This window comes from Winogradskyella psychrotolerans RS-3, assembly GCF_000427335.1.
Classification (GTDB): domain Bacteria; phylum Bacteroidota; class Bacteroidia; order Flavobacteriales; family Flavobacteriaceae; genus Winogradskyella; species Winogradskyella psychrotolerans.
Map to the genome: position 1 here is coordinate 1 of NZ_ATMR01000206.1, position 57,671 is coordinate 57,671.

The following is a 57,671-nucleotide window of genomic DNA, read 5'->3' on the forward strand; positions in this document are numbered from 1 at the left end:
AGATTCCTGCCTACGCAGGAATGACAGGGTGTTGGTGTTTGTTGTGGGTTAGCTTGGTGGCATTGGTGTAAAGCCTGATTCTATATAGTCGGCATCAAAAATGTTGCTTGCTGTTATGGATAATTCTACTTGTTTTAATTGTAGCATTATTGAAGCATCCCAAACGGTTTAGGTTTGTCCTATGCTGCGTGCGGGATATTATACCTTCAAGGTCAAAAAAGACCTTTAAGGATCGTTGAGATGAGCATTTAGTTTCAATTTACGAGATTCCTTTTTTCAAAGGAATTTGTAGCGCATACCAAATAATATGTTGCTTGGTGGCATTGGTGTAAAACCTGATTCAATATAATCGGCATCAAAAATGTTGCTTGCTGTGACTGATAGTTCTACTTGTTTTAATTGTAGCATTATTGACGCATCCCAAACGTTGTAGGTTTGTCCTGTGGTACGTTCAGCATACTTGTAGACGATACTTTGACTGACGTTTTTAAATAATTGTGTGCTTAATCTCGTGGTATAATGGTGTTTTAAGGTGTTTAAGGCATAACGGGATAATTCTTCGTTTTGCTCTAAAATATCATCTTCTAAATAGGCGTAACCAAAAGCTAAGGTTTGGTTGAAGTTATTCATTTCAAAATTATAAGCCACATCCACTTCTAGACCTTTGGTGTTGACTTCTGCAATGTTGGTTGCTGTAAAGATTTCTTCAACAGTGTTTGGTCTTACAAAATCAATCAGGTTTTTGGCATCGCGATTAAAAACAGATAGACTTGCTCTAATCCTTGATGAATGATATTTAATACCAATTTCTTGCGCGAAGGCTTCTTCTGGTTCTAAATTTTCATTACCGTTTGTTCTTGGATCCGTGTAATACAAATCGGTATAAGTGGGAATGCGATAGGTAAAGCCGATGTTTCCGTAGGCTTTAAGGTTGTTGGTAATATCGAACCCTACATCTAATCCGGGGAATCCATTAAATTTAAAATCCGAAAAATAGGTGACGGCAACACCAGGAGTAATATCTAAACGGTTGTCTATAAACTGGAATCGATGCTCTAAAAATAAGGTGGTCATAAAACGGTTACGATTCCCTAAGTTGTTACTTTTTAAATAGGTTTTAGAGAGGTCTATCCCAAAGCCCGTAACTCCTAATTTTGAGGTGTATGACGCATTGGCTTCTGCTCCGATTTTATTAGACAGATGGAAGTTTCTGAAGAATGCAGGTTCAAAACGTTTTAGAAGAAATAGATCTTGGTTACGTTTCCAGTAGATACGTGGTTGAATTTTGAATTTTTCAGATTGAAATTTCGTGGTGAATGCGATTAGACTGTTTTGCGTTTCTTCATATTCGCTGAACGTAGGATTGGTGGTGTAAAAATTTTCGGCACCAAACTTACGTTCAGAAAATGTGGCAATCATTTCAATAGCTTGGGCATTTTTATTGAATACGCTTTTTAGAAAGTAATTAGAATTATCATAATCGGAATTGTTTCGGTAGCCATCAGAGGTCATTTTCCCCACATGGAGAATGTGTGTTGAGTTTTCTAATTCATTCCCAACAGTTACTGAACCATTAAGTTGACCGAAGGAACCCGTCTCAAGATTTGCAGACACGGAATTGTCTAAACTCGATTTTGTGACAATATTAATAGCTCCTGTAAAGGCATTTTGTCCAAATACACGGGCTGCAGGTCCTTTTATCACTTCGATACGTTGAATGACTTCAAGGGGAAGCGCAGCATTTAAAGTATGATGTCCTGTTTGCGCATCGTCCATTTTGATACCATCTATTAATAAGAGGGTTTGATCGAAACCACCACCTCTGATGAATAAATCGGCTTGACTTCCTCCTGTGCCACGACGTCTAATATCGACACCTGCGATTTGTTGTAATACATCTGAAATGGTCACCGCCGCGCTACTTTTAATATCTGCTGCGGTGATTATGTTTATGGTTCTCGAATTTTCTCTGAAGGGTAAATCGATTCGCGTTGAAGTAATGATGACCTCTTTTAAAGAATCTGTTTTTATAATGGGTTGTGTGTCTTGCGCGTTAAGTTGGCAAGTGGCCATTAAAATGAATGTAAAAAGTGAGACTATGATTTTCATCTATTTATGTTTTGTAATACTTTGTTTTTGTGTGGTTTAATTTTAACGCTGCAAAAGTCGTAACTTTCCGGACGATTAAAGTAGTCCAGTTTTAAAACAATGAATAGTCCGGTTAGTCAAATTCTAAAACAGCTTATCACTTTTGATAAAACTATTGTGCAACCTGTGTATGTTCAAGTGGCTCAACAAATCGTAAATGCCATACAACGTGGCTATTTGGAAAAAGGGAGTAAATTGCCTGGAACTCGCGTTTTTAGTCAGTTGTTAAACATTCATCGGAATACGGCTGTTGCTATTTACGAAGAGTTGGCCTCGCAAGGTTGGGTAGATATTGTAGCCAATAGAGGGACTTTTGTTTTGGTACCTGAAGAATCTACGGCAAAAATTAAAGCCACAACGCAGCACTTACAACAAGCGTACGTGTATCCAAAAGTCGCGGGTTTTCCGTTTCAAAAATCGTTTCACTTGGCTTCCACAGCACAAGAAACGACAGCCAAATATTCTATTAACGATGGTAAGCCCGATTTGCGTTTGCATCCTGTGCACCAATTTTCGAGATGGTATAGTGCTGCTATGAAACGGAAACCGCTAATTAATAAATGGAATAGCACAACCGCTTTAAGACCTTCGGTTTTTAGTATACAACTCTGTAATTATTTGAATGCCACACGAGGATTTCATATTAATCCTCATCATATAATTAATACACGTAGCACGGAAATGAGCCTTTATATGGTGTCGCAACTGCTCATAAAACAAGATGATTTGGTGTTGGTTGGGCAGTTAAGTAATTATGCTGCTAATATGATTTTTCAAGAAGCTGGTGCCATTATGCGGACCATTCCAGTAGATGATGAAGGTTTGGATGTGGATTATATAAAAACTCATTTTGTAAAGAAAAGCATTCGCTGTGTGTATATCTGTGCGCATAGGGATTATCCGACTACGGTAACCTTGAGTGCTAAACGTCGTTTGCAATTATTGCAACTCGCAAAAACGTATGGGTTTGCTATTATCGAAGACGATTACGATTACGATTTTCAATTTGAAGGTTCTGCCATGTTACCTATGGCAAGTGCAGATGCAGATGGGATGGTGATTTATCTCGGTAAATTAGGGCAATCGTTATTTCCTAGCTTTCATACTGGGTTTGTGGTCGCACCCGAAAACTTTATTTCTGAAGCCAAAAACTATTTGCAATTATTAGATAAACAAGGAGATTTAATACAAGAGCAAATGTTATCTGAGCTTATTTCTGAAGGTGAAATCTATCGCCTTAAGAAGAAAAATATTATCACTTACAAACAGCGACGTGATTGTTTATGTCAATATTTAAACTATTATTTTGAAGGTGCTATTACTTGGGATATACCCTTAGGTGGTTTGGCGCTATGGTTGCAATTTGTGAATACCATTTCCTTGGTGAAACTGGCTGAAGAAGCTGAAAAACTAGATTTGTTCTTACCAAAAACGATTTTATATCAAGATAAAACGACTTGTGCCATTCGTTTTGGTTTTGGACATTTAAATGAAGATGAATTAGAAATCGTGATTAAAAAACTGAAACGTGCTTATGATAACGTCCTTAATTCTTAATGGGAAATTCCGTCTTACAATCCTCACATTTGTATTGGTAGCGCGCGCTAAAAGGTAGTGTTCCGGTAATAAAAGCAATAAGAAAAGAGACTAAGGATTTAAAATTGGTAATGGTAGAATACAGCTCAATACGATGTTTTCCGCAGTTAGGACAGACAATAGCTTCACCATCATCATTTAGAGAATAGGCTTTAATGGAATTTAAAATATCTTTTGCTTTGGCTTCGTCCGCAGCTAATACGTTTAATTTTATACCGCCAATAGCATTACTTACTAAGGGATCTGTATCAATAGTGATATTGTCTTTTAGGAATACTTTAATGCCATCAGACTCTAGTCTGCCTTTAATGATTTCGGCTTCTGTTGAATATTGAAATTTGGCTATGGTAACGAAGGTGTCTTGCATGAGGTAAAGGTACTATATTCTTGTGGAGACCTGTCAGGTTTTTAAAACCTGACAGGTCTGAATACTATAATTTTTTTCGTTCTTTAATATTTAATTATCGTTTATCAATAATTTTTATATATTTGTTATTGTAAAACGATAATTTATATGAAGAACTTGACTATCTTAAAAGGTTTAGCCGATTACATTTGGATACTTACTTGTATTCCTATATTGATTTTTCTACCAATAGGTTATATATATGGTTTCTTTGATTCAGATGCATATAATATTTTGTTTGAGGCAGGTGAGTCGAATGTAAATTATTCGAATCCATTCGTTCACTTTATATTACTTCTGTTTATGGTACTCACTTTTGTAAGTATTTATTGTTTTTACTTGTTTAGAAAAACTTTAGATTTTTTCCTAAAGGCTGAACCATTTCATGAAGAAGTGATAGTGAATTTTTATAAAATTGGTCGCTTTTTGGTGATCATAGGCATATTAGGTTCTGTGTTTCTGTTTTTAGTTAGAATGATAGTAAAAAATCAACTCAAATTAAATTTAGGTCTAAGTCCATATATAATAATACTATGTCTCGGCTTATTTTTTATGGTATTAAGCGAGGTATTTAAGGTGGCGAAAAAGGCTAAGGAAGAAAACAATTTAACGATATAATTATGACTAAAAACACACTTTTAAATACCGCTGTTTGGGTAACGAGGCTATTAAAAATCATATTAGTAATTGCTGCAATAGGTGTTACATGCTTATTTGTATATGCTCAAATTGATAAAGACACTTTTGCAGAAGAAGAGATTGTGTTAAAGGCTAATCCAGGTTATCTTGGTGTTTCGACGATAGTTTCAGATGTTTGGAAGGATGATACTGAGGATGCCAAATATGATTCAAAACCTTATACTTTTGGAAAACTAAAAACAGTATCCTTGTATATCAATTATTTCAAAATCATTAGTGTTGCCATGTTACTATTTCTAATACTTAGGGCTTTCGAAACCATTATGTTATCTGTGAAAACATTGCATACGTTTAGTAGTCGTAATGCAAAACTGTTTAGAAAGATTGGGGTCTATATTATTGTGGTTACAATTCTGATAAGTTATACTGTACTTCGATTTGAAAGTGGAAGTCAAACTATTTCACATCTATCATTAACTCCAGTAATTTATATGCTTTTGGCCTTTGTAATGGCAGAGATTTTTAAAGAAGGTGAAAATTTGAGAGCAGAAAACGATCTAACTATATAAGCATGTCCATAATAGTTAACCTAGACATCATACTAGCCAAACGTGGCATGAAGAGCAACGAACTTGCTGAAATTGTTGGGATCACAACTGCGAACCTGTCCATTTTAAAAACGGGAAAAGCAAAAGCCATTCGATTTTCAACTTTGGAAGCCATTTGTAAAGCTTTGGACTGTCAGCCTAGTGATATATTAGAATACGTAGAAGATTAAAAGGTTTTAAAAATTAGTACCTTGGGAGTCTAAAAATTGAATAGATGCGAAGCCTAATTTTATTACTGTCATTTTTATGTTTAGTGAATTGCAAGGAAGACAAAACTTCTGAAACGGAATTAACAACTACAGGAAGTTCAAACTACACCATTTCATTTGAAAATGCAGCGCATCATGAAGCTGAAATCACGGCCACTTTTAAAGGTTTAAAATCTGGTGAAGCCGCATTTAGAATGTCTAGAAGCTCACCAGGGCGTTATGCTATTCACGAATTTGCTAAGAATGTTTATAATGTAAAGGTTACAGATGGGAAGGGTAATGTTTTAGAAACAACACGTCCCGATCCGTATTCTTGGATCGTGAACAATCACGATGGCACTATAATAGTCAATTACACCTTATACGCCAATCATGGAGATGGGACCTACGCACAAGTCGATGAAACGCACGCGCATCTTAATATGCCAGCGACCTTTATGTATGCTCCGAGTTTGGAGAATGATACCTTCAACATCGAATTTAAACCTCGCAAAGACTTAAATTGGAAAATTGCAACGCAGTTAAAGCTCGTAGAAGGGAACACTTATTCCGCTGATGACTTACAGTATTTTATGGATAGTCCGACTGAAATTAGTGACCATATGTTACGTTCGTTTGAGGTAGATGGTCAAAAGATCAATTTTGCATTACACCATAATGGAACGGCAGCAGAATTTGATGCCTATTTTGAAAAGGTTAAAAAACAATCTTACAACAAAAGGCCGTTTTTGGGGAATTACCAACTTACGATTACGGTGAATACACATTTTTAGGCTGTTACATTCCTAATGCCACAGGTGATGGTATGGAACATCGAAACTCTACCATTGTCACCAGCACGCGAAGTTTAGCCGATGGAGCCGATCGTAATATTGGAACGGTGTCTCATGAGTTTTTTCATTGCTGGAATGTAGAACGTATACGACCACAAAGTTTAGAACCTTTTAATTTTGAAGACGCTAACATGAGTGGAGAGCTTTGGTTTGCTGAAGGCTTTACTAGTTATTATGACGATTTAACCTTAACCAGAGCCGGACTTATTACACAAGAAGATTATATAAAAGGGCTTACAGGAACTTTTAATTACGTGTGGAATTCGCCAGGACGTCAGTTTTTTAATCCTATTGAGATGAGCTATCAAGCGCCATTTGTAGATGCAGCACGATCGGTAGATGATATCAATCGAGACAATACTTTTATTTCCTATTATTCGTATGGCAGTATGTTGGGTTTGGCTTTAGATTTATCGCTTAGAATGCAAAACTTGAATCTAGACGATTACATGACATTGGTTTGGAATACCTACGGAAAAACGGAAACCTATTATACTATTGCTGATTTACAGGAAACGTTAAAGGCTTATGCTGGTGCTGAATTTAGTGATGCTTTTTTCAACAATTATATCTACAAAAGCGGTATGCCAGATTTTGAAACCTTGTTTAAAACGGTTGGTGTGCAATTAAAACAAAACACGGAGCAGTCTGCTTTTGGATTGCGTTTAAAAAACCAAGTGATTACAAGTAATACAATGGTCGGTTCTGGAGCTTATAAAGTAGGTCTCGAAAAAGGAGATAAATTACTTAAAATTGATGGTGTTGAACTCAATGAAACTTCAGACTTAAATAAAATTTTAGGTACAGTAAAACCGAATCAAACCGTTGATGTGGTTTATGAGCGCTTCGGAAAGCAACGCACTGTAAAATTAACTTTAGATGCCGATACGTCTTATGCTATTTCAAGTTTAGATGATTTATCTGAAGTCGCTAAAGCAAATCGTGATGCTTGGTTGGGAAGTAAGTAGGGTTTGACAACTTTAGGTGTTTTAACAGTTTCTAATAGCCTAAGGGTTCTTGTTTTGTATGACGAACACGAAGTATTCTAATTTCCGATTTGGTTATTTGATAGGCTATACGGTAACTATAAATTTCAAAAGCTCTAAAGGTTTCATCGTTATTTTTGCGATACTTGTCTAATGGATGAATTTCAGGATTGTATTTTAAGTTGTTCGTTGCAGAAAAGATTTCATTTCTTACGTTTTCAGCAGATTGCAAGGAGTCTTTTTTTATATAATCGAAAGCTTCTTTTAATTGCAATAATGCTAATTTCCGCCAAACAATTTTTACCATTGATCAGCTATTTTCTTAGCCTCGTTTTGGGTATAAAATTCACCTTTTTCGATATCTTCAATTGCCTCTTCAATCTCTTTGTTATAGTCCTCTAGAGTGATTCTTTCAGAATTTTGTAATCCGTTTTTTAGGACGTATTCTAATTTATCTAAAAGTGTTTCATTGACTTCAGATAGCTGTTGTATAAACTTGTATTTTCTTGCTTCTAAATCCATCGTTTTTAATTCTCGTATGTTATAAAGATACAATTTCTCGTTCATATGTTTTGTTTTTTGAATTTTTGTCACCTGAGAGGCTATAATTTTTAACGTCGTCGATTAGCCAATAAAGGGGGTGGTTCTCCATTAAAAGGATTAAAACGGCTAATGGTTTTAGCTTCTAATCCTGCAGCGCTCATAACAGCTCTATCTCCATAGCGTTCGCGCATTTTGTCCATAGCATTGGTTAGGTTGAGGTGCATTTCGTTATCTTCAAACAAGTTTACTTGGTGGCCACCTTCTACCAAATGACTAAATTTTACACCAATTAATCGCACTAAAAGTCTGCGATGGTATAGTTTTTTAAACAAATCTAATACCACAGGAATAAGCATATGATCCATGGCGCTATAGGGAATGCGTTGCTGTTGTGTATAGGTCTGAAAATCGGAATACCGAATCTTAAACGTGACGCAAGCCGTTAATTTATGACCACGACGTAATTGATACGCCAAATTCTCTGCCATGGCAACGACCATGCCTTTAAGTTTGGTAACATCTGTAGTATCTTGATTAAACGTACGCTCTGTAGAAATAGATTTACGCTCGTGGTACTGTACCACAGGAGAGTTGTCTATGCCATTGGCTTTTTTCCAAATAACAAGACCGTTTTTGCCCAATACTTTATGCATGAGTTCCATGGGCATTTCTTGTATGGTATGAATGCGTTTTACACCCAAATCGCACAAGGCTTTGTAAGTGACATTACCAACCATAGGTATCTTTTTAACCGAAAGTGGAGCTAAAAATGGTTTTTCGTTACCAGAAAGAATACGAATCTCGTTGTTGGGTTTGGCTTCACCAGTCGCAATTTTAGACACTGTTTTGTTAAGCGATAAGCCAAAGGAAATCGGTAAGCCAGTTTCTTTGATGATTTTCTGACGTAATTCTGAAGCCAGTTTGTGGCAACCGAAAAATTTATCCATTCCGGTGAGATCGATGTAAAATTCGTCTATAGATGTTTTTTCATAAAGCGGAACGCTCTCTTTGATCACATCAGTAACAGCGTTTGAAAACTTGGTGTAAATACCAGAGTTTCCTCTGAGTACAATAGCTTCAGGGCAGAGTTGTTTTGCCATACGCATTGGCATCGCAGAATGAATGCCGAATTTTCGAGCTTCGTAACTGCAAGACGCCACCACACCTCTGTCGCTTGTGCCACCAATAAGAATTGGTTTTCCGTTAAGGCTACTATCGGTGTGTCTTTCGCAAGACACAAAAAATGTATCTAAATCCATGTGTACGATGTTGCGGTTGTTGATCATTTTTTAATTTGGGTTTTCTTTCCTGCGAGGTTTTAAAAACCTTGTAGGTATTTAATAGGTAATTTTATATGTGCAAGTTCAAAAAAGACTTTACAGGATTATTTGTCTGTAAAATAAACACCCCTAATGAGCTTCGCTCGGTATCTTCAACAAAAGCATTCGCTTTTTATTTCGATAATCCTCAAGGGGACAATCTCACTGTTGCGAATAAAAAAATCTAAAAGAATTTTTTATTAATTGTCCCCTTGAGGATTATTGAGATGAAAGTATTCTTTCATTGAAAATACCGAGCGTAGATTATTAGGGGTGTAAAATCATAGTGTCAATAAGGTTTTAAAAGCCTTGTAGGATATAGAAAATTTTAAATTTACCCTAGCTCATAAATCACCCGAAGTGACGACTTCAATCAAAAAATATTTTGATTTTGATAGTTTCGCAAATTCACTCGAAGTGACGCCATGTTATTTTTTAAACTGTTAATTATACCTACAAGGTTTTTGAAACCTTGCAGGATATAGAAAATTTTAAATTTACTCTAGCTCATAAATCACTCGAAGTGACGAGTAGGTTTTGGTTTTATCCTTGTACCATTTTGAGATCTTGAAAGCTTTTCTTATTCTGAAATGTAGGATTTAAAGAATTTACCGAATAACGCGGATCTTCAATAATTGCCAAGCGTTCCATTTTTGAAACTTCAATAGTGACACAATCAAATTCTACCATAACTTTTCCTGTAATGCTATAAATTCCTTTACCTCTAAATGGATATTTTGCTGCAATAGGAGGGAAGTGAACCGTATCTAAAAAATCACCATCACGATCTAAAAACGTTCCGAAATGCATCATTTTACCATTCGATGTTTTGGTGTTTTTTGTGGTAATCAAGTAACCTTCAATGATAATAAGTTTGTTTTCTAGTTGTGTTAAGTGTTTAGCACGTAAATTACTAATCGAATGTTTTTCTAATAAATAAAATGGATTACAAAGGCTAAATCCTAATAATTCAATTGAATCGAAAGCATTTTCGAGCTCTGTACTCGGTAGTTCTGGTGTGTTATAATTCACACGTTCGGTTTTAAACAGTGTAACGATGTCTTCTTTGATGACGGTTTTACTGATTTTTAAATGGGCTTCCCAAAGCAATTCACGTTTGTTAATTCCTGTAAACCGAAAGGCATTTATTTTTATTAAAATAGAGATCTGTTCAATAGAAATTGGGACGCGTTCTATAAAATCGTCGAGTGATTCAAATTTGCCATGTTCTTGTCGTTCATTAAGAATGCGATTTATGGTTTTAGCTTCTAAGGATTGTAAAAACATAAAGCCTAAATAGATCGTTTTCTCTTTTATAACGGCTTGGGTAAACGACTGATTAATACATGGAGCTTCAATAATACCATTGTGCATTCTAGCTTCATGGACATATAATTCTGTGTTGTAAAATCCACCAAAATTATTAATGGTCGCTGTCATATATTCCAACGGATAATAGGCTTTTAAAAATAGACTTTGATAACTTTCTACCGCATAAGATGCAGAATGGCCTTTGGCAAATGCGTAACCAGCAAAGCTTTCAACTTGTCGCCAAACATCTGCTACTAAATCTTCGGGTTTGCCATCTTTTATACAGTTATCGAAGAATTTTTGTTTCACTTTGTCAAACTCGTCTCGCGATCTAAATTTTCCAGACATGCCACGGCGCAGCATATCCGATTCGCCCAAATCTAAACCTCCAAAAAGGTGAGCGACTTTAATCACATCTTCTTGATACACCATAATACCATAAGTTTCGGGCATAATTTTTTGTAAAACAGGGTGTGCTTCTTTTCGTCTTTCGGGATAACGATACCGTAAAATATATTCGCGCATCATGCCACTTTTGGCAACACCAGGTCTAATGATAGAACTGGCAGCGACTAAGCCTAGATAATTATCGACTTGTAGTTTTTTTAAAAGCATGCGCATGGCTGGAGATTCTACATAAAAACAACCGATAGCTTTTGCGTTGCGTAGTAAATCTTTTATACGTTCGTCTTTTTTAAACCCTTTTATATCGTGTATGTCAATTGGTGGTTGTTCTTTATAATTGGCATCAATAATCTCTACCGCTTCCTTTATTTTGCCTAAGCCACGCTGGCTGAGAATATCAAATTTGTACAGACCAATATCTTCAGCAACCACCATATCAAACTGTGTAGTTGCAAAACCTTTTGGTGGCATAAATGTGGCACAATACGAATGTATGGGTTGCTCTGAAATCAGAATACCACCAGCATGAATGCCTAAATAATTAGGAAATCCTTCAATATACTTACTGTATTTAATGACGAGTTGTGATATTTGATCGAGCTGATTAAGGTTATATTTTCCTCGGGTTAGTTTATCCATTTCGGACTTAGGTAGGCCAAATACTTTTCCTAATTCGCGAATAGACGCTCTAAATTTAAAGGTGTTGTAAACCGCAATAAGTGCTGTGTGTTTAAAGGTGTTGAAAATATAATTGGTAATATCATCTCTGTCTTTCCATGAAAAATCGAGGTCGAAATCTGGCGGATTCTGACGAAAGAGGTTAATGAAACGTTCAAAATACAAATCGAGTTCAATGGGGTCTACATCAGTAATTCGTAATAAATACGCAATAATACTATTGGCACCACTACCACGACCAACGTAGTAATAGTTTTTGCTACGAGCGTATTCTAAGATTTTCCAGTTGATGAGAAAATAGGAGACGAAGCCTTTTTTTTTAATGATATGAAGCTCTTTTTCAATACGCTCATAAACTTTCTGTTCAACCTCAGAGCCGTACCGATAGTGAATTCCATCGTATGTTAATTGTTTCAGTAACTGATAATCTGAAGTTTCATTTTCAGTTAGACATTTTTGGTTTTTAGGTTCTGTATTTTCAAAATCAAAAGTAGTGGTGCAGGTTTCTAAAAGTTGTTCTGTATTACTGATGAGTTTTGGAAATTCCGAATAGGTCTCACAGAGGTCGTTATACGGTAGCATCATATCGTTTTCATGACCTTCTTCCGATTGTGGAAGTTTACTTAATAAGGTATTATTATCAATAGCACGTAATAAACGATGGGTGTTGAATCCTTTTTTATTCTGAAAAGACACCGTTTTTAAAACCACGAGTTTATGTTTGAATTCATTCCATTTTGAGAATTTTAAGGTATTGAGATCTTTAGGGGTGATGCCTAAAAACTCATTAGGTTTTAACTCGAAATGCTTGTCATTTTGATAAGGATAAATTACAAAGCAATCGTCTAAATCTTGATCTGGTCGTTCTGGGATTTGTAAATCGTGATTGTGAAGAAATTTAGAGAGGTAGGCATTAATGTTTTGAAACCCTTGATTGTTTTTGGCGATAAGAATGAATTGCTGTTGTACGCCATTTCTAAAATCGACACCAAGCACGGGTTTTATCTTGTATTTTTTTGACAAACGCATTACATCTAAACACGCAGATGTACTGTTAATATCGGTTAGCGCAAGGGTTTGAACGCCGTTTTCTGATGCAATAGCAAGGAGTTGCTCTGGTTTTATGGTACCATAACGAAGGCTGTAATAGGTGTGACAATTTAAATACATAATTAAAAATCTAGATTGTAAATTTAGCTACTGTGTGTAGTTTTTATTGCTTATATTTGTAGTAATATTTGAAAAAGTGAAAAGTGAAAAGTGAAAAGTTAAAAGTTAAGAGTGAAGAGTGAAGAGTGAAGAGTGAAGAGTGAAGAGTGAAGAGTGAAGAGAATAATAGTTATAAGTTGTACGGACTTATAGTGCTAACATGATACTTTTTTTAATGAATGATTAATATAATAAAATTACAGATGAAACCGATTCAGGCTAATATAAAACATTTACGGACTCTAAAAAAGCTCTCTCAAGAGCGCTTTGCTGATGAATTGAACTGGAGTCGCTCAATGGTGGGTTCTTATGAAGAAGGGCGTTCAGAGCCGCCAATAGACCGCTTAATAGACTTGTCTAACTTCTTTGATATTCCTATTGATATTTTAGTTAAAAATGATTTGCGTAAAGCAAAAAATACCTCCTTTATTGAGGTAGGGAATAAGCGTGTGTTATTTCCTGTAACTGTTAATGAAGACAACGAAGATTTAATTGAAATTATCCCAGCAAAAGCATCTGCTGGTTATTTGTCTGGTTATGATGATCCGGAATATATAGAACAGCTTCAAAAGATTAAATTACCATTTTTACCAACAGGCACACACAGAGCATTTCCTATTAAAGGAGATTCTATGTTACCCGTAAAAGATGGTGCGTTTATAGTCGCAAAATTTGTTGACGATATTAGAGATGTTAAAAACGGACGTACGTATATTATACTAACTAAGGATGATGGTTTGGTGTACAAGCGGATTTATATTCCTGAAGGAGACATTTCAAATTTGTTGTTAAGCTCAGATAATAAAACGTATCAACCCTATTTAATTCCTCGCGAAAACATTTTAGAGATTTGGGAGTTTACTTGTTGTATTAACACTCAAGAATACGATGAAAAAGAATTAAAATTGAGTAGTATTATGATGTTATTTCAAGAACTAAAAGTTGAATTAGAGGCGGTAAAACGAATGTAATATTTCATTATTAAATATAAAAAAAGCGCGAAATGAAATATTTCGCGCTTTTTATTTTATAGTAAGAGATGTGTTAGTCTGCTAAAATAATTAGCTTATTATCTTTTAATTCTAATGTGCCAGAATTAATAGCTAACCAAAATCCTTTGTCAGATTTTGTAAATTTTGCTTCAACCTCTTTTTCTAATTGAATGTTAGTTCCATCAACTTTTACATGTCCTTCTTTAAGAATAGAGACAATAGGAGTGTGATTGTTTAACATTTGAAATTCACCATTTACTCCAGGAACAGTTACTGAAGTAACTTCTCCGCTAAATAATGTGGCTTCTGGTGATACAATTTCTAAGTACATATTTTATAGTTGTTTGTTATTAGTTGATGGTTGTTGGAAAACTAGCAACCAACAACTATAAACTATTAACCAATTATGCTTCAGCTAACATTTTCTCTCCTGCTTCAATAGCTTCTTCAATAGAACCTTTAAGGTTAAATGCTGCTTCTGGTAAGTGATCTAACTCACCATCCATAATCTGATTAAAACCTTTAATTGTTTCTTTAATATCTACTAAAACACCTTTAAGTCCTGTAAACTGTTCTGCTACGTGGAATGGTTGAGATAAGAAACGTTGTACACGTCTTGCTCTACCTACTGCCATTTTATCTTCTTCAGATAATTCCTCCATACCAAGAATAGCAATAATATCTTGTAATTCTTTATAGCGTTGTAATAACTCTTTTACACGTTGTGCACAGTTGTAATGCTCATCACCTAAAATATCAGCAGTAAGAATTCTTGATGTAGAATCTAATGGATCTACCGCTGGGTAAATACCTAATTCTGCAATTTTACGAGATAATACTGTAGTTGCATCTAAGTGAGCAAACGTTGTTGCTGGAGCTGGATCCGTTAAATCATCTGCAGGTACGTATACCGCTTGTACAGATGTAATAGATCCTCTTTTTGTTGATGTAATACGTTCTTGCATCGCACCCATTTCGGTTGCTAATGTCGGTTGGTAACCTACAGCAGAAGGCATACGACCTAATAATGCAGATACCTCAGAACCCGCTTGTGTAAAACGGAAGATATTATCTACGAAAAATAATACATCTTTTCCTTGTCCTTCACCAGCACCATCACGGAAATATTCTGCTATAGTTAATCCTGAAAGTGCTACACGAGCACGAGCTCCAGGAGGCTCATTCATTTGTCCGAATACGAAAGTAGCTTTCGAATCTTTCATTCCAGCTTTATCAACTTTAGATAAATCCCATCCGCCTTCTTCCATAGAATGCATAAAGTCATCACCATATTTAATAATTCCTGACTCTAACATTTCACGAAGTAAATCGTTTCCTTCACGTGTTCTTTCACCAACACCTGCAAATACAGAAAGTCCACCGTGTCCTTTTGCTATATTGTTAATCAACTCCTGAATTAATACTGTTTTACCAACACCAGCACCACCAAATAAACCAATCTTACCACCTTTTGCATAAGGCTCAATTAAATCGATTACTTTAATACCAGTAAATAAAACTTCAGTAGACGTTGATAAGTCTTCGAATTTTGGAGCTTGTCTGTGAATAGGTAAACCAGCATCACCAGCTTTAGGTAAATCTCCTAATCCATCAATAGCATCACCAATAACGTTGAAAAGACGTCCGTAAACATCATCACCAATTGGCATTTGAATTGGAGCACCAGTGGCATGAACTTCTGTTCCTCTACTTAAACCATCTGAAGAATCCATAGCAATAGTACGTACAGTGTCTTCACCAATGTGAGATTGTACTTCTAATACTAATTTTGAACCATCTTGGTTATTAATTTCTAATGAATCATAGATCTTTGGAAGCTCTGAACCAGCAGCGAATTCTACATCGATAACTGGGCCTACGATCTGTGCAACTTTACCTGTAACTTTTGACATTACTCTTATGTTTTTGTTTTGCAATAGTTTAAATCTGAAAAACAGCTAACGCAATCTAGTTGAGTGCGTACGTTTTTCGCGCTGCAAAGATAGGAGTTTTAATTTAAATATTATATGAAAATTTATGGCTTTTTTAAGCATAAAAAACGCTCTCAATTTGAGAGCGTTTTATGTAATAGTATTTGAGTTTTTTTATTGTAATGTAGGAGGAAAGTTTGTTGGATAATTTCCTGCATCTACAAAATTACCTGAAGCCTCAAAATTAGATCCGTACGTTGCATCTATAGCTCTCATCATTTCGTTTGCCATTAAAGCATATCCCCTAGATGTTAAATGAACGCCATCTAAACTAATTAATCCTCCAGACACTAAATCTGTAGTTAGAATAAAATCTCCAGATGCAAACCCTGTTGTAGATGCTTGTTGTAAAATCGTTTTAAAATCTACAAAAGCAAGACCTTTACTTGTTGCTATAGCATCAATAGTTTCATTATAAGCATCTGTTGCTCTTTTTATAGCGAATTGTTCACTAGGAAGTAACACCCATTTATCTTCTAGAGGTAATGTAATACCTTCAGCTGAAAATTGAGCAGCAAGTGCTGCTGGTAAACCTTGTAATTCTAATGCAGTAGCATAGTCTTCATTTACAGTACCGATTATTGAACTACTAGGTAGAACTAATAAATCAGCAGCAGTAGCTTGTCTTGTTTGTCCGTAAGTATTTCCTAATAAGTTAGCTACTAATGGCACTGCTTGTGCAGGTAATCCAAATTGTGCAATAAAAGCAGGGAATGTTGGACTTGCATTTAAGGCACCTGCAATTGTAGCAGAAATGTCATCAAGCGTTTCATCTTTAATTACCACAGCACTTGCAGCAGTTTCAGAAAAAACAATAGCTCTGCTAGGATCTACGGCATTAAAAATTGGGTTTAGTGCACCAAAAATTGAATTTAATAATGGAATTTGAGGTCCAAAAGCTTCATTTGTTGGGTCTAATGGATTGTGAGGTACTGTTGTGAAATGTGCTAATGTTGTAATGTAAGGAAGATTAGCAACCACACCTTTTGCTCCATTTGCCATTAAGGCATCTACAGTAGCTGAAAATGACGCTGCAAATACATTAGGATCTGTTATATCATTTGAACCGTAAGTTGATGGGTCTAAATTATTGATTTGGTCTATGCCTGTTCCTCCAGATGTTGCATACGATAGTACATCATTTCCACCGATTTCAGATAGCGTAAAGAATGTTGGATTTTGAGCCACAGCATCTCCTAAAACGGTTGCTGCAGGGTTTGAAGCCATTCTTCCAAAATAAGGATTTAAAGTACCATAACCAGCTATACCAAGATGAAAACTTTTAGCTCCAGGAATACCATAATTATTGAATGGTCCAGATAATACATCCGCAATTTGTGTTGTAGGTGTTGCAGGCAGAACCGCTGGGCCACTACCATTAAAGAATAATCTAGGAGCTACTACTACTGTAGTCCCTGATACAAATCCACCAATATTATCATTCATTAAAGGTTGTGTAAAGCTACCTCCACCAACTAAAGCAAATTTTTGAGATAATAAATTTGGAAATGAGTTTTGTTGACCAGCGATAAATAATGCATTATCCGTAAACCCTCCTGAAAAAGAAGCTCCAACAGCAATGTATTTAGAAAAATCAGCTTCACCGGCATTTAATTCTGGAAATACAACTTCTTCTGTTGGGTTATCTAAAAGTTCTTCAAAATCTTCTTCATCATTACATGCTGTGAATCCAATTAAGACAGCTGAAAGTAATATATATTTTATAGTTTTCATTTTGCTATTTTTTATAAGTTATTAATTGTCCAAGAAGCATAATACATTGACCCTATGTAACCTGATCCAAATACAGTGAAATATTCTTTCCCCCCAATATTTGTACCACCTAACTTAAGTGTAGATTTTAAGGTTGGAATAGTGTAACTAATTTGTGCATCAACCGTGTGGAATTCTGGTACAATACCATCACCGAAAGTTGCTTCCCAGAAATAATCATCAGTAAATTTGTAAGCCACGTTAAAACCAAAGTTTTTAAATAACTCTGTATTACCAAAATGCGCTTTAAACTTATGCTCTGGTGTATTAAAGTTCGTTTCAAAATTAGGATTAGCTGCTTGGTCAAAATCTTGTTTAGTGAATGTGTAACTTCCACCTAAATCAAAATCATTCATTACTTTAGTTGATAACCCTATTGAAGCACCATAAGAATTAACATCAACATCAGAATTTGTATATGCACTATAAGTAGTGAAGTCACTATTAGCTATAGCCGCAACTGCAGAGCCATCTGCTACTGAGCCATATAATGGTGCAATAACAACTTCTGAGGATATAAAATCTTTATATTTATTATAATACGTACTAAAGTCTATAGTAAGGTTGTCAAACTTTCCTCTGTATCCAATTTCTATTGAAGATACTTTTTCTGGAGATACAAGATTTGGATTTGCCACTGTTAAAACAGAAGGATCACCAGTTGCTGCTAATTGTTGTACAGAAGACGCTGTATACGAATTATTGTAAGCAGCAGCCCCCGTTTGTGTATAGACGGTTCCGTTGCTTGCTGTGAAATCTCTAGTGTAGCGATCTAAATTATCTGGAGCAGAACCCACTAATATTGCTCTACCGGCATCTAATCCGATAAATAAATCTTGAGTAGTAGGATTTCTAAAACCTGTTTGAGCAGACGCTCTAATGTTGTGATTTTTATTTAGTGTTAAACCTAAAGATAGTCTAGGTGAAATAAATCCGTCAAAAAACTCTGACTTATCATAACGTGCAGAAGCCGTTATTTTTAAATTCATATCTTCATTTAATTCTAATTCTTTTTGAATTTGTGTGTAAACACCAAACTCACTATAGTCAATTTCACCATCATAATCCGTGTAGATAGATCCGAAAGAATTTAATTTATATTGTCTAAAAGACCCTCCAACTTGAATGTCTGCAATATCAGTTAAATGACTAAAGTTGTAGTTACCATCCGCATGGTAGTATTTAGAAGCATCTTTGAATTGTGATCCTGTAGCTAAATCTGGGTCTTTAATGATTCTGTTGAATGCATTATTAAATTCTGTTGAGCCTGGTTCAAATCTTCCATTTTCAGCAGCAGCTCTTGCTGCAGCATGAGCTTGAGTATCCGTAGCACCACCTCCTAAAGTTGCGGCTACGTAGGTGTTTATATAATCACCGAACCAATCAGCATCGCTTTTCCAAGCTCTGTTAATGTTGATTCCTGTAAACACCATATCATAAGAATCACCAGCTTTATCAGCTACAACATAACCTCTTACAAAATAATTGTCGTTTTTTAATTCTAGTTTATGTTGCTCTTGGAAAAATCCATCGATATTATATCGGTTAGTCCCTTGGTATATGGTAGTACCAGTACCTACTTTACCTACATATTGAATTTCGAAATTACTATCTGTTATTGGACGGTAATATAGTCCCCAATCCGCTTTGATACTTTGGGCTTTATTTTCTGTTAGGTATCTTTCATTATATCCTGTTCTACTTACAAAAACATCTGGAACTATACCTGTACCTCCAGATAAATCATTAATGTTCGCAGATACTTCATCACCATAAACGTTAATACCGTTATAGTTTAAGTTGCTAGCTCTTGTACCTCCAAACATATCACTATCTACTTCGCTAGTTGCGGCCCAATCTGTACCATCCAAATAACCAAAGTTTACTTTCGCTGCAAATTTATCGCTAAATTTATAAGCCATACTAAGACTTACATCTGTATATTCATTATCTCCTGCCGCTTTTTGAGAGGTGATACCTTTTTTGATAGAAACACTAATTCCTTGGTGATCGAAAGGATTTTTACTTCTCATAAATAGAATACCATTAAATGCATTTGCACCATATAATGCAGAAGATGCTCCTGGTAAAAGTTCAACACTATGCACATCTGTTTCAACCATACCTACAAGATTTCCAATTGGGAAATTTAAAGCAGGTGTAGAGTTGTCCATACCATCAACTAATTGCATGAAACGCGTATTGGCAGTTGTAGCAAAACCTCTTGTGTTAACTGATTTAAAAGTTAAACTACTGGTATTTACGTCAACACCTTTTAAGTTTTCTAAACCACCGTAAAAATCTGCTGAAGCCGTGTTTTTAATTTCTTTTAATCCAAAGCGCTCAACGGTAACAGGTGATTCAAAAATACGTTCTGGAGTACGTGAAGCTGAGATAATAACCTCATCTAGTTCGTTACCTTCAGCCATAACAACATCAACTGTTTGGTTATTGGCAGTGATTTCAATTGTTTGAGGTTCGAAACCTGTGTAACTCACACGAATTGAGAACGGTAATTCTTGAGTTACTGTTAGGGTGTAGTTTCCGTCAAAATCAGATACTGTACCTGTACTAGTACCTACTACAACAATATTTGCTCCAGGTAATGGTAAGCCAGTATTGTCGATAATTTTACCATTTATTGTGGTTTGTGCAAAAGATACCACGCAAAAAAGCATAGTGAAAAGCTTTAAGATTGTCTTCATGTTAGAGATTAGTTAATTTATTAGATGAGCAATTTAATTAAATATATGAAAATTCAATAAGAAATTCTCATAAAATTATGCACGCATAGCATTTTATTGTAAAAAGAAGGCCTAAAAATTGAAAAATCCTCAATTTTTAGGCCATGAAATATGATTTTGATAACCAGTTTAGCTACTCTACTGTAACTGATTTAGCTAAGTTTCTTGGTTGATCTACGTTCCTTTCTAACATTACAGCGATGTGGTATGAAAGTAACTGTAATGGTATTGTAGTTAATAAAGGGGTAAGGCATTCTAAAGTTTCTGGTACTTCAATAACATGATCTGCTAATTCTTTTACACTTGTATCTCCTTTAGTAACAATACCTATAATTTTACCTTTTCTAGATTTTATTTCTTGTATGTTACTTACCACTTTCTCGTAATGTCCTTTTTTAGTTGCAATTACCACAACTGGCATTTGCTCATCAATTAAGGCAATTGGTCCATGTTTCATTTCTGCAGCAGGATAACCTTCTGCATGTATATAAGAAATCTCTTTTAATTTTAATGCTCCTTCTAGCGCAACAGGAAAATTAAAGCCACGACCTAAGTACAAGAAATTAGTAGAGTTTTTATATATCTCCGCCACAGTTTTTACGTAAGCGTCAGATTTTAATGCTTCTTCAACTTTGCTAGGGATAGTTTCTAACTCAATGAGGTGATGTCTAAATTCTGAACTAGACATGGTACCTTTAGCTCTTGCTAATCGTAAAGCCATTAGTGTTAATACAGTAATCTGTGTTGTAAATGCTTTAGTTGACGCTACTCCAATTTCTGGGCCAGCATGTGTATATGCACCTGCATCTGTTTCTCTTGCGATGGTTGAACCAACCACATTACATACACCAAAAACGAATGCCCCTTTAGATTTTGCTAATTTTATAGCGGCTAAAGTATCTGCTGTTTCACCAGATTGAGAAATGGCGATAACGATATCTTTTTCAGTTATTACGGGATTTCTATATCTAAATTCTGAAGCGTATTCTACTTCAACAGGTATCCTTGCTAAATCTTCAAAAATATACTCTGCAACTAAACCAGCATGCCAAGATGTTCCGCATGCTACGATTATAATACGATCTGCTGCCAAGAATTTTTTCATGTTATCCTCAACACCAGACATTTTAATTATGGCTTCTTTACTTAAAAGCCGACCTCTAAATGTATCTAAAATAGCACTTGGCTGTTCATAGATTTCTTTTAGCATAAAATGATCGTAACCCCCTTTTTCAATTTGTTCTAAATTAAGTTGAAGTTCTTGAATGTATGGATCAACTAAAATATCATTTTTAATTTTTCTAACTTTTATTTTTTACCTCTTCTAATAATTGCCATTTCTTCATCTTCAAGATAAATGGCATTCTTAGTATATTCAATAAAAGGGGAAGCATCACTTGCAATGAAGAATTCATCATCACCAATACCAATTGCTAACGGACTACCAAGTTTGGCAACAACAATTTCGTTCGGTTTGTTTTTATCGAACACAGCAATGGCGTAAGCTCCTACAACTTGGTTCAAGGCAATTTGAACAGCTTTACCTAGCTTTAGGTTATCGTTTTTCTTTATCTCTTCAATAAGATTAATTAATACTTCCGTATCTGTGTCTGATTGAAAAGTGTAGCCTCGCTTAATTAATTCTTTTTTTAAGGAATCATAGTTTTCAATGATACCATTATGAATAATTACTAAATCTCCAGAATTAGAATAGTGTGGATGGGAATTGACATCATTTGGTACACCATGTGTAGCCCAACGTGTATGACCAATACCTAAAGTTCCTTCAGTAGAAATCTCACTCTCTATTTTGTTTTTGAGATCAGAAACTTTGCCTTTGGTTTTTGATAGCTTAATTGTATTACCGTCGTATAAGGCGATACCAGCGCTATCATAACCTCTGTATTCTAATCTTTGAAGTCCTTTTATAATAATAGGATAAGCCTGTCTATGGCCAATATATCCAACAATTCCACACATAGGTTTATTTTTTTAGTAATTTGGTTCTGTGTAATAGATTTCTAAGTACACGCGTTTACTTTCGTCCTGATCTGTCACGTTATTACCGTACAATATAGTTCCTCTTGGGGATAATACAGAGCTTATTGGTACAGTTAAATTTAAATCATCACCAGTTTTTACTTTACTTTGAGAAAAGCTAATGCTAGGGTCTTCTATATTTACATTTAAAGACACAGCTAAACCAAGTTCAACATTTGTTGAATCACTTAATAGTAAATTATTAATATGCTCCGTAATCTTTAATTTATATTTAATACCTTTTTCATAGTCAGCGTCGGTTTCATCTTCAACACGTTGTAAAGGGCCGAGATGTCTAATTCTAGAAAACGAAGGTAAATTGGTGTTAGCGGCATCTAAATAATAATCGACTAAAGGTGTTTTATTTTGTGCATCATACAGATATAAGCGATTAGGTTCGTTGTCAGGGTCCTCATTTAAAAGATCTAGTTGTTCTCTATCTACATAAAAAACCAAATTGGCTTCGTTAACTAATCGTTTAGAGCTTTCAAATTTGTTATCTTCTAAGTTAACAAAATCATTTCTAAATTTATCGAAATTGCTAATACCTGCTTCGTTATCAAAACCATCAAATAATCTTATTCCTGCAATAGCTCCCTGTCCTCCTTTTAGGTAAATCCTACTGTCTCCATTAGTTGCATCTACATTATTAATAGGAAGTGTAAAATCGTTATCGAGAAAATTAATTTTATTTGAGCCAAAAGTAAGAACATAAGTAGAGCTGTCTCTTAGTTCATCGTCATCTGTGGTAGATTCTGTTAATTTTGAGTAGTATATTGTTATGTTAGCGTTATTAGAGCTTGTTGTATTTAACACAAGAAAACTACCATCATCATTTACGGTTTCCGCTTTAAAATAAAGGCCTCTAAAGTACTCTGTAAAATTATTTAGATTACTTAAAACGGCATCTCCTTCTTTAGCTAGTATTTTATCCTCCCAAAAAGAAGGTTCTAACATGATTCTTATTGCTGGAGGTTCGTTTGATAACAAGGTTTTATCTCCATTTTCATCGAGATTATTAACGTCTTTTAAGCTATAGCCTTTATCGTTTATATCAATTTCATTGTCAACCACGAACATATTACTACCCAATTCATCATAACTCACAAAAGTGAGTTCTGAGCCTTCTAAAGCTGTAGTTGATATTGTTTCAGATGTTGATGTTTTATCTGAAAAATAAGCTTGACCTTCATTAAAACTACCACTAGGATCAAAATTTCTAATGAAGTAGTTGTTTTCAAAAATTCTTAACTTTATGTTATTGTAGTTTTCCCCTTTAGATATTACAGAATCTAGACTGTATGTCGTATTGCCATCTTCATCAATACCTGTTGCAGTACTAAAATATGGAATGGTAACAACAACAGAATCTACCCTTGCCTCATCTCCAAATGTTGGGGAGTATGAAGAAGGTGTTAATTGAGTTACAAAACTCGAGGTTGTTCTTCCATAAGCATCGTCGTAGATACCTAAGGTTGTTAAGCCTAATAAGTTTGTTTGTACTGGTGTTAAAACTTTAGTATATGTTGTAACGCTGTATTCTTTTTCTGATAATATATCAAAATTTGTTGCAATATCACTATTAAGAACGTCAGAGTTTAGGCTTGCATAATCACTGTCACAAGCAATAAAACTTAAAACAATTAAACCAAAGGATATAAACTGTATGGCAATTTTATTTTTTTCATAGGTAATATTAACTTTTTAATACAGTATTGTTGTAAAACTCGGTGTAAGGATCTGCAAATTCTTCAATAGAGTAATAATCTAATACCGGTTTTGTTAAATCATTTAAATACGTATCTAATTCTTTTGGTAATTCTTCAGAACCCCTAATAATGGCATCAGAATTATCGATTGCAATTTTCATTAAATTAATGTAATCTGGCTGATTTAATAATTTTGTTGTTTCCGCATCCAATCCATCAAAATTTACTTTAGAGATCATGTCTTTATCTAACGTACCTTCAAAGCTTTGATTGTATACAGAGGTTACTATTTTACTTTCGGTAAATAAAGGTTCCGTTTTGTAAAACTCTTTTAGGTACAGAGGAAGTAATGACGCTAACCAACCGTTAACATGAATAATATCTGGAGCCCAATTCAATTTTTTAACAGTTTCTATAACTCCTTTAGCAAAGAAGATAGCACGTTCGTCGTTATCTGAAAATAGTTTGCCGTCTTCGTCTGTTAGTGTTGCTTTTCTCTTAAAATAATCTTCATTATCTATAAAGTAAACTTGGATACGTTCTTTCGGAATCGAAGCGACCTTAATAATCAAAGGCATATCTAAATCATTAATGACTAAATTGATACCAGAAAGTCTAATAACTTCGTGCAATTGATGTCTTCTTTCATTAATATTTCCAAAACGAGGCATAAATATTCTAATCTGACCTCCTTGTTTGTTTACCATTCTTGGTGCTTCAAATGACATTGAAGAAATTTCAGTTTCTGGTAAATATGGAACAACTTCCGAGGACACATACAATATTCGTTTATCTTTCATAAATCTGCTGCTTTTGAAATTAATAGTAAAAAACATGCAAAATTACAAAAATTTGGGCAGATTGCTAGTATTATATTATGTTTGCATGCGTTAAACTTTTGTTACGACATTGAAAAACTTTCAAAATAAAACTGAATTATCGAATTATGTAAGTGCGTTAAAAGACCATGGTAACACCATTGGCTTCGTGCCAACAATGGGTGCTTTACATAAAGGGCATTTATCACTGGTTAATAAAGGGTTAAAAGAAAACGACTTTGTGGTTGTTAGTATTTTTGTTAATCCTACCCAGTTTAATAATGAGGAGGACTTAGTTAAGTACCCAAGAACTTTAGAAGCAGATCTCTCACTATTGAAAACAGTGGGTGATGATCGCATCATTATTTATGCGCCTTCTAATGAGGATATTTATGGTAGTGAGATACAATCTCAAGCATTTAATTTTGATGGATTAGAGCATGAAATGGAAGGTGCCTTTAGAGAAGGACACTTTGATGGAGTCGGTACCATTGTGAAGCGTTTGTTTGAAATTGTTAAGCCAGACCGTGCCTATTTTGGCGAGAAAGATTTTCAGCAATTACAAATTATTAGAAAACTTGTAGAATTGCATCATTTGCCCGTTAAGATTATTGGTTGTCCAATTCACAGAGCAGCGGATGGATTGGCTATGAGTTCTAGAAATGCAAGACTGTCACCAGCGCATAGAGCTGATGCTCCATTTATTTATAAAACACTAATATCTGCCAAAACAAAGTTTGGCACAAAAAGTGCTCAGAATGTAACGGAATGGGTCAATACACAATTTAAAAAACAAGGACTTTTAGAGTTAGAGTATTTTATTATTGCGGATATAGCGACCTTAAAACCAGTAAAACGTAAATCAACAAAAAAGTCATATAGAGCATTTATAGCTGTGTATGCGGGCGATATAAGATTGATAGATAATATCGCTTTAAATTAATTATCTTTGTGGTATGCAAATACAAGTTGTAAAATCTAAAATTCATCGTGTAAAGGTTACAGGAGCCAAACTTAATTATATTGGTAGTATAACTATTGACGAAGACTTAATGGAAGCGGCAAATATTATACAAGGCGAAAAAGTTCAAATTGTGAATAATGACAATGGAGAACGTTTAGAAACCTATTGTATTCCTGGCCCACGTAATAGTGGCGAAATTACGCTTAATGGAGCTGCGGCACGTAAAGTAGCTGTTGGCGACACGCTTATTCTTATTACTTATGCGATTATGGATATCGAAGAAGCTAAGGTGTTTAAACCGTCATTAGTGTTTCCAGACGAAGCTACGAATCTTCTAAAGTAAACAGGTGGCTAAACCTAAAACCATCCTAAAAGTTGTATTGCCATTACTCTTAGGTGTTGGCTTGGTATGGTATTCTTTATCTAAAATTTCTATTCCTACTTTAATTCAATATTTTAAAGATGCTGATTATAGTTGGATCATTCTTGGTGTTTCTTTAGGTGTTTTTAGTCACATTTCTAGAGCCTATCGTTGGTTGTATATGGCAGAGCCTTTAGGATATAAGCCGAAATTTGGTAATAGCCTAATGGCTGTATATTCGGCATATCTTATAAATTTCACGATTCCAAGAGCAGGTGAAGTTGTAAGAGCCTCAATATTAAAAAATTATGAGGATATTCCGTTTGATAAAGGCTTTGGTACTATAGTTGCAGAGCGTATTGCAGATACCATTATGTTACTTTCAATAGTTGCTATAGCGTTTTTTATAGAATTCGAATTCATCTATAATTTTTTTGCTGAGAAATTTAATCTAACCTCATTAATTTTAGGAGGTTCAGTATTGCTTTTGGGAGCTTTGCTATTATTTCTGTTTATTAAGAAAAGTAATTCCAAATTCGCATTAAAAGTAAAAGGATTTATAACAGGATTATTAGAAGGGGCGCTTAGTATTTTCAAGATGAAAAAAAAATGGGCTTTTATAGGGCACACCTTATTTATATGGGTCATGTATGTACTCATGTTTTATGTTACTACATTTGCTTTGCCAGAATTACAGAATATAACATTAGCAGCCATCCTTATTGGGTTTATCCTGTCTAGTTTTAGTATTGCAGCTACAAACGGAGGTATTGGTTCATTTCCTGAAGCGGTAGTAATTGCCTTTTCGTTATTTGGAATGGCAGAAGATCCTAGCAGAGCTTTTGGATGGATCGTATGGTCAACTCAAACATTGGTTATCATTATTGTTGGTGGATTATCATTATTATATTTACCTATTTACAACAGAAAAAAACAACATTATAAAAATATTTTTTACCTTACTTTAAATTTTTAATTCATGCATAATATGAAGAATTTTTACCTAGTTCTAGCTCTTTTTATAGGCTTAAATATTCATTCTCAAGCGGTTTATAAAACCATTGATTCTTATAAGCTTGAAGGGAAACGCGAATTAAAAATTCAATTACCAAGAAATTATAATCCTGAAGATAAGCGTTCTTATCCTTTAATTATTGTCTTAGATGGCGATTATTTATTTGAACCAATTGCTGGTAATATCGATTACCAATCTTATTGGGAGGATATTCCAGATTGCATTGTTGTAGGAATTAATCAAGCGTCTACAAGAACAGATGATTTCTATTATGATAATGAATCATTTTTTCCGGCGCATAATGGAGCCGCTTTTTATGAGTTTATGGCAGCCGAACTATTACCATTTATTGAAGATAATTATAATGCGTCAAATTTTAGAATAATCGTTGGACACGATTTAAGTGCTAATTTTATAAATTATTACTTATTTAAAGACGAACCAATATTTAGAGCTTATGTGGCTTTAAGTCCCGATTTTGCACCAGAAATGATGCATAGATTAAAACAACGATTAACTATTCTGCAACAAGAAACATTTTATTACATGGCAACTGCAGATGCTGATATAAAAGCTATAAGAAGTTCTATTTTAGAGAATGATTCTATCATTTCAACTATTGAAAACAAAAACCTTCTCTATAAGTTTGATGATTTCGAAGATGCCAACCACTATTCTTTAGTAGGTAGAGGAATCCCAAAAGCTTTAAATCAGATTTTTGCACTTTTTAAGCCCATTAATGCGAAGGAATATTCAGATAAAGTGTTAACTTTTGAAGGATCCCCTTACGATTATTTGATTAAAAAGTATGAAGACATAGAGCATTTTTATGGTTTTGAGAAAAAATTAATTGAAAACGATATTAGAGCTATTGCAGCAGCCAGCAACAAAAAAGACGATCTAGAGTCTTTAGAAAAATTATCAAAGCTAGTTAATAAAGAATTTCCTAAGTCCATGTTAAGTTCTTATTACTCAGGGATGTATAATGAAAAAGAAGGCAATTTAAAAAGGGCCTTACAGCGTTATAAATCTGGTTTATTATTAGAGCCTTCACAATCTGTTGATAAAGAAATGATGCTCGATAAAATGTATGAAATACAGGATAAGATGAAAGAATAATGTATTTCGTCGAAAAAAATTGACAACATGACGATAATTTAGTATGTTTGGAGTCCCAAATCTAAACCTACTTATCATGAAAAAGACTATTTTTTTAGTTCTTGCATGTTTAATTTGTGCTTCTTCATTTGCACAGATAACTTATCAGGAAATAGCTTCGGCTAAACTTAACGCCGTACGTAAACTAAAAGTTAAACTACCAAAGAATTACGATGCAGATGCTGAGGAAAAGTACCCTGTAATTATTGTTTTTGATGGAGATTATTTATTTGAGCCCGTAGTTGGCCAAATAGACTTTCAAACGTATTTTGACAATATGCCAGGCTCTATAGTCGTTGGTATAATGCAAGGAGATAACCGTTTTTATGATGGTTATTACGATCCAACTACAGGATTACCAACAGAATCTGGACTTAGATTTCACGATTTTGTTTCCGATGAATTATTACCTTATATAGATAAAAAATACAACACCAGTAAGTTTAGAGTTGCTGTTGGCCATGATAACATGGGTAATTTAATTAACTCTTATTTGTTTAAAGAAGTGCTCGATTTTCAGGCTTACGTTTGTATTAGTCCAGATTTTATAGGATCCTTAAATAACTTTATTTCAAAACGCTTAGCACTTTTTAAAGATGATATTTTCTATTATTTAGCAACTTCTGAAAAGGATATTCCACAACTTCGAGAAAGTATACTTTCTACGAACGCACAAATTAAAACGGTTGATAACCAAAATCTAACGTATTATTTTGATGATTTTAAAGACGAAAATCATTATACATTAGTAACAAGTGCTTTAGCTAGATCTTTTGAAAAGATTTTTGATATCTACAATCCACTGAGAGAAAAAGAACTTGAAGAAAAAGTATTGCCTTATGAGGGTACTTTAGATAATTACTTAACTGATAGATATAAAAGAATAGAAAAACTATTTGGTATTAAAAAAGAGATTAGTGAAGCCGAAATAGCGAAAGTCATAAAAATCGCAGAACAACGAGAGGATATAAAATCACTTGGTAAACTAGGTACGTTAGCAAATAAACTTCATCCAGAATCTTTAATGGGCACGTATTATTTAGCGCAATCTGCAGAAAAGCTAGGCAAAACAAAAAAAGCAAAAAAATTATATGAATCTGCATTAACATTAAACGATGTCAGTCATATTAACAGAGATTTTATCTTCTCTAAAATTGATGAACTTACGGTGGTAGATTTAGATGAAGAGATTGACGACGACGACGATGAAGAGAACTAGAAAACATAGATTGTCAACAGACTATTTCTTTGAATCGTTATTTGGTAAAACAAAAACATTTTTGTTTTCTAATATGCCTTCAAAATTAGCCGCATTAAAAGTTTTAGCTATTATAGGCTGGTTTAAAGAGATCAACTAAAATTGTCTTAATTTAGCTATTTCAAACTATAATAATCCTGTTATTAGGGATTCTGAAACTAGAATATGGCTAAGGTAAAAACAACTTTTTTTGTCAGAATTGTGGTAGTCAATATGCTAAATGGCAAGGACAGTGTACCTCTTGTAAGGAATGGAATACTATTGCTGAAGAGGTCATTCAAAAACCAGAAAAGACCGATTGGAAAACCCCAACGGCAACTTCAAAGCGGGTTTCAAAACCATTATTGATTAATGATATTGATACATCGCAAGAAGCACGTTTAGACATGCAAGATGGCGAATTTAATCGCGTGCTTGGTGGAGGAATGGTTCATGGTTCTTTAACATTACTTGGAGGTGAACCAGGAATAGGAAAGAGTACACTTTTACTTCAAATAGCCTTAAAGCTACAATACAAAACGCTTTATGTCTCCGGTGAAGAAAGCCAGAAACAAATAAAAATGCGTGCAGAACGTATTAATCCTAATAGTAGTAACTGCTATATTCTTACTGAAACCAAAACTCAAAATATATTTAAGCAAATTGAGGCTTTAGAGCCAGATATTGTGGTTATAGACTCTATACAGACCTTACATAGCGATTATATTGAGTCGTCTGCAGGAAGTATTTCTCAAATAAAGGAATGTACAACAGAACTGATAAAGTTTGCTAAAGAAACTGCAACTCCGGTTTTATTAATAGGTCATATTACCAAAGATGGACACATTGCAGGTCCAAAAATTTTAGAGCATATGGTAGATACGGTACTTCAATTTGAAGGTGACCGAAATCATGTATTTAGAATTTTACGAGCCAACAAAAATCGATTTGGTTCTACAAATGAACTTGGTATTTACGAGATGCAAGGCTCAGGATTACGAGAAGTTTCTAATCCATCTGAAATATTAATTTCAGAAAAAGACGAAGAGCTTTCGGGTAATGCAGTCGCAGCAACTTTAGAAGGTTTACGGCCTTTAATGATTGAAGTACAAGCCTTAGTTAGCACAGCTGTTTACGGAACTCCACAACGATCTGCCACTGGTTTTAATGCCAAACGTTTAAATATGTTATTGGCTGTTTTAGAAAAACGTGCTGGTTTTCGTTTAGGAGCAAAAGATGTCTTTTTAAATATTACAGGAGGCATAACCGTTGATGATCCTGCTATAGATTTAGCCGTTGTCGCATCCATATTATCTTCAAATGAAGATGTGGCTTTGCCAAGTACGTATTGCTTTGCAGCAGAAGTAGGGCTTTCTGGTGAAATAAGACCAGTACAGCGTGTCGAACAACGCATTCTTGAAGCTGAAAAGTTGGGTTTTACAACCATTTTTGTATCTAAGTACAATAAAATAGCTTTAAAAAATACAGTAATTAAAATTCAATTGATCTCTAAGATTGAAGATTTAGTTGGGTTTTTAGTCTGATTATCAGTGTTTTTAAATTTTTGAATAGTAAAGTAAGATTACGTAAAATCGCACTTAAGCGTAGAAATCATGCGTTTTATCGTGTTTCTGGGTGTTTTTTATCTTATGTTTGTCTCAGTAAAATTTTGAGATTCTAAACATGTTGATAATTAGTGCTAGAGGGAATTTGCTATGGAAATAAAAAATAATTTTAAATTATTAGCTATAATAATTTTTATATCTTTTAAGGGTTTTGCCCAATATTGTGAGCCTGCTAATATTGGTACTTACAATATAAATTATATTTCAAATGTTCATTTTGGAAGTATTGATAAATCTACAAGTGAGAATACTGGTGACTTTAATGATTATACTTTAGAATCAACAGATATACTTGTTGGAGATGTGTTAAGTGGCTCTGTTACTGTTGTTGTTAATAGTTGGAATACGACTGTGAGCAATCAAATTACGGTATGGATCGATTTTAACCAAAACGGTAGTTTTGAAGATGCTGGAGAAAGTTTTGTGCAATCCTTTTCTGGTATAGGTGGGGCTATAAATGTACCTATAAGTATCACTATTCCTCCCGATGCCCAAGAGGGGGCTACCATAATGCGCGTTGGGTCTAGAGATATAAGCGACAATGAGAATTATACATCCTGCAATTATGGATGGAAAGCTGGCGAAATTGAAGATTACAGTATTAACATTGGTGGTTTGTTTAATACATCAGATAGATATGGATACAGAACAGCAGACAATGTAGATATAGATAGTGATAATGATGGCATACTAGATATAAATGAAGGTGGTGTATGCGATCTAATTTCCCAGAGTCTTTCTTATGAGTTTTATGATATAAATGTCTCACCAAGTGTAGACGGTATTCCAACTACAGGAGCCACAGCAACAGGGAGTGTATCTGAAATCGATGTAGATGCGCTTTGGACTATGATTACACCAGGAGATCACGATAATTTTGCTATAAGATATCAAGGTTTTATTAAGATTAATACAACAGAAACATATACATTTTATACAAGTTCAGATGATGGCTCTAAATTATTTATCGACGGAAACGAGGTCGTTGATAATGATGGTTTACATAACACACTAGAAACTTCTGGAACTATAGCGCTTAATCAAGGCATTTATCCAATCACGATACTGTTTTTTGAAAGGACTGGAGGTGAGACTTTAAGTATGTCTTATTCGAGCGCAACGATTTCTAAAACCTTAATTCCTTTTTCTGTCTTATCAGAAAATACTTGCACAGATACAGATTATGATGGAATTCCAGATTATTTAGATTTAGATTCAGACAACGATGGTATCTACGATGTCGATGAGGCAGGTAACGGAAGTTTAGATACCAACAACGATGGAGTAATAGATAGCAACGATGCTTCGTTTAATGATAATAACAATAATGGATCAGATGATACTGCTGAAGCTACGACACCAATAGACACTTCTGGTGACGGTCATTTCGACTTTCAGAATACAGATAGTGATGGTGATGGTTGTAATGATGTTATAGAAGCTGGTCATGCAGATAGCGATGCAGACGGACAAGTGGATGGTACAGGTATTAGCGCTAGTGGTTTAGTTACGGGTACCTCAACGGCATACACAGGTGCAATTGCAAGTGTAACTACGGCAACAGAAGCTACAGTAGATGCTACAGCTTTGGTAGATCAGCTAGTTGTAATAGGTGGATCAACGAGCTTTACTATAACTAATGCAACAGCGACAAGCACAACGACGTTTACAACAGGAGGTGTGCCAGATTATTCAGGTAGCTCTACTGATGTAAGTACGGCCTTAGGCTATCAATGGCAATTAAATGGTACAGATCTAACTAATGGAGGCATTTATACAGGTGCCACATCGGCTAATTTAAATATTTCGGATGTTACTGGATTAGATGGTAGTGTGTACACTCTAGTAATAACACATGCAGCTAATTTGTGCATCCAAATCGAAAATAGTGCCACTCTTAATTTAGATTCAGATATGGATGGTGATGGTATAGGTGATACTACAGATTTAGATAGTGATAATGATGGTATACTAAATGTAAATGAAGGTTCGGTATGCGATGAAATTAATCATATTCTCTCTTATGAGTTTTATGATATAAATGTCTCACCAAGTGTAGATAATATTCCGACGACAGGAGCCACAGCAACAGGTAGTGTATCTGAAATAGATGTAGATGCCCTTTGGGGTATGATTACACCTGGAGATCACGATACTTTTGCCATTCGATATACTGGTTTTATTACTATTAATACAGCAGAAACATATAGATTTTATACGAGTTCAGATGATGGTTCTAAATTGTTTATAGATGGCAATGAGATTGTTGATAACGATGGGGATCATGCTACACAAGAAAGATCGGGAACTATTGCACTAACTCCGGGTATATACCCAATTACTATATTATTTTATGAAAGAGGTGGACTAGAATCTTTAAGTGTGTCTTATTCGAGCCCAACTATTTCTAAAAAATTAATTCCTTTTTCCGTATTGTCAGACAATATTTGTACAGATACAGATAATGACGGGATTCAAGATTATTTAGATATAGATTCAGATAATGACGGTATACCAGATAATGTAGAGGCGCAATCAACAGGTGGTTATATTTCTCCGAGTGGCAGTGGAGCAACAATGGTAGATTTAAATAACGATGGTGTAGACGATAATTACGGATCTGGTTTGGCAAGCCTAGAGGATACTGATGGTGATACTATCCCAGATTATATAGATTCAGATAGTGACAATGATGGGACTCCAGATATTCAAGAAAATGGAATGGCTAATACGCTATCAGGAAATGATGCCGATGGAGATGGTTTAGACGATAGCTTTGAAACAACGAATATTAACGATGCAGTTTTAGATATTAACGAAGATATTGATAATCCATTAGATTTATCTGTTTTACCGGATACTGATGGCGATTTATCTCTAGGAGGAGATTTAGATTATAGAGATGATATTGATGTTTATTTTCTTCAGGAACAGTCGATTTTGATGGTGTAGACGATTACCTAGAGACATCTTCTTTTATTACAGATTGGAATGAGGGAACCATTATGGCTTGGGTGAAAATTGAAGCTAATACTGCTACAGAAAATTTAAGCGCTGTTTATAGTATTGCAGGTCAGGAAAATATGCGATTAACTATAACTAGGGGGAGAAAACCTGCCTTTATTGTATACACTCAGGAACAAGTCACTGCTTCTAGTAATTACCCAAATAGTAGTCTTAATGTAGAGCAACTTTCTACAGACAACAGGAAAATGGAAAATAATGTATGGTATCATGTCACTGGTGTTTTTGATTCTACTACAAACTCTTTAAAAGTATACCTTAATGGAGAGCTGTTAAATACAGAAACGAATTCTAATTTGAATTCAACGTTACTTACCAAAAATTATAATGGTACTGATCATATTTTTTCAGGTAGACCATTTACAATAGGTCGTTATCCAACAAATACAAGTCCAGCTGGTTCTGCCCATTTTAATGGAACTATAGATGAAGTAAGAATTTTTGAAGATGCTCTCTCTGCGCAACAAATACAGCAAATGATGTGTCAAGAGATTGAGAATAATGTAGGTATTGTTAGAGGGAAAATTATACCTAAAGATATTCAAGATGTACAGAGTTTAGAGCATGTCGCTTGGGGTAATCTTCAAGCTTATTATCCGATGTCTAATATTTTAAAATCAGAATTGTCAGATGAATCAACATATACACATGATTTAAAAATGCATAATATTAATACGGTAAAGCCGCAAACCGCGCCTATGCCTTACGTCACTAGTGCAGATGGAGATTGGTCTAGTTCAGAATCATGGTTATATGGAGATGTTTGGGGTGTTTCAGACGAGATATTTGAAAAATATTGGTCAATTGTACATATCAAAAATGATATAACCTCTTCAACTTCTCACACAAGACTTGGACTTATAGTAGATACTGATAAAACACTTACTATTGATGGAGAAAATGAAATTAATAATACCTGGTATTTAGAACTTAATGGAGTCTTAGACTTAAAAAACGATTCTCAATTAATACAAGGAGTTAATAGTGATTTAGTGACGTCCGCAACAGGTAAAATCTTAAGACGCCAAACAGGAACATCCAATTCATTTCGATATAATTATTTTTCTTCTCCAATTGGAGCCGTAGGAGCAACAACACTTTTAGATAATAATACAACCTTTAATAATGCTAACAATTCTGCTTTTGGTATTAATACATTAAAAGAAGGAAATGCTAATGCCGTTGAATTTACATCAGCATACAATGAAACAGGGAAAATCAGTACGCGTTGGATGTACACCTTCTTAAATGGGGTTACGTATTACGATTGGGAAAGTTATTCACCAACGACTCAATTAAATACTGGAGTAGGTTATATTCATAAAGGAACTGGTAATGCAGGAACAACGCAAGACTATATATTTGAAGGAAAGCCAAATAACGGCACTGTTTTAATAGCTGCAGATGATGTTGATGGAGACGCTGCTAATGAGAGTGAACCAGATGTAACGCTAACAACAACATTGGTAGGTAATCCGTACCCTTCCGCTATTGATGCGCATCAATTTATTGATGATAATGAAGATGTTATTGATGGTACATTATATCTATGGGAGCAATGGGCAGGTAACTCACATTACCTAAGTGAATACGAAGGTGGTTATGCAATTATTAATAAAATGGCAAAAATAAGAGCTTATCAATTTGAAAGTTTAAGTGGTTCAAATAATGGAACACAAGATGGAACACTAACTCCTACTCAGTATATTGGTGTTGGACAGGCTTTTTTCACAGAAGTCATAAATGATGGTCATATTGAATTTAACAACGGTCAACGTATCTATAAGAAACAATCCAATGGGGAAAGTGTCTTTTTTAGAACAGCCAATACCGAAACAGAAGACAACGCTGATTCAGAAACGGTTGAAGATATAATGCAAAAACTTCATTTAAAATTTGAAGCAGATAACGGTTTTAGTAGAGAAATGGTTATTGGTTTTAGTGATTTTACTTCAGAAGGTTTTGATTATAGTTATGATGGAAAAATGTCAGATGTACAAGCAAATGATTTTTATACGTTGTTTGAAGGCAATTCAATGGTAACACAAGCGTATTCAGCCATAGCTTCTGATAAAGTTATTCCATTAATTTATAAATCGTCCGAACAACAGATATGTACTATTTCGGCAACAGATTTTGAAGATTTTAATGATTCACAAGTCGTTTATTTAAGAGATAATTACGAAAATAGTTATACAGATATTAGAAATTCAGATTACAGTTTTGTTAGTGAGTCAGGGGTGTTTTCAAATCGATTTGATATCGTGTTCCAAAATGAATATGCGCTTAGTGTTTCAGAGTCTCAATTAAACAATGTTCAGGTATATGTAAATAACAAAGAACAAAAACTTTTTATTAATGGACTTGTAAGCGGAGCAAAATCTGTAAGTGTCATTAATATGTTAGGGCAAACCATACGTCAATATCACAACAAAGATCAACAAGATTTGAGTAATGGTATAGATATTTCTAAAGTATCTACCGGAACTTATATTGTAAAAGTAGAGAATCAAAACAATCAATGGATTGCTAAAAAAGTAATCGTTAATATGAAATAAACTAAAGGTCAGTGTAATTATTTACAATATTTTTAGTGAAACAAATAATGAATAGAAAACCATTATCATCACTGATGGGACAAACGTTTGCACTTATTAGTTACGGCTTCTTGTTAGGAGCCGTTGTTATTATAATTTACTCTGCATTTGTAAAATATTGGCCGGGATTAATTGCTGGAATTGTTTTTGGAGTTTTCAACTATATCATCTTTGGAAGGAAATTATTACGAACCAAGTCTATCACTTTTGATGAAAACTATTTCTATTTTAAAGACGCTTCTAAAATTGAATTATCTCAAATTCAAAATATAGAGAATGCAAAAATCACCTATATCAATGATGGAAGTGAGAAAATCATATATGTAAATCCCTTTTTTCTATCAAAAAACCATCAATTATTCTACAAATATTTTAAGCAGAAAAACTGAATTTTTCGCATTCCGTACATAGCCTACAAAACGTTTAACTATTTCCACAAAATTCTGTAATTTCGCTGCTCGAAAAGAAAACAGAATAATGAGTACAAAGTTCCCTGAATACAAAGGACTTAACTTGTCAAAAGTTGCAGATGAAATCGGTAACTATTGGGAGGCTAATAATATCTTCGATAAAAGTGTAACCTCAAGAGAAGGAAAACCACCATTTGTGTTTTTTGAAGGACCACCTTCAGCAAACGGATTACCTGGTGTGCACCATGTTTTAGCACGTGCTATTAAAGATATTTTTCCACGATACAAAACCATGAAAGGTTTTCAAGTAAAACGTAAAGCCGGTTGGGATACACATGGTTTACCTGTTGAGCTTGGAGTAGAAAAAGAACTTGGTATTACTAAAGAAGATATTGGTAAAAAAATCACTGTAGAAGAGTATAACGAAGCATGTAAAAAAGCGGTTATGCGTTATACGGATATTTGGAATGACCTTACTCAAAAAATGGGGTATTGGGTAGATATGGACGATCCATATATTACCTACAAGTCTAAATACATGGAATCTGTTTGGTGGTTGTTAAAGCAGATTTACGAAAAAGATCTAATATACAAGGGTTATACCATTCAGCCTTATTCACCAAAAGCAGGTACAGGTTTAAGTTCACATGAGTTGAATCAACCAGGAACCTATCAAGATGTAACGGATACAACAGTTGTGGCTCAGTTTAAAGCTAATGCAGAGTCATTGCCAGATTTTCTTCAAAATGAAGGAGATATTTTATTTTTAGCTTGGACAACGACTCCTTGGACATTGCCGAGTAATACAGCATTAACTGTTGGACCAAAGATTGATTATGTTTTAGTTGAAACCTATAATCAATATACGTTTAAACCAATGAATGTAGTATTGGCTAAGAATTTAGTCAATAAACAATTTGATGGTAAATTTAAACGCGTTGAAACAAAACCGGAACTAATTGATTACAAAGAAGGCGATAAAAAAATCCCTTATTATGTCGTTAAAGAATTCGTTGGGAAAGATTTAGTAGGCATCACTTACGAGCAATTATTACCATACGCGTTACCAAACGATAATCCTGAAAATGCTTTTAGAATCATATCTGGAGATTTCGTAACTATTGAAGATGGAACAGGTATCGTACACACAGCACCAACATTTGGAGCTGATGATGCTTTAGTTGCTAAACAAGCCTCACCAGAAATTCCACCACTTTTAGTAAAGGATGACAATGGTAATTTAGTGCCATTAGTAGATTTACAAGGTCGTTTCCGAAAAGAAGTAAAGGATGATATGTATGGTTTTGCAGGTGAATATGTGAAATCTGAATATTTAAATGATGATGAATATGAAATTGAATTAACAATTCAAAAGGATAATCTAAAAAGTGTTATTTCAAATTTAGATAAGTATCTAAGTGTAGATGAAAGACTAGCACTTAAATTAAAAACGAAATAAAGCCTTTAAGGTTGAGAAATATAAACACAGTTACCCAAATTGCTGGAGAACTGATAAGCCAATTTTATATTACCCATTAGATTCTTGGTTTATTAAAATCACAGATGTAAAAGGGAGAATGCACGAGCTAAACACCACGATTAACTGGAAACCAAAATCTACTGGTGAAGGGCGTTTTGGGAATTGGTTAGCGAATGCAAACGATTGGAATTTATCAAGATCTCGTTTTTGGGGAATTCCATTGCCAATTTGGAGAACAGAAGATGGAAAAGAACAATTATGTATCGGTTCTGTTGCTGAGTTAAAAGAAGAAATGGCAAAGTCTGTTAAAGCAGGTGTGATGTCTGAAGATATTTTTGCAGAGTTTGAAGTGGGTAATATGTCTGAAGAAAACTATGATACTATCGATTTGCATAAAAATGTAGTTGATAAAATCGTTTTAGTTTCAGCATCTGGTCAACCGATGAATCGTGAAAGTGATTTAATCGATGTTTGGTTCGATTCTGGTTCTATGCCTTATGCACAATGGCATTATCCTTTTGAGAATAAAAACTTAATTGATAATAAAGAAGCGTATCCTGCAGATTTTATTGCAGAAGGAGTAGACCAAACAAGAGGTTGGTTTTATACGTTACATGCTATCGGAACTATGGTTTTTGATTCTGTAGCCTACAAAAATGTAGTCTCTAACGGATTGGTTTTAGATAAAAACGGTCAAAAGATGTCTAAGCGTTTAGGAAATGCAGCAGACCCTTTTGAAACCTTATCTAAATACGGTGCAGATGCCACACGTTGGTATATGATCAGTAATGCAAATCCTTGGGATAACTTAAAATTTGATAGCGAAGGTATTGCTGAGGTAAGTCGTAAGTTTTTCGGAACACTTTATAACACGTATTCATTCTTCACGCTTTATACTAATATTGATGGTTTCGATTATAGTGAAGCCGATATACCTTTAGAAGAACGTCCAGAAATTGACCGTTGGATTTTGTCTGAATTAAACACCTTAATTCAGAAAGTAGATGATTATTATGCGGAATACGAACCGACAAAAGCAGCGAGAGCAATTTCAGACTTTACACAAGATTATTTAAGTAATTGGTATGTACGTTTAAGCAGAAGACGTTTCTGGAAAGGCGATTATCAAACGGATAAAATTTCAGCATATCAAACACTTTATACATGTATGGAAACCATTGCAAAGTTAGGCGCACCAATTGCACCTTTCTTTATGGACCGTTTGTATTTAGATTTGAATGCAGTCACTAAAAAGAAACTTTTGAAAGTGTACATTTAGCAGATTTCCCTGTTGCAAACACTAATAGTATTGATAAAGTATTAGAGCGTAAAATGGAAAGTGCTCAAACGGTATGTTCGTTAGTATTATCGTTGAGAGCTAAGGAGAAGATTAAGGTGCGTCAACCGTTGCAAAAGATTATGATTCCTATTGATAATCAACAGCAAAAGGAAGAGATTGAGGCGGTTTCAGACTTAATTAAACATGAAGTTAATATTAAGGAGATTGAACTTTTAGAAGATGCTTCAGATATCTTAGTAAAACAGATTAAGCCAAATTTTAAGACCTTAGGACCTAAGTTTGGTAGGGATATGAAGTTGATTGCTAGCGCTGTAGCTGGATTTGGTGCTGATGATATTAAAAATATTGAGCAAAATGGTCAATTAGATATTAAAATTGGAGAAAAATCCGTTACTTTAGGATTGGAAGATGTAGAGATTACATCGCAAGATATTGAAGGATGGCTAGTAGCTAATGAAGGTGCTTTAACAGTAGCTTTAGACGTTACTATCAATGAAGATTTACGTAAAGAAGGGATTGCTAGAGAACTAGTAAATCGTATTCAAAATTTACGTAAGGATTCAGGATTTGAGGTTACTGACAGAATTGACGTACAACTTCAGAAAGATGACCAAATAGTTGAGGCTGTTTCTTCAAATGAAGCGTATATTAAATCTGAAACGTTGACCGAAGAATTACAAATTATGGACACCTTAAATAATGGTATAGAAATTGTGTTTGACGATGTCAATACCAAATTATTTATTCAAAAACATTAATATTTATGACAACAGAGACGAACAACAGATATTCTGATAAGGATTTAGAAGAATTTAGAGCTATACTTCAAGACAAAATAAAAAAGGCAGAGCACGATTTACAACTTATTAAAAGTGCTTATATGAATGACTTTGATAATGGTACTGATGATACATCACCAACATTTAAAGCGTTTGAAGAAGGAAGTGCAACGATGAGTAAAGAAGCAAATTCAGCATTAGCTATTCGTCAAGAAAAGTTTATTCGCGATTTGAAAAATGCGATTATCCGTATTGAGAATAAAACCTACGGAATTTGTCGTGTTACAGGGAAATTAATAAACAAAGAGCGTTTAAAATTAGTGCCTCATGCAACGTTGAGCATTGAAGCTAAGAATATACAGTAACATTCCTGTGAAAGCAGGAATCTCATTATATTGAGATTCTATTTTGAATAAAAACAAGATCATAAAGTCATGGAATAATAATTTCATGGCTTTTTTTGTGCCTTTTGTTTTCGTTTTGAATACGCTAACTGCCAAAGCTCAGAATATATTAGAAAAGACTATTCAAGCAGATGGAATAGAATCTATTTCAATAAATGGTAATCAGATTTTTTCAATTTTTGTTTCAACTTCAAAGACCGATAAAATTAAGGTAACATCGACTTTAGATGGAGAATATCAAAATGAATTTCAGGTTGTAAGTAGTGAAAATAATCATACATTGATATTAAGCTTAGAGCATTTGTCATTTTTAGAAATACCAGATGATAAGCGAAACGCACACAAAGTTATTGCTGCAACGTTGCACATGGAAATCCCTGAACAACTCGCGTTACATATCTTAAGCGATATTGGTTCTGTAGATTTAAAAGGAGCTTTTAAATCGCTTTATATAGAATTGTTACAAGGGAGATGTACTATTGAGGGAGAGTCGACAACAGCTACAATAAATACTTTTGATGGCGATATTAGCGTTGTGACTAAAAATGCTTCTGTTGAAGCTAATTCTAATCATGGAAAAATTACTATAGATGATTTTTCTAATGTGATTTCAATATGGAAATTGAAGTCTATTAATGGAAATATTACGGTTGTAAAGCCAGATTAATCCTTTATTTTTGTTTAAAACCGTTTAATGTCTTTAAAGAAAGCCTCAATTATTATTTTCATTATTCTACTGATTGATCAAATCAGTAAAATTTATATAAAAACGCATTTTCAATTAGGTGAGGACGTTACCGTTTTCTCGTGGTTTAAAATTGCTTTTATAGAAAATGATGGTATGGCTTGGGGCACAAAATTGAGTGATTTTGTAAGTTTTATTTCAGATGAAACAGCAAAATTAGTTTTAACCCTATTTAGAATTGTCGCTGTAACAGGTATTGCGTTTTGGCTTATAGACGTTACGAAGAAGAAGAGGTCTAAAACTTTAATATTTGCGATTTCTATAATCTTTGCAGGTGCTTTAGGCAATATCATAGATTCTGTATTCTATGGTGTTTTGTTTAATGATAGCGTAATGCAGGTCGCTTCATTTTTACCAGAAGAAGGTGGCTATGCTAAGGTGTTTCATGGAAATGTTGTAGATATGCTTCACTTTCCGATTTGGAGTGGTGTAATGCCAGATAATCTGCCTTTAATTGGCGGTAAGTATTTTTCGTTTTTTGATCCTGTTTTTAATGTAGCCGATATGGCTATAAGTACAGGTATAGGGATTTTAATTGTATTTAATAAGAAGGCTTTTGAAGAGTCTAATAATTCAACTAACTTAGGTACAATTAAAACATAGTTTTTTGAATCGTATAATCTACTTTTTACTTTTTTATTTATCAATATCTCTTTTTCTCAAAACGAAGCCAATAATTGGTATTTTGGTAATTATGCAGGTATTACTTTTAATAACGGAGCACCAACCGTATTAACAGATAGTGCGCTTTCAACATATGAAGGGTGTGCCACTATTTCAGATAGTACGGGTCAGTTATTGTTTTATACAGATGGGATCACGGTTTATAATAGAAATCATAATATTATGCCCAATGGAACAGGGCTTTTGGGTGATCCGTCTAGTACACAGTCCTCCATAATTGTGCCCCAGCCAAATAATCCTAATATCTATTATGTATTTACTGTAGATGATTTAATTACAAATACTAACGGTTTGCGGTACTCTATTGTAGATATGACTTTAAATAATGGTTTTGGCGACGTCACAAGTGTTAAAAATGAATTATTAGTCACACCAACTTCAGAAAAAGTGACTGCGGTATTACATGCCAATGGTCAAGATATTTGGGTGATATCGCATGGTTTTGATAATAATGAATTCTATGCCTATTTAGTGACAGATACAGTTCTTAATACGGTCCCTATAACCAGTGCAACAGGTTTTATAATCACCTATTCGGGTAATAATTTTAAGGGATCAGGTGTGCTTAAAGCATCACCTAATGGAGATAAATTGATCATGTGTGCTTTAGGATTCGGAACACAACTTTTTGATTTTGATAGTTCTACTGGGATGGTGAGCAATCCTATAAATCTTAATACAGAATATGGTAGTTATGGCGCAGAATTTTCACCTTCGGGTAATCTGCTTTATACAAAACGTGGTTTACTAGAATCATCAAGTTTATGGCAGTATAATCTTACAGCAACAGACATTCCTAATTCAGGCATATTGTTATTTGAACTTTCAGAACAAGAACTAGAAGATGAACAAGAGGTAGGCCAGATGCAAATAGGGCCAGACAATAAGATTTATGTCTCTATAAAGAACAGGGATTATTTAAGTGTTATTAATAACCCTGAAGTTTTAGGATTAGGTTGTGATTTTATTAGTGATGCCATTTATTTGCTAGGCAATGTTTGTAGGTATGGTTTACCTACATTCATACAATCTTATTTTTTTGTAGGTTTTGAGTCTAATAATCCGTGTTTAGGAGAAGAAGCTAATTTTTCAGCCAATATACCACAAGCTTATGATAGTCTTGTATGGGATTTTGGAGACGGAAACACCTCTACGGAAGAAAATCCTACACATACGTACACTACTGCTGGTGAGTATGAGGTATCACTATCAGTTACTGCTGGTGCAGAAAATTCTTTAGAATCTAAAACCATTACGGTTTATGAACTTCCGTTAGCTACACCACTTGTAGAGTTAAAACAATGTGATGATGATTTAGATGGTTTTAGTTTGTTTAATCTTACAGAGATTAATGAATTGTTATCGGTTAATCACGACAATGAAATAATTACATTTTATGAAACGGAAGCAGATGCAGAAAGCTATACCAATGCTATAACAAATGAAACCTCATACAGTAACGAAACTGTAAATACTGATACGGTTTGGGCAAGAGTTGAAAACACTAATGGTTGTTATGAAACAGCTCAAGTTAATTTATTGGTATCAACAACACAAATTCCAGAAACATTTACTAAAGATTTTTACCAATGCGATGATGGTGAAGATCTCACAGACGGTATTTCAACCTTCGATTTTAGTACGGTAACTTCAGAAATTGAAGCTTTATTTCCTGTAGGACAACAATTGCTTATAAATTATTACACAACAGTTTCAGATGCATTGTCCGAAACAAATGCTATAAATGATATTAGTAATTATCAAAATATTGGATTTCCCAACCATCAAAATATTTATGTTAGAGTAGATAATGCGTTAAATAACGATTGCCTTGGTCTGGGACATCATATTACATTACATGTAAATCCCGTACCTTTAATAACAGGTCCTATAATATTTGAACAATGTGATGAAGGCAACGATGGAATAGAGTCTTTTGATACTTCTGGTGTTGAAACAGAGCTTTTAATAGGTCAGACACAGCCCATAGTGTTTACTTATGTTGACGAATTGGGCAACACGTATCCAAGTCCATTGCCTAGCCCAATTGTAAGTAATGTACCCGTTTTAAATATTTTTGCGACCATGACGATTGAAGATGCAACAAGTCCATTAGGTGGTTGCAGTGTGCAAACAACTATAAGTCTTTCAATTTCTAGTGGTGTTACGGCGCATCCTGTTAGTGATTTTAGTGTTTGTGATACTAATGGTGATGGCTTGCATGAATTTGATACATCAACAATTGAGGCCACAGTTTTAAACGGACAATCAGATGTAGTTCTAAGTTATTTTGAAGCAGACGGAACTATATTGACAAACCCACTTCCAAATCCATATATCATTTCATCGAAGTCTATTGTAGCAAGAGTTGAAAGCACACTGAATTCATTCTGTTTTGATGAAACCATTATAGAATTTCAAGTAAATGAACTGCCAATTGCTAATACTATTTCTAATGATTTTGTTTGTGACGATGCTTCTAATGATGGTGAACATGTATTTACACTTTCTAATTATGATAATCAAATACTAGATGGGCAATCTGATGCGATTTTTGATGTCTTCTATTTTGATAATTTAGAAAATGCTGAGCAGCATATAAATCCTTTACAAGATAATTTTGTTGTAGCTTCAGAAAGTGTCACTGTTTACGCAAAAATTCAAAATACTAATGAAGCAGTTTGCAATGATATTGTGTCATTTCAACTTGGAGTCAATTATTTTCCCATTGCAGAGCAGCCACAAAGCATTAGTGTTTGTGATGACGCTATTAATGATGGATTTACAGAGCTAAACTTGACTAATTTTGATGATGAAATTTTAGGAGATTTAAATCCTTCTGGTTTTAGTGTGAGCTATTATTTAAGTTTGAATGACGCTATTGAAGACCATAACCAAACGGCTTATAATTATACGAATACAACAAATCCTCAAACGTTTTATGCGCGTTTAGAAAATGTGAATTCACCACAATGTTTCACTACGACTTCAGTAGAAATAACGGTTAAAGAACAGCCTGTTTTAGAAATGAATGAGTATTGGCCATTATGTGATAATCATTCCGTTGAGATTATTGCAGACTTTGGTTATGATTACTACAATTGGTCTACTGGTCAAACCACAAGAGCAATTGTTGTTAATGAGCCTGGAGAATATACTGTTGTCGTATCAAATGATTATGGTAACTTAATGTGTACTACCGAAAAAACTGTTTTTGTGAGTTTATCTGATATTGCTGTGATTGCAGCTATTGAAACCGTAGATTGGTCTCAAAGTACTAATGTGATTTCCGTGTTTGTGGAAGGTCTTGGTGATTATGAATACTCATTAGATGGTATAAACTATCAGGATGCACACATTTTTGAAGGGTTGCAAATTGACGACTATCATGTATATGTAAGAGATAAAAATGGTTGTGGTGTAATAGTGGAGGAGGTTTACTTGCTTAATTATCCTAGATATTTTACTCCCAATGACGATGGCACCAACGACTTTTGGCAGATTAAAAATTCTATAAAAGAACCATCAAATAAAGTTTATATTTATAACCGTTATGGTAAATTAATTACGGAATTAAAACCTAATGATTCAGGTTGGGACGGTACGTTAAACGGAAATAAATTACCAAGTAGTGATTATTGGTTTGTTTTAGAGCGTCAAGATGGAAAAACCTATACAGGGCACTTTGCTTTAAAGCGGTAACTTCTATTTTAGAACGTTATAATATGATCTGGAGTCACACAATAATCCAATCTAATATCTTCTTCGGAAGCTTCAATAGTTTCATGCTCAGCTTCAAAAAAAGACAAGCCTATTTTTACGGTTTCAGGTTTACAATCTGCTAAAAACCGATCATAAAAGCCTTTGCCATACCCAATTCTATGTCCTGTGTTATCAAAAGCTAAAAGCGGAATAAAAACGACTTCTAATTGAGACGATGGAATTTCAATACCATCAATGGGTTCAGGAATATTATATGTATTCTTTTGAATTCTGGTGTTATCCGTAAGTAGATAATGGGTCATAGAATAATCTTCAAAATTACTCTTAGAAATCACAATATTTTTATCCTTTCCTGATAGAATATTTAGAATATAATCGGTATTAATTTCCTTTTGTTCTTCAATGGTTAAGAAGATATGGTAAAAGGTTTTATCCCAAATATCTAAGGTTAAGAGTTTATTAGCAATGGCTAAACTAAAATCGTCAACTTCAGTAAGGGATAGTTGCTGACGTAATTCCTTATATTTTTTTCTTAATAAAGGCTTGCTCATTACGATTCGATCTCTGTAGAAATATGGAAAATAGCATCACCTTGATAGATTATTGGAGATTCATTGACGTTAAAAATATAACCTGCGTTTGGTGCTTTTACAAAATAGTTGAAACTACCATAAGGATCTGTGATATTACCTAGAACTTGGCCTTTAGTGACTTTTGAATTTATACTTATAGTAGCTTTAAACATTCCAGAGTATTTCGCTCTTAACCACTTGCTGTCTTTAATAATCACCGCGCTGACCTTAGGTCTAGAGACTTTAAATTTGCTTCTTAGCATTCCTAAATGGTGTAAAACGCGTTTGGCCCCATTAACACCTGTGTTTGTAATATTATTATCAATGTTAAACGACTTTCCTCCTTCAAATAATAACATAGGTATACCCGCTTTATCACAAGCATTTCTATAGGATTTATTTAAGTTTTGAGAATAGAATATAAAAGGAGCTCCAAAAACATGTGCTAATTCTGTAAGGCGTTCATTATCTCTTACAATTCGTATTTGAGCAGCATTAAACCGACCTGCTCCACCTGTATGGAAATCCATGGCAAAATCGACATGAGGTACTAATTCTGTCATCACAAAATGAGCCACTCTACTCGCTAGAGAACCATTGGCACTTCCTGGAAAAGAACGGTTTAAATCTCGTCCGTCCGGAAATAAGCGATCCATATTTAAAAACCAAAAACGTTGATGACAGGCACACAAATAATTGTACCTGTCTTAGGAACGTTAATACCTTTGGCTATAATTTGCCTTATAATTTCTACACCATTAATTTCGTCACCATGAATACCAGCAGTCATTAAAACCGTTGGCCCAGGTTTTTTAGATCGTTCAATTATAATAGGAACTTCTAATGTGTTTCTGGTGTGTAATTTTGCTACTTCAAAAGTTGCAGTTACACTTTTACCAGGAGCGACTTCGACTCCTAAAATATTTAAAATATCTTTTGGCATGTTTTAGATCGTATTTCGTTCTATAAAAGTAATGATAGCTTTGGCAATATTCTTTTTAGTTGCTCCTTCAATACCTTCTAGGCCTGGTGTAGAGTTAACTTCTAACAATAATGGACCACGTGAAGACTGTAGCATATCTACACCACAAACAGGGAGTTTTAATACTTTTGCAGCTCTCATTGCTAATTTAAGTTCGTCTTCATCTAGCTTTATAATGTTGGCAGAACCACCACGATGTAAATTAGATCTAAATTCGCCTTCTTTACCTTGGCGCTTCATAGCTCCAACAACTTGCCCATCTACAACCAAAGCTCTTAAATCTGCGCCTTTAGCTTCTTTGATGAATTCTTGAACAATAACTCTTGCTTGCAGACCATTAAAGGCTTCTAGTACAGATTCAGCAGCATTTTTAGTTTCTGCTAAAACCACACCTAACCCTTGTGTGCCTTCTAGTAATTTTATAATTACAGGTGTTCCTCCAACATAATTAATAACTTCTTCTACGTCTCTAGAATAATTGGTAAATACTGTTTTAGGCATCCCAATACCAGCTTTACTTAGGCGCTGTAAGCTTCTTAATTTATCACGAGAACGTGTTATAGCATCTGATGGTGCAATAGTGAAAATGCCCATTTCTTCAAACTGTCTTACAACTGCACAGCCGTAAAATGTAATTGAAGCTCCTATTCTAGGTATAACGGCATCAACATAATCTAAGTAACGATCTTTATAATATATGGTAGGTTTCTCCTTCTCTATAATGATGTCGCATTTTAAAGGATCAATGATTTCAACGGCATGACCTCTTTTTTTACCTTCTTCAACAAGTCGTTGGGTAGAGTAGAGTTCAGGATTGCGTGAAAGAATTACTATGTTCATTTAATTATGTTTTGTTTAAAGGATTGATTTTCTATATCGACATCAATCAAAAATTTGTGTTTCAAAAATTGACGGCCTATTAATACGGGGAACCTCATATCGTCTCTAGTGCTTAAAGTTAAGTTAATCTTATAGCTTTTACCAAAGAATACAACGGTAGTTTTAATTTTGTAGCGGTTTTCTTTATGTCCATTGCTACTTTTTACATCTGTATAAGTGTAGGTATTAAAAGCTATTTCTTCGCTTTTAAAGTTAGGATGGCCTTTACTTTCAAAAATACAATAAAGTTTGCCATCTTCTTCTCTAATTTTAGAGCAATGAATTGCAGAAGTATAAGCTCCTGTATCTATTTTAACATCGATGTTGTTTAATTTTAATTCGGGAAAATTGACTTTGTCTACACGTCCCAAAACTTTTTTTGTCATAAACTTAAATATATAAAAAAGAGGCGCAAGGTAATGATAAAGTGTATTAATTATACACATATCTTTTTACGAATTATTACCTTTGATTAAATGCCAGAATCTACTTTAGACATACAGATAAAAACGCTTCCTCATCAACCTGGTGTTTACCAGTATTTTGATGCAGACGAGCAATTAATCTATGTCGGAAAAGCTAAAGATATAAAAAAACGCGTTAGTAGTTATTTTACCAAGCATCACGACTATGGTAAAACGCGTGTTTTAGTGAAAAATATTGCTTCGGTTAAGCATATTGTTGTTGAAACCGAAAATGATGCCTTATTGCTTGAGAATAACCTCATAAAAAAGTATAAGCCTAAATACAATGTTTTATTAAAGGACGATAAATCGTATCCTTGGATTTGTATTAAAAAAGAACGGTTTCCGAGAGTGTTTCCTACGCGACGTGTAATTAAGGATGGTTCAGAATACTTTGGGCCTTATACCAGTATGAAAACGGTAAAGACGCTTTTGGGTTTAATAAAAGGTTTATACCAATTACGGACTTGTAATTATGATTTATCTGAATCTAAGATTAACACTGGTAAGTATAAAGTCTGTTTAGAATATCATTTAGGAAACTGTAAAGGTCCTTGTGAAGGCTATGAAAGTGAAGAAGAGTATGCTGCAAATATTACAGCGATTAGAGAAATTCTAAAAGGAAATTTTAAAGATTCCTTGCAGCAATTTAGGATTCAAATGCGGCAACATGCAGAAGCTATGCAATTTGAAGATGCTCAAAAAATAAAAGAAAAATTAGAGGTTTTAGAAAATTACCAAGCAAAGTCTACCATTGTAAATCCTAAGATTAATAATGTCGATGTGTTTTCAATCATTAGTGATGAAACTTATGCTTACGTCAACTTTTTACAGTTAAGTCACGGATCAATTATTAGATCTCACACTTTAGAATTAAAGAAGAAATTACAAGAGACAGATTTGCAATTATTAGAATTGTCAATCACTGAAATCCGTCAGCGTTTTAATTCAAATTCTAAAGAAATTTATGTGCCTTTTAAAGTGAATTTAGGGGATGAATTAAAAATAACAATACCGAAACTTGGAGATAAAAAAAGTATCTTAGACCTGTCTATTCGTAATGCAAAATATTACAGAATGGATAAGTTGAAACAAGTGAAAATTGTAGATCCAGATCGCCATGCCAACCGAATAATGGCACAAATGAAAGCAGATTTACGCTTGTCTGAAGAGCCTAGGCATATTGAGTGTTTTGATAACTCTAATATACAAGGTACAAATCCGGTAGCCGCATGTGTTGTTTTTAAGAATGGTAAACCGAGTAAAAAAGATTATCGTAATTTTAATATCAAAACTGTAGATGGTCCAGATGATTTTGCGTCCATGGAAGAAGTGGTGTATAGACGGTATAAGCGTTTACTAGAAGAAGAGCAACCTTTGCCTCAACTTATTATTATAGATGGTGGAAAAGGACAATTATCTTCGGCTTTAAAAAGTTTAGATGTTTTAGGACTTCGTAATGAAATCGCCATAATAGGTATTGCAAAACGTTTAGAAGAATTGTTTTATCCAGATGATCCAATTCCGTTATATTTAGATAAAAAAAGTGAGACCTTAAAAATTATACAACAACTAAGAAATGAAGCGCATCGCTTTGGGATAGAACATCATAGAAATCGAAGAAGCAAAGGAGCATTAACGACTGAGCTAGAAAATATTTCAGGTGTAGGTGAGCAAACGATTGTAGATTTAATGAAACAATTTAAAACTGTTAAGCGTATTGCGAATGCCAAGTTAGATGAGCTTGAGGCGGTTGTTGGTGTTTCGAGGGCAAATAAAGTATATAATTATTATCATAAAGAATAATTTAAAAACCATATGGGTTTGTAATGAGATTGAAAAACGTTTTTATAATCGTATTCATAATTGCGCTTTTTCCAATAAAGGCACAGAACAAAACGACTAATTCTGAACCAAAAGTAGGTTTAGTATTAAGTGGTGGTGGTGCTAAAGGTTTTGCTCATATAGGAGTGTTAAAAGTTATTGATAGCCTAGGAATAAAAATAGACTATGTGGCTGGTACGAGTATGGGAGCCATAATCGGATCTTTATATGCTTCGGGATATTCGGGGAAAGAATTGGAAACAATGTTCAAATCACAAGACTTTGATGTGTTGATTAATGATGCGTTTCCGAGAGCTTCTAAATCATTTTATGAGCGAGAAAATGCTCAAAAATACGCTGTGAATTTACCTTTTGAGCATTTTAAAATTTCGCTGCCTTCAGCGTTATCGCGTGGGCAAAATGTTTATAATTTATTGTATCATTTAATGCTTCCTGTAAATGATATTACAGATTTTGAAAAGCTACCAATTCCGTTTTTTTGTATCGCAACGAATATAGAAACTGGGGAGTCTCTAATTATGGACAAAGGCAAATTAGCTGAGGCAGTTACAGCTAGTGGAGCATTACCATCTTTATTTCAACCTGTAATTATTGATGATGCTATTTTAATTGATGGAGGTGTTACTAATAATTTTCCTGTTGAAGAATTACGAGCTAAAGGCATGGATATTATTATCGGAGTCGATGTACAAGATGCATTAAAAGATCGCGAATCTTTAAAATCAGCACCAGACATTCTTTTACAGATTAATAATTTTCGGACTATAAATGTTATGAAAAACAAGTCGGAATTAACCGACATCTATATTAAACCAGATATTAGTGAATTTTCGGTAATTTCATTTGATGAAGGAAAAGATATCATTGCAAATGGTGAAACTGCAGCAAGAAAGCAACTATCTAAACTACAAGATGTAAAAAGAAATCAGCCAAATTATACGGTAAGAGCAGCGGTAAAAGTATTAGATAGTCTAAAAATTAATAACGTTACTTTAAAAGGAAATGAACGTTACACCAGGGCTTATATGATGGGGAGATTAAAGCTTAAGGGTAATGAGAAAATGAGTTATTCAGATTTTAGGCAAGGCATAAATAGCCTCGTTGCAACTAATAATTTTGATACATTTAGATATCACTTAGAGCCTACAGATAATGAATCTGAATTCAATCTTATAGGTAATATCATAGAATCTGAAACAACAACCTTCCTTAAGCTAGGTATTCATTTCGATCAACTTTATAAAAGTGCACTACTTGCTAATCTCACAAAAAAGAAATTGTTATTTAATAATGATATTGCTTCGTTGGACATAATTTTGGGAGATAACTCGAGATATAATTTTGATTACTTTATTGATAAAGGATTTTATATCAGTTTAGGGATTAAATCACGTTTCAATCAGTTTAATAAGAATGTTAATCCGAGATTAGCTTTAGAGGAGGACTCACCTTTGCTTTCGGGTTTGAATAAAATTGATGCAGAAATTTCAGATTTTACGAATCAAGTATATTTACAAACGATATTTAAAAAGGATTTTGCATTACGACTAGGTGCGGAGCATAAACGGCTTAAAATAACATCAGAAACCATTATAGATGAAGATGAAGAAAATAGAATTGTTTTTGAAAACACTGATTACCTCAGCGTTTTTGGTAACCTAAAATATGATAGTTATGATAATTTCCATTTTCCGAAAAGTGGATTTTATTTCAACGGAAATTTTCACTTATATCTAGACGCTTCAGGTTTTAATACTGATTTTTTGAATTTTTCAATAGCTAAAACAGACATCGGTTACGCTTTTAGTTTTAGCGATAAGCTATCACTAAAAACAGAAGGTCAAGGAGGTTTTAAAATTGGTGATGAATCTACAAGCGCCTTAGGGTTTGCAATAGGAGGTTATGGCTCTAACTTTATAAATAATTTTTATTCATTTTATGGGTATGATTATTTAACCTTAACGGGTGATAGTTTTATGAAGGGAACATTTACTTTAGATTACGAAGTTTTTAAAAAGCATCATATTCTATTTGCTGCAAACTTCGCCAATATTGAAGATGGTCTTTTTGAAGCGGGTAATTTATTTACGTCTCAAACGTATAGTGGCTATGCTCTTGGCTATTCTTTAGAAACCTTTTTAGGACCATTAGAAGGTAAGTACACCTATTCGCCAGATACTGGTAATTGTTATTGGTTTTTTAATCTTGGATTTTGGTTTTAATGAACATAAATTCGGTAAAAAAAAAAGAGACTATCTTTTAAGATAGTCTCTTTTTAATAATTGAAATAGATTTTATCTATTCTGCAGCTGTATCGTCAGTTTCAGTTGTTGGAACATCACCTGCTTCAACTTCTTCTTCATCGTCATCAGCTATTACAGCTAATCTACTACGTCTTACTTGACAAATAACAGTGTTATCTGGGTGTAAGAATTTATAATCTTCGTTTGCTAGTTCAGTAATGTAGAACTTGCTTCCAATTTTTAATGGAGTAATATCGATTTCAACAAAATCTGGTAATTTTGAAGGAATAGCTTTAACTCTAAGTTTACGGTAAGGCATTCTTAAGTTACCACCATTCATTACACCTTTAGAAGATCCTATTGTTTGAACAGGAATTTCCATAGTAATTTCTTTGTCTTCGAAAATTTGATAGAAATCTACGTGTGTAATTCTGTCTGTTACTGGGTGAAATTGAATGTCTTGCATAACTGCATTGTATTCTTCACCGTTATCTAAGACAATCACAACTGTATGTGCGCTAGCAGTATATACAAGTTTTGAAAAAGCTAATTCTGGTGATGAGAAATGGAATGCTTTGTCTCCTCCGTACATAACGCAAGGAACCTGACCAGCATTACGTAAGGCTTTAGTTGCCTTTTTGCCTACGCTTTCTCTTTGAGATCCGTTAATTGTAATTGATTTCATTTTTTGAAATATTTGTTAATTTTAATTTCCTCATTTTGAGGGCTGCAAATTTAGAAATTTTATATGAGAATATTAGTGTTATAAGGCGCTTTTTTACTGAGACTGCATGTTTTATGGCAAAGTCATTAGTTTTAGTCTTATAATCTTAGTATAATAATGCTAAAAATAGAGGTGTGTAATCTTAACTTTCTCTATTACTTAACTGTTTACATTACAAATTTATTACTAATAGATTTGTTGTGATGCACATTGTACATAACTTCAGCAAATAGAGTTGAACAACTCAATACTTTTAATTTTTTACTTTCTTGTCTTAACGGAATAGAGTTGGTTACTATTAATTCCTCTAGTTTAGAATTTTCTAATTTTTCGTAAGCGTTTCCAGATAAAATAGGGTGTGTACAAATAGCTCTCACGCTTAATGCGCCACGTTCAATCATTAAATCAGCCGCTTTTGTAAGTGTACCAGCAGTATCTACCATATCATCTACTAATACTACATTTTTACCTGTAACATCACCAATAAGTTCCATATGTGAAATCACATTAGCTTTAGCACGTTGCTTGTAACAGATTACAACATCACTTTTTAAAGCTTTAGAATAAGCATAAGCACGTTTAGAACCTCCCATATCTGGTGAAGCTATAGTAAGATTATCTAAATTTAGGCTTTTTAAATATGGTAAAAATATAGTCGATGCGAACAAGTGATCTACTGGTTTTTCAAAGAACCCTTGAATTTGATCAGCGTGTAAATCCATTGTAATAATTCGGGTTGCTCCAGCTGCTTCTAACATTTTTGCAACTAATTTGGCAGCGATAGGAACTCTAGGTTTGTCCTTTCTGTCTTGTCTAGCCCAACCAAAATATGGCATAACAGCAGTTATATGTCTGGCAGAAGCACGTTTAGCAGCATCTATCATCAATAACATTTCCATTAGATTTTTTGGTCCAGGATGCGTCGATCCTATAATGAAAACGCGTGTACCTCTAATTGATTCTTCATAAGAAGGTTGAAATTCTCCATCACTATAAGTTGATGTAATTACTTTCCCTAGTTTAACTCCGTAGGTTTCTGCTATTTGTTCTGCAAGGTAGGTGCTTTGTGAACACGCGAAAATTTTGGCTTCAGTAGTTTCGTATGGCATTTGTTATCAGTTATTTAGTTGGTGTTGTGATGGGATTTTTATTCACTTCAAATTTAGAAAATTATTTTACTACAAAAAGGATAAAACCTACTAATTTTGATGGATGAACAGAAATATTTTTCTATTTTTGCAATCCGAAATTGCTCAAGTGGTGGAATTGGTAGACACGTTGGATTCAAAATCCAATGTCGCGAGACGTGCGGGTTCGATTCCCGCCTTGAGTACTAAAAGCCTTTATCGAAAGATAATGGCTTTTTTGTTTTTACATTTTAAGTAATATTACTTGGACTGATTTCTAAAATCACTTCCGTTTATCAATAACCATAACTGGCTTTCTGCTCATTTTAGGAAACTGTAATTTTTGTATTTCCTTTTTGTCACTAAATTCAATTTTAGGAAGCACTCTTAGTTTAGCTCTAAAATGATTTTTTATATTGAGTAATAAATTTTCTGTAGGAGCATTTACAGCTATTTTAATGAGAATTTCGTCTGTTCCTATGGAATTGTGAGAAAGTTCTATAACAAACGCTTCCACCTCGTTAAAATCGTTTAAAATATTATGCATTGCTGGTGGATATAAAGTGGTGCCTTTATATTTTATCATTTGTTTTTTTCTGCCAATTACAGGTCCTAATCGCATGGTGTTTCTGCCACAATCACATTTTTTATGATGTGCTTTAACAATATCACCCGTTTTAAATCTAAGTAACGGCATGCCTTCCACACCTAAGGTGGTAATGGTAAGTTCCCCAGATTCGCCTTCGTTTACAGGTTGATCGTTATCATCTAATATTTCGGTAATAATTAGTTCCGGATGTTGGTGGCCACCTTGTTGCTGTTCACACTCGGTAAAAGCCGTATTCATTTCGGTGGAAGCGTAGGTGGAATACAATTCAATATTCCAATGTTCCTTTATTTTTTTAGATAAGGTGTTTAATGAAAAATCTTGTGCTCTTAAGGGTTCACCAATGCAAATAGCACCTTTAATTCCTGAGGTGTTGAGGTCTATATTATGCTGTTTGGCATATTCAATGAGTTTCAACAAAAAAGAAGGAACGGCAATAATATAGGTTGGTTTAAATTTTAAAATAGAATCCCATTGCAATTCGGGAATGCCATTACCAACCCTAATAATACCAGCACCAAGTTTTCTTGCTCCTAAAAAATAAGCCAACCCTGCCATAAAGCGTCGGTCTATGGTGGTCATAAGCTGAATTACGTCGTCTGGACCAATACCAGCGCAGGCAAACGAAATGGCTTCGTTATAAGCCAAACGGTCTAAATCGTTATCCGTTAATCCAAAAAGTACAGGGTCGCCTAAAGTTCCTGATGTGGTAACATAATCCACAATTTTATTTTTAGGCACGCAAATAAAATCGTCGTTATACTGTTGTAAATCGTCTTTGGATGTGGTAGGAATTTTTGTTAAATCATCAAGCGAATTAATAGTGGTAATATCAATTTTATGTGTATTGAATAAGCGCTTATAAAAAACCGAATTGGTATTTAAATACAGTAAAAGATCTTTTAGTTTTTCAACTTGAAAGCTCTTTATTTCGGCTTTGGAAGCGTATTCTATCTCAGGAATCATAAATCTAACTTTCTTTTAATTTTTAATATAAGTATCCACTTGTTCTTCGTCAGGAACGGTCGTAATTTCTTTGGTTTTAGCGATTTCAAAGGTATTTAATGCTGCGGTATAATAGCCTTTGTTGTAATAGTATTTACCAACCAAATAATAGGCTTCCCAATAATCTGGATTTAAGTTCTCTAATCTTGAAAGAGTTTCTAAGTCTATGTCGTTTTTGGTTTCAATATTCGATAGTACTTCTTGTCTCAACTGCCTGTAAGCTTGATAATTTTTATAAGCTTCTGTATATTGAAACGGATCTTCTTCAATGTTTAATTCTGTATTTGCCAGAGACTTTTTGGTAGGATTTTTAAATATGTCATTTAAATCATACGCCACAAATTCCCCTAATTGATAAGGGTTAGAAGAGACCCAAACCAAACGCTGTTCTGGTTTAAAAACAACAGCATGATGTGCTAATAGTTGATTTAGAGCTTTTTCGTTACCATAGCCAATAGCTTTGTCGTTTAAGCCTTCTTTATTTCTTAAAATATCAATTGCAATCTTTGGAGTTAATTTAGGGTTCTGGTCCAAAAGTTCTTCCATCCGTTCGTAACGGTATTGCGAATGACTTTCTTCAATATGCTTTAAATTATTTTTATCGTTTGTATAAGCGTCGCTCTGAAAATGATTGGAACAGATAAGTTGATTTGAATTTTCAACGTCATAAACGCCAAAATTATGAGGTGAGACTTCAATTAATATCGCTTTTCTGTCGGCTGCACTTCCTACTAAAATAGATTCAGAAACAAATACTTGG

General features: G+C 34.1%; 41 protein-coding genes, 1 tRNA gene and 4 pseudogenes (1 of these 46 running past the window's edge). 25 read left to right on the top strand and 21 right to left on the bottom strand.

Annotated elements, in window-relative coordinates; translation table 11 throughout:
- Window positions 1-276: 276 nt before the first annotated feature.
- Entirely contained in the window at window positions 277-2,109 is a 1,833-nt protein-coding gene (locus ADIWIN_RS18135; protein ID WP_020897966.1) for a TonB-dependent receptor plug domain-containing protein, read from the bottom strand.
- 99 nt (window positions 2,110-2,208) lie between these two features.
- Here ADIWIN_RS18135 and ADIWIN_RS18140 point away from each other — a divergent pair, with 99 nt between their 5' ends.
- Window positions 2,209-3,705, top strand: a complete 1,497-nt coding sequence (locus ADIWIN_RS18140; protein ID WP_020897967.1) for an aminotransferase-like domain-containing protein — start codon at window positions 2,209-2,211, stop codon at window positions 3,703-3,705.
- On the opposite strand, the gene ADIWIN_RS18145 is transcribed toward ADIWIN_RS18140, so the two are convergent.
- Window positions 3,695-4,111, bottom strand: a complete 417-nt coding sequence (locus tag ADIWIN_RS18145; RefSeq protein WP_020897968.1) for a putative signal transducing protein — start codon at window positions 4,109-4,111, stop codon at window positions 3,695-3,697. The genes ADIWIN_RS18140 and ADIWIN_RS18145 overlap by 11 nt on opposite strands.
- Before the next feature lie 147 nt (window positions 4,112-4,258).
- Here ADIWIN_RS18145 and ADIWIN_RS19790 point away from each other — a divergent pair, with 147 nt between their 5' ends.
- From ADIWIN_RS19790 to ADIWIN_RS22010, 5 genes are read left to right on the top strand one after another with little or no spacing between them, the layout of a single operon-like run.
- The gene (locus ADIWIN_RS19790; protein ID WP_020897969.1) at window positions 4,259-4,768 is read left to right on the top strand and encodes a DUF2975 domain-containing protein; all 510 of its coding nucleotides are present in this window, start codon (window positions 4,259-4,261) and stop codon (window positions 4,766-4,768) included.
- Window positions 4,769-4,770: 2 nt separating this feature from the next.
- Complete coding sequence (locus tag ADIWIN_RS19795) at window positions 4,771-5,358, top strand: DUF2975 domain-containing protein (RefSeq protein ID WP_020897970.1); 588 nt, start codon at window positions 4,771-4,773, stop codon at window positions 5,356-5,358.
- Window positions 5,359-5,360: 2 nt separating this feature from the next.
- Complete coding sequence (locus tag ADIWIN_RS18160) at window positions 5,361-5,567, top strand: helix-turn-helix domain-containing protein (protein ID WP_040757716.1); 207 nt, start codon at window positions 5,361-5,363, stop codon at window positions 5,565-5,567.
- 44 nt (window positions 5,568-5,611) lie between these two features.
- Window positions 5,612-6,379 carry a M61 family metallopeptidase gene (locus ADIWIN_RS22005; protein ID WP_020897972.1) on the top strand — a complete coding sequence of 256 codons (768 nt, stop codon included), beginning with the start codon at window positions 5,612-5,614 and terminating at the stop codon, window positions 6,377-6,379.
- A 32-nt stretch (window positions 6,380-6,411) separates the two neighbouring features.
- Window positions 6,412-7,407 (top strand): M61 family metallopeptidase, encoded by a 996-nt coding sequence (locus ADIWIN_RS22010; protein WP_020897973.1) that lies wholly within the window; start codon window positions 6,412-6,414, stop codon window positions 7,405-7,407.
- A 31-nt stretch (window positions 7,408-7,438) separates the two neighbouring features.
- Here the strand turns inward: ADIWIN_RS22010 and ADIWIN_RS18170 are convergent, their stop codons facing one another.
- The 4 genes from ADIWIN_RS18170 to ADIWIN_RS18185 all read right to left on the bottom strand — a co-directional run bounded on the left by ADIWIN_RS18170 (window position 7,439) and on the right by ADIWIN_RS18185 (window position 12,851).
- Complete coding sequence (locus ADIWIN_RS18170) at window positions 7,439-7,732, bottom strand: type II toxin-antitoxin system RelE/ParE family toxin (protein ID WP_020897974.1); 294 nt, start codon at window positions 7,730-7,732, stop codon at window positions 7,439-7,441.
- The gene (locus ADIWIN_RS18175) at window positions 7,726-7,992 is read right to left on the bottom strand and encodes a hypothetical protein (RefSeq protein ID WP_152487296.1); all 267 of its coding nucleotides are present in this window, start codon (window positions 7,990-7,992) and stop codon (window positions 7,726-7,728) included. Before ADIWIN_RS18175 ends, ADIWIN_RS18170 begins: the two co-directional genes overlap by 7 nt.
- Before the next feature lie 44 nt (window positions 7,993-8,036).
- Entirely contained in the window at window positions 8,037-9,254 is a 1,218-nt protein-coding gene (dinB, locus tag ADIWIN_RS18180; RefSeq protein WP_040757717.1) for a DNA polymerase IV, read from the bottom strand.
- A 576-nt stretch (window positions 9,255-9,830) separates the two neighbouring features.
- A complete protein-coding gene (locus tag ADIWIN_RS18185; RefSeq protein ID WP_020897977.1) occupies window positions 9,831-12,851 on the bottom strand; it encodes a DNA polymerase III subunit alpha in 3,021 nt (1,006 codons plus the stop codon).
- Window positions 12,852-13,093: 242 nt separating this feature from the next.
- On the opposite strand from ADIWIN_RS18185, the gene ADIWIN_RS18190 reads away from it, so the two are divergent.
- On the top strand, window positions 13,094-13,861 hold the full coding sequence (locus tag ADIWIN_RS18190) for an XRE family transcriptional regulator (RefSeq protein ID WP_020897978.1): 768 nt from the start codon (window positions 13,094-13,096) through the stop codon (window positions 13,859-13,861).
- A gap of 73 nt (window positions 13,862-13,934) precedes the next feature.
- Here the strand turns inward: ADIWIN_RS18190 and ADIWIN_RS18195 are convergent, their stop codons facing one another.
- From ADIWIN_RS18195 to ADIWIN_RS18225, 7 genes and pseudogenes are all read right to left on the bottom strand, one after another.
- Window positions 13,935-14,213: a F0F1 ATP synthase subunit delta/epsilon gene (locus ADIWIN_RS18195; RefSeq protein WP_020897979.1), complete on the bottom strand. Its 279-nt coding sequence runs from the start codon at window positions 14,211-14,213 to the stop codon at window positions 13,935-13,937.
- A gap of 73 nt (window positions 14,214-14,286) precedes the next feature.
- On the bottom strand, window positions 14,287-15,795 hold the full coding sequence (atpD, locus tag ADIWIN_RS18200; RefSeq protein ID WP_020897980.1) for a F0F1 ATP synthase subunit beta: 1,509 nt from the start codon (window positions 15,793-15,795) through the stop codon (window positions 14,287-14,289).
- Window positions 15,796-15,987: 192 nt separating this feature from the next.
- Window positions 15,988-17,607 (bottom strand): SGNH/GDSL hydrolase family protein, encoded by a 1,620-nt coding sequence (locus tag ADIWIN_RS18205; RefSeq protein WP_020897981.1) that lies wholly within the window; start codon window positions 17,605-17,607, stop codon window positions 15,988-15,990.
- A gap of 11 nt (window positions 17,608-17,618) precedes the next feature.
- The gene (locus tag ADIWIN_RS18210) at window positions 17,619-20,351 is read right to left on the bottom strand and encodes a TonB-dependent receptor (RefSeq protein WP_040757718.1); all 2,733 of its coding nucleotides are present in this window, start codon (window positions 20,349-20,351) and stop codon (window positions 17,619-17,621) included.
- 172 nt (window positions 20,352-20,523) lie between these two features.
- Window positions 20,524-22,370 (bottom strand): annotated as a pseudogene (gene glmS / locus ADIWIN_RS18215) (glutamine--fructose-6-phosphate transaminase (isomerizing)).
- 12 nt (window positions 22,371-22,382) lie between these two features.
- The gene (gene bamH, locus ADIWIN_RS20215; protein WP_081669605.1) at window positions 22,383-24,125 is read right to left on the bottom strand and encodes a BamH family beta-barrel-assembly machinery protein; all 1,743 of its coding nucleotides are present in this window, start codon (window positions 24,123-24,125) and stop codon (window positions 22,383-22,385) included.
- A gap of 1 nt (window position 24,126) precedes the next feature.
- Window positions 24,127-24,939 carry a glycogen/starch synthase gene (locus tag ADIWIN_RS18225; RefSeq protein ID WP_020897986.1) on the bottom strand — a complete coding sequence of 271 codons (813 nt, stop codon included), beginning with the start codon at window positions 24,937-24,939 and terminating at the stop codon, window positions 24,127-24,129.
- Between the two features lie 109 nt (window positions 24,940-25,048).
- Here ADIWIN_RS18225 and panC point away from each other — a divergent pair, with 109 nt between their 5' ends.
- The 15 genes and pseudogenes from panC (at window position 25,049) to ADIWIN_RS22015 (ending at window position 46,442) form a co-directional block, all read left to right on the top strand.
- Window positions 25,049-25,900 (top strand): pantoate--beta-alanine ligase, encoded by an 852-nt coding sequence (gene panC, locus ADIWIN_RS18230; protein ID WP_020897987.1) that lies wholly within the window; start codon window positions 25,049-25,051, stop codon window positions 25,898-25,900.
- A 13-nt stretch (window positions 25,901-25,913) separates the two neighbouring features.
- Complete coding sequence (gene panD, locus ADIWIN_RS18235; RefSeq protein ID WP_020897988.1) at window positions 25,914-26,264, top strand: aspartate 1-decarboxylase; 351 nt, start codon at window positions 25,914-25,916, stop codon at window positions 26,262-26,264.
- 4 nt (window positions 26,265-26,268) lie between these two features.
- Window positions 26,269-27,258, top strand: coding sequence for a lysylphosphatidylglycerol synthase transmembrane domain-containing protein (locus tag ADIWIN_RS18240; RefSeq protein ID WP_020897989.1), 990 nt, complete (start codon window positions 26,269-26,271; stop codon window positions 27,256-27,258).
- A gap of 12 nt (window positions 27,259-27,270) precedes the next feature.
- Entirely contained in the window at window positions 27,271-28,416 is a 1,146-nt protein-coding gene (locus tag ADIWIN_RS18245; RefSeq protein ID WP_040757720.1) for an alpha/beta hydrolase, read from the top strand.
- A gap of 76 nt (window positions 28,417-28,492) precedes the next feature.
- Window positions 28,493-29,674: an alpha/beta hydrolase gene (locus ADIWIN_RS18250; RefSeq protein WP_020897991.1), complete on the top strand. Its 1,182-nt coding sequence runs from the start codon at window positions 28,493-28,495 to the stop codon at window positions 29,672-29,674.
- Window positions 29,661-29,813 (top strand): hypothetical protein, encoded by a 153-nt coding sequence (locus ADIWIN_RS20640; protein WP_161624683.1) that lies wholly within the window; start codon window positions 29,661-29,663, stop codon window positions 29,811-29,813. The genes ADIWIN_RS18250 and ADIWIN_RS20640 overlap by 14 nt, the downstream gene beginning before the upstream one ends.
- Before the next feature lie 65 nt (window positions 29,814-29,878).
- Window positions 29,879-31,236, top strand: a pseudogene (radA, locus tag ADIWIN_RS18255) (DNA repair protein RadA).
- Between the two features lie 171 nt (window positions 31,237-31,407).
- On the top strand, window positions 31,408-34,269 hold the full coding sequence (locus tag ADIWIN_RS18260) for a PA14 domain-containing protein (protein WP_020897994.1): 2,862 nt from the start codon (window positions 31,408-31,410) through the stop codon (window positions 34,267-34,269).
- 50 nt (window positions 34,270-34,319) lie between these two features.
- Window positions 34,320-36,899 (top strand): DUF8693 domain-containing protein, encoded by a 2,580-nt coding sequence (locus tag ADIWIN_RS18265; RefSeq protein ID WP_235047149.1) that lies wholly within the window; start codon window positions 34,320-34,322, stop codon window positions 36,897-36,899.
- A gap of 47 nt (window positions 36,900-36,946) precedes the next feature.
- Window positions 36,947-37,327, top strand: a complete 381-nt coding sequence (locus tag ADIWIN_RS18270; RefSeq protein ID WP_020897996.1) for a hypothetical protein — start codon at window positions 36,947-36,949, stop codon at window positions 37,325-37,327.
- Window positions 37,328-37,415: 88 nt separating this feature from the next.
- A pseudogene (gene ileS, locus ADIWIN_RS18275) lies at window positions 37,416-40,886 on the top strand (isoleucine--tRNA ligase).
- Window positions 40,887-40,891: 5 nt separating this feature from the next.
- Window positions 40,892-41,272 carry a TraR/DksA family transcriptional regulator gene (locus ADIWIN_RS18280; protein WP_020898000.1) on the top strand — a complete coding sequence of 127 codons (381 nt, stop codon included), beginning with the start codon at window positions 40,892-40,894 and terminating at the stop codon, window positions 41,270-41,272.
- A gap of 43 nt (window positions 41,273-41,315) precedes the next feature.
- A complete protein-coding gene (locus ADIWIN_RS18285) occupies window positions 41,316-41,978 on the top strand; it encodes a DUF4097 family beta strand repeat-containing protein (protein WP_152487297.1) in 663 nt (220 codons plus the stop codon).
- 27 nt (window positions 41,979-42,005) lie between these two features.
- Complete coding sequence (locus tag ADIWIN_RS18290; RefSeq protein ID WP_020898002.1) at window positions 42,006-42,659, top strand: lipoprotein signal peptidase; 654 nt, start codon at window positions 42,006-42,008, stop codon at window positions 42,657-42,659.
- A gap of 243 nt (window positions 42,660-42,902) precedes the next feature.
- Window positions 42,903-46,442 carry an FIDD domain-containing protein gene (locus ADIWIN_RS22015; protein ID WP_020898003.1) on the top strand — a complete coding sequence of 1,180 codons (3,540 nt, stop codon included), beginning with the start codon at window positions 42,903-42,905 and terminating at the stop codon, window positions 46,440-46,442.
- A gap of 8 nt (window positions 46,443-46,450) precedes the next feature.
- Here the strand turns inward: ADIWIN_RS22015 and ADIWIN_RS18300 are convergent, their stop codons facing one another.
- The 4 genes and pseudogenes from ADIWIN_RS18300 to ADIWIN_RS18315 form a co-directional block, all read right to left on the bottom strand.
- Window positions 46,451-47,014, bottom strand: coding sequence for a 5-formyltetrahydrofolate cyclo-ligase (locus ADIWIN_RS18300; RefSeq protein ID WP_020898004.1), 564 nt, complete (start codon window positions 47,012-47,014; stop codon window positions 46,451-46,453).
- A pseudogene (locus ADIWIN_RS18305) lies at window positions 47,014-47,978 on the bottom strand (succinylglutamate desuccinylase/aspartoacylase family protein). Before ADIWIN_RS18305 ends, ADIWIN_RS18300 begins: the two are co-directional and overlap by 1 nt.
- 3 nt (window positions 47,979-47,981) lie before the next feature.
- The gene (gene rimK, locus ADIWIN_RS18310; protein WP_020898007.1) at window positions 47,982-48,857 is read right to left on the bottom strand and encodes a 30S ribosomal protein S6--L-glutamate ligase; all 876 of its coding nucleotides are present in this window, start codon (window positions 48,855-48,857) and stop codon (window positions 47,982-47,984) included.
- The gene (locus ADIWIN_RS18315) at window positions 48,854-49,282 is read right to left on the bottom strand and encodes an ATP-dependent zinc protease family protein (RefSeq protein ID WP_020898008.1); all 429 of its coding nucleotides are present in this window, start codon (window positions 49,280-49,282) and stop codon (window positions 48,854-48,856) included. The genes rimK and ADIWIN_RS18315 overlap by 4 nt, the downstream gene beginning before the upstream one ends.
- 90 nt (window positions 49,283-49,372) lie before the next feature.
- Here ADIWIN_RS18315 and uvrC point away from each other — a divergent pair, with 90 nt between their 5' ends.
- Both uvrC and ADIWIN_RS18325 read left to right on the top strand, forming a co-directional pair.
- The gene (gene uvrC / locus ADIWIN_RS18320; RefSeq protein WP_020898009.1) at window positions 49,373-51,166 is read left to right on the top strand and encodes an excinuclease ABC subunit UvrC; all 1,794 of its coding nucleotides are present in this window, start codon (window positions 49,373-49,375) and stop codon (window positions 51,164-51,166) included.
- Window positions 51,167-51,189: 23 nt separating this feature from the next.
- Window positions 51,190-53,427, top strand: a complete 2,238-nt coding sequence (locus ADIWIN_RS18325) for a patatin-like phospholipase family protein (RefSeq protein ID WP_020898010.1) — start codon at window positions 51,190-51,192, stop codon at window positions 53,425-53,427.
- Window positions 53,428-53,503: 76 nt separating this feature from the next.
- Here ADIWIN_RS18325 and ADIWIN_RS18330 read toward each other — a convergent pair whose 3' ends face one another.
- Entirely contained in the window at window positions 53,504-54,133 is a 630-nt protein-coding gene (locus ADIWIN_RS18330; protein ID WP_020898011.1) for a 50S ribosomal protein L25/general stress protein Ctc, read from the bottom strand.
- Window positions 54,134-54,339: 206 nt separating this feature from the next.
- Complete coding sequence (locus ADIWIN_RS18335; protein ID WP_020898012.1) at window positions 54,340-55,281, bottom strand: ribose-phosphate pyrophosphokinase; 942 nt, start codon at window positions 55,279-55,281, stop codon at window positions 54,340-54,342.
- Between the two features lie 142 nt (window positions 55,282-55,423).
- Here ADIWIN_RS18335 and ADIWIN_RS18340 point away from each other — a divergent pair.
- Window positions 55,424-55,505: transfer RNA gene (locus tag ADIWIN_RS18340), tRNA-Leu, on the top strand.
- 77 nt (window positions 55,506-55,582) lie between these two features.
- Here the strand turns inward: ADIWIN_RS18340 and flxY are convergent.
- Together flxY and ADIWIN_RS18350 are read right to left on the bottom strand one after the other, a co-directional pair.
- Window positions 55,583-56,872, bottom strand: a complete 1,290-nt coding sequence (gene flxY, locus ADIWIN_RS18345) for a flexirubin biosynthesis putative acyl-CoA ligase FlxY (protein ID WP_020898014.1) — start codon at window positions 56,870-56,872, stop codon at window positions 55,583-55,585.
- 15 nt (window positions 56,873-56,887) lie between these two features.
- Window positions 56,888-57,671, bottom strand: partial view of an acyl-CoA--6-aminopenicillanic acid acyl-transferase gene (locus tag ADIWIN_RS18350; RefSeq protein ID WP_040757721.1) — the 3' end only. The gene runs 863 nt beyond the window's last position; 784 of the gene's 1,647 nt are visible here — the last part of the coding sequence; the start codon falls outside the window, past its right edge; the stop codon is at window positions 56,888-56,890.

Excerpts from the sequence above, each read along its gene's own strand:
- ADIWIN_RS18135 (WP_020897966.1), bottom strand. The coding sequence starts at position 2,109 with ATGAAAATCATAGTCTCACTTTTTACATTCATTTTAATGGCCACTTGC.
- ADIWIN_RS18140 (WP_020897967.1), top strand. The coding sequence starts at position 2,209 with ATGAATAGTCCGGTTAGTCAAATTCTAAAACAGCTTATCACTTTTGAT.
- ADIWIN_RS18145 (WP_020897968.1), bottom strand. The coding sequence starts at position 4,111 with ATGCAAGACACCTTCGTTACCATAGCCAAATTTCAATATTCAACAGAA.
- ADIWIN_RS19790 (WP_020897969.1), top strand. The coding sequence starts at position 4,259 with ATGAAGAACTTGACTATCTTAAAAGGTTTAGCCGATTACATTTGGATA.
- ADIWIN_RS19795 (WP_020897970.1), top strand. The coding sequence starts at position 4,771 with ATGACTAAAAACACACTTTTAAATACCGCTGTTTGGGTAACGAGGCTA.
- ADIWIN_RS18160 (WP_040757716.1), top strand. The coding sequence starts at position 5,361 with ATGTCCATAATAGTTAACCTAGACATCATACTAGCCAAACGTGGCATG.
- ADIWIN_RS22005 (WP_020897972.1), top strand. The coding sequence starts at position 5,612 with ATGCGAAGCCTAATTTTATTACTGTCATTTTTATGTTTAGTGAATTGC.
- ADIWIN_RS22010 (WP_020897973.1), top strand. The coding sequence starts at position 6,412 with ATGGAACATCGAAACTCTACCATTGTCACCAGCACGCGAAGTTTAGCC.
- ADIWIN_RS18170 (WP_020897974.1), bottom strand. The coding sequence starts at position 7,732 with ATGGTAAAAATTGTTTGGCGGAAATTAGCATTATTGCAATTAAAAGAA.
- ADIWIN_RS18175 (WP_152487296.1), bottom strand. The coding sequence starts at position 7,992 with ATGAACGAGAAATTGTATCTTTATAACATACGAGAATTAAAAACGATG.
- dinB (WP_040757717.1), bottom strand. The coding sequence starts at position 9,254 with ATGATCAACAACCGCAACATCGTACACATGGATTTAGATACATTTTTT.
- ADIWIN_RS18185 (WP_020897977.1), bottom strand. The coding sequence starts at position 12,851 with ATGTATTTAAATTGTCACACCTATTACAGCCTTCGTTATGGTACCATA.
- ADIWIN_RS18190 (WP_020897978.1), top strand. The coding sequence starts at position 13,094 with ATGAAACCGATTCAGGCTAATATAAAACATTTACGGACTCTAAAAAAG.
- ADIWIN_RS18195 (WP_020897979.1), bottom strand. The coding sequence starts at position 14,213 with ATGTACTTAGAAATTGTATCACCAGAAGCCACATTATTTAGCGGAGAA.
- atpD (WP_020897980.1), bottom strand. The coding sequence starts at position 15,795 with ATGTCAAAAGTTACAGGTAAAGTTGCACAGATCGTAGGCCCAGTTATC.
- ADIWIN_RS18205 (WP_020897981.1), bottom strand. The coding sequence starts at position 17,607 with ATGAAAACTATAAAATATATATTACTTTCAGCTGTCTTAATTGGATTC.
- ADIWIN_RS18210 (WP_040757718.1), bottom strand. The coding sequence starts at position 20,351 with ATGAAGACAATCTTAAAGCTTTTCACTATGCTTTTTTGCGTGGTATCT.
- ADIWIN_RS18225 (WP_020897986.1), bottom strand. The coding sequence starts at position 24,939 with ATGAAAGATAAACGAATATTGTATGTGTCCTCGGAAGTTGTTCCATAT.
- panD (WP_020897988.1), top strand. The coding sequence starts at position 25,914 with ATGCAAATACAAGTTGTAAAATCTAAAATTCATCGTGTAAAGGTTACA.
- ADIWIN_RS18245 (WP_040757720.1), top strand. The coding sequence starts at position 27,271 with ATGAAGAATTTTTACCTAGTTCTAGCTCTTTTTATAGGCTTAAATATT.
- ADIWIN_RS18250 (WP_020897991.1), top strand. The coding sequence starts at position 28,493 with ATGAAAAAGACTATTTTTTTAGTTCTTGCATGTTTAATTTGTGCTTCT.
- ADIWIN_RS20640 (WP_161624683.1), top strand. The coding sequence starts at position 29,661 with ATGAAGAGAACTAGAAAACATAGATTGTCAACAGACTATTTCTTTGAA.
- ADIWIN_RS18260 (WP_020897994.1), top strand. The coding sequence starts at position 31,408 with ATGGAAATAAAAAATAATTTTAAATTATTAGCTATAATAATTTTTATA.
- ADIWIN_RS18270 (WP_020897996.1), top strand. The coding sequence starts at position 36,947 with ATGAATAGAAAACCATTATCATCACTGATGGGACAAACGTTTGCACTT.
- ADIWIN_RS18280 (WP_020898000.1), top strand. The coding sequence starts at position 40,892 with ATGACAACAGAGACGAACAACAGATATTCTGATAAGGATTTAGAAGAA.
- ADIWIN_RS18290 (WP_020898002.1), top strand. The coding sequence starts at position 42,006 with ATGTCTTTAAAGAAAGCCTCAATTATTATTTTCATTATTCTACTGATT.
- ADIWIN_RS22015 (WP_020898003.1), top strand. The coding sequence starts at position 42,903 with ATGCCCAATGGAACAGGGCTTTTGGGTGATCCGTCTAGTACACAGTCC.
- ADIWIN_RS18300 (WP_020898004.1), bottom strand. The coding sequence starts at position 47,014 with ATGAGCAAGCCTTTATTAAGAAAAAAATATAAGGAATTACGTCAGCAA.
- rimK (WP_020898007.1), bottom strand. The coding sequence starts at position 48,857 with ATGAACATAGTAATTCTTTCACGCAATCCTGAACTCTACTCTACCCAA.
- ADIWIN_RS18315 (WP_020898008.1), bottom strand. The coding sequence starts at position 49,282 with ATGACAAAAAAAGTTTTGGGACGTGTAGACAAAGTCAATTTTCCCGAA.
- uvrC (WP_020898009.1), top strand. The coding sequence starts at position 49,373 with ATGCCAGAATCTACTTTAGACATACAGATAAAAACGCTTCCTCATCAA.
- ADIWIN_RS18325 (WP_020898010.1), top strand. The coding sequence starts at position 51,190 with ATGAGATTGAAAAACGTTTTTATAATCGTATTCATAATTGCGCTTTTT.
- ADIWIN_RS18330 (WP_020898011.1), bottom strand. The coding sequence starts at position 54,133 with ATGAAATCAATTACAATTAACGGATCTCAAAGAGAAAGCGTAGGCAAA.
- ADIWIN_RS18335 (WP_020898012.1), bottom strand. The coding sequence starts at position 55,281 with ATGCCATACGAAACTACTGAAGCCAAAATTTTCGCGTGTTCACAAAGC.
- flxY (WP_020898014.1), bottom strand. The coding sequence starts at position 56,872 with ATGATTCCTGAGATAGAATACGCTTCCAAAGCCGAAATAAAGAGCTTT.